At 62.5% G+C, this 56,007-nt stretch carries 55 protein-coding genes (1 of these 55 only partly in view); 30 read left to right on the plus strand and 25 right to left on the minus strand.

Annotation, left to right across the window (positions count from 1 at the left end; translation table 11 throughout):
• The first annotated feature begins 56 nt into the window (after positions 1–56).
• Positions 57–2,198 carry a methylmalonyl-CoA mutase gene (gene scpA, locus C5J26_RS13355; protein WP_105402471.1) on the plus strand — a complete coding sequence of 714 codons (2,142 nt, stop codon included), beginning with the start codon at positions 57–59 and terminating at the stop codon, positions 2,196–2,198.
• A 3-nt stretch (positions 2,199–2,201) separates the two neighbouring features.
• Here scpA and C5J26_RS13360 read toward each other — a convergent pair whose 3' ends face one another.
• On the minus strand, positions 2,202–3,140 hold the full coding sequence (locus C5J26_RS13360) for a sugar-binding transcriptional regulator (RefSeq protein ID WP_105402207.1): 939 nt from the start codon (positions 3,138–3,140) through the stop codon (positions 2,202–2,204).
• A gap of 148 nt (positions 3,141–3,288) precedes the next feature.
• Between C5J26_RS13360 and C5J26_RS13365 the strand changes: the two genes are divergently transcribed.
• The 11 genes from C5J26_RS13365 (at position 3,289) to C5J26_RS13420 (ending at position 14,794) form a co-directional block, all read left to right on the plus strand.
• On the plus strand, positions 3,289–4,614 hold the full coding sequence (locus C5J26_RS13365; protein WP_105402208.1) for an extracellular solute-binding protein: 1,326 nt from the start codon (positions 3,289–3,291) through the stop codon (positions 4,612–4,614).
• Positions 4,601–5,593, plus strand: a complete 993-nt coding sequence (locus C5J26_RS13370) for an ABC transporter permease subunit (protein WP_105402209.1) — start codon at positions 4,601–4,603, stop codon at positions 5,591–5,593. Before C5J26_RS13365 ends, C5J26_RS13370 begins: the two co-directional genes overlap by 14 nt.
• 2 nt (positions 5,594–5,595) lie before the next feature.
• Positions 5,596–6,516 carry an ABC transporter permease subunit gene (locus tag C5J26_RS13375; protein ID WP_105402210.1) on the plus strand — a complete coding sequence of 307 codons (921 nt, stop codon included), beginning with the start codon at positions 5,596–5,598 and terminating at the stop codon, positions 6,514–6,516.
• A 16-nt stretch (positions 6,517–6,532) separates the two neighbouring features.
• Positions 6,533–7,285, plus strand: coding sequence for a glycerophosphodiester phosphodiesterase family protein (locus tag C5J26_RS13380; protein ID WP_105402211.1), 753 nt, complete (start codon positions 6,533–6,535; stop codon positions 7,283–7,285).
• On the plus strand, positions 7,272–8,798 hold the full coding sequence (locus C5J26_RS13385; protein WP_105402212.1) for an alkaline phosphatase: 1,527 nt from the start codon (positions 7,272–7,274) through the stop codon (positions 8,796–8,798). Before C5J26_RS13380 ends, C5J26_RS13385 begins: the two co-directional genes overlap by 14 nt.
• Before the next feature lie 23 nt (positions 8,799–8,821).
• Positions 8,822–9,505 (plus strand): HAD family phosphatase, encoded by a 684-nt coding sequence (locus tag C5J26_RS13390; protein ID WP_105402213.1) that lies wholly within the window; start codon positions 8,822–8,824, stop codon positions 9,503–9,505.
• 113 nt (positions 9,506–9,618) lie between these two features.
• Positions 9,619–10,752, plus strand: coding sequence for an ABC transporter ATP-binding protein (locus C5J26_RS13395; protein WP_105402214.1), 1,134 nt, complete (start codon positions 9,619–9,621; stop codon positions 10,750–10,752).
• A gap of 42 nt (positions 10,753–10,794) precedes the next feature.
• Positions 10,795–11,928, plus strand: coding sequence for an extracellular solute-binding protein (locus C5J26_RS13400; protein WP_105402215.1), 1,134 nt, complete (start codon positions 10,795–10,797; stop codon positions 11,926–11,928).
• Between the two features lie 187 nt (positions 11,929–12,115).
• Positions 12,116–12,937 carry an ABC transporter permease gene (locus C5J26_RS13410; protein ID WP_105402216.1) on the plus strand — a complete coding sequence of 274 codons (822 nt, stop codon included), beginning with the start codon at positions 12,116–12,118 and terminating at the stop codon, positions 12,935–12,937.
• The gene (locus tag C5J26_RS13415; protein WP_105402217.1) at positions 12,934–13,773 is read left to right on the plus strand and encodes an ABC transporter permease; all 840 of its coding nucleotides are present in this window, start codon (positions 12,934–12,936) and stop codon (positions 13,771–13,773) included. Before C5J26_RS13410 ends, C5J26_RS13415 begins: the two co-directional genes overlap by 4 nt.
• A 7-nt stretch (positions 13,774–13,780) precedes the next feature.
• Complete coding sequence (locus tag C5J26_RS13420) at positions 13,781–14,794, plus strand: LacI family DNA-binding transcriptional regulator (protein ID WP_105402218.1); 1,014 nt, start codon at positions 13,781–13,783, stop codon at positions 14,792–14,794.
• On the opposite strand, the gene C5J26_RS13425 is transcribed toward C5J26_RS13420, so the two are convergent.
• The 3 genes from C5J26_RS13425 to C5J26_RS13435 are packed head-to-tail and all read right to left on the minus strand — an operon-like array spanning position 14,791 to position 16,954.
• Positions 14,791–15,666: an amidohydrolase family protein gene (locus C5J26_RS13425; RefSeq protein WP_038547636.1), complete on the minus strand. Its 876-nt coding sequence runs from the start codon at positions 15,664–15,666 to the stop codon at positions 14,791–14,793. The genes C5J26_RS13420 and C5J26_RS13425 overlap by 4 nt on opposite strands.
• Positions 15,667–15,691: 25 nt before the next feature.
• A complete protein-coding gene (locus tag C5J26_RS13430; protein ID WP_105402219.1) occupies positions 15,692–16,147 on the minus strand; it encodes a MarR family winged helix-turn-helix transcriptional regulator in 456 nt (151 codons plus the stop codon).
• Between the two features lie 12 nt (positions 16,148–16,159).
• Complete coding sequence (locus tag C5J26_RS13435; protein ID WP_046600458.1) at positions 16,160–16,954, minus strand: crotonase/enoyl-CoA hydratase family protein; 795 nt, start codon at positions 16,952–16,954, stop codon at positions 16,160–16,162.
• Between the two features lie 133 nt (positions 16,955–17,087).
• Between C5J26_RS13435 and C5J26_RS13440 the strand changes: the two genes are divergently transcribed.
• The 7 genes from C5J26_RS13440 to C5J26_RS13470 all read left to right on the plus strand — a co-directional run bounded on the left by C5J26_RS13440 (position 17,088) and on the right by C5J26_RS13470 (position 25,589).
• On the plus strand, positions 17,088–18,944 hold the full coding sequence (locus C5J26_RS13440) for a feruloyl-CoA synthase (RefSeq protein WP_105402220.1): 1,857 nt from the start codon (positions 17,088–17,090) through the stop codon (positions 18,942–18,944).
• Positions 18,941–19,702, plus strand: a complete 762-nt coding sequence (locus tag C5J26_RS13445; RefSeq protein WP_105402221.1) for an SDR family NAD(P)-dependent oxidoreductase — start codon at positions 18,941–18,943, stop codon at positions 19,700–19,702. Before C5J26_RS13440 ends, C5J26_RS13445 begins: the two co-directional genes overlap by 4 nt.
• A 6-nt stretch (positions 19,703–19,708) precedes the next feature.
• A complete protein-coding gene (locus C5J26_RS13450; RefSeq protein ID WP_172745856.1) occupies positions 19,709–21,316 on the plus strand; it encodes an acyl-CoA dehydrogenase family protein in 1,608 nt (535 codons plus the stop codon).
• 118 nt (positions 21,317–21,434) lie between these two features.
• A complete protein-coding gene (locus C5J26_RS13455; protein ID WP_105402222.1) occupies positions 21,435–22,343 on the plus strand; it encodes a LysR family transcriptional regulator in 909 nt (302 codons plus the stop codon).
• A gap of 180 nt (positions 22,344–22,523) precedes the next feature.
• Positions 22,524–23,861: an FAD-dependent oxidoreductase gene (locus C5J26_RS13460; RefSeq protein WP_105402223.1), complete on the plus strand. Its 1,338-nt coding sequence runs from the start codon at positions 22,524–22,526 to the stop codon at positions 23,859–23,861.
• 10 nt (positions 23,862–23,871) lie between these two features.
• Positions 23,872–25,143 (plus strand): aconitase X catalytic domain-containing protein, encoded by a 1,272-nt coding sequence (locus C5J26_RS13465; protein ID WP_105402224.1) that lies wholly within the window; start codon positions 23,872–23,874, stop codon positions 25,141–25,143.
• Positions 25,143–25,589 (plus strand): aconitase X swivel domain-containing protein, encoded by a 447-nt coding sequence (locus C5J26_RS13470; RefSeq protein ID WP_105402225.1) that lies wholly within the window; start codon positions 25,143–25,145, stop codon positions 25,587–25,589. Before C5J26_RS13465 ends, C5J26_RS13470 begins: the two co-directional genes overlap by 1 nt.
• A gap of 2 nt (positions 25,590–25,591) precedes the next feature.
• Here C5J26_RS13470 and C5J26_RS13475 read toward each other — a convergent pair whose 3' ends face one another.
• Complete coding sequence (locus C5J26_RS13475; RefSeq protein WP_105402226.1) at positions 25,592–26,404, minus strand: NmrA family transcriptional regulator; 813 nt, start codon at positions 26,402–26,404, stop codon at positions 25,592–25,594.
• A gap of 119 nt (positions 26,405–26,523) precedes the next feature.
• Here C5J26_RS13475 and C5J26_RS13480 point away from each other — a divergent pair, with 119 nt between their 5' ends.
• The 3 genes from C5J26_RS13480 to C5J26_RS13490 all read left to right on the plus strand — a co-directional run bounded on the left by C5J26_RS13480 (position 26,524) and on the right by C5J26_RS13490 (position 29,066).
• Positions 26,524–27,138 carry a TetR/AcrR family transcriptional regulator gene (locus C5J26_RS13480; protein WP_105402227.1) on the plus strand — a complete coding sequence of 205 codons (615 nt, stop codon included), beginning with the start codon at positions 26,524–26,526 and terminating at the stop codon, positions 27,136–27,138.
• A gap of 66 nt (positions 27,139–27,204) precedes the next feature.
• The gene (locus C5J26_RS13485; RefSeq protein WP_105402228.1) at positions 27,205–27,945 is read left to right on the plus strand and encodes an SDR family oxidoreductase; all 741 of its coding nucleotides are present in this window, start codon (positions 27,205–27,207) and stop codon (positions 27,943–27,945) included.
• Positions 27,946–28,019: 74 nt separating this feature from the next.
• Positions 28,020–29,066, plus strand: coding sequence for an NAD(P)-dependent alcohol dehydrogenase (locus C5J26_RS13490; RefSeq protein WP_105402229.1), 1,047 nt, complete (start codon positions 28,020–28,022; stop codon positions 29,064–29,066).
• On the opposite strand, the gene C5J26_RS13495 is transcribed toward C5J26_RS13490, so the two are convergent.
• From C5J26_RS13495 to C5J26_RS13545, 11 genes are all read right to left on the minus strand, one after another.
• On the minus strand, positions 29,067–29,771 hold the full coding sequence (locus tag C5J26_RS13495) for a ParA family protein (RefSeq protein WP_046669009.1): 705 nt from the start codon (positions 29,769–29,771) through the stop codon (positions 29,067–29,069).
• Positions 29,772–29,887: 116 nt separating this feature from the next.
• The gene (locus C5J26_RS13500; protein WP_105402230.1) at positions 29,888–30,970 is read right to left on the minus strand and encodes a chemotaxis response regulator protein-glutamate methylesterase; all 1,083 of its coding nucleotides are present in this window, start codon (positions 30,968–30,970) and stop codon (positions 29,888–29,890) included.
• Positions 30,971–30,973: 3 nt separating this feature from the next.
• On the minus strand, positions 30,974–31,819 hold the full coding sequence (locus C5J26_RS13505) for a protein-glutamate O-methyltransferase CheR (RefSeq protein ID WP_105402231.1): 846 nt from the start codon (positions 31,817–31,819) through the stop codon (positions 30,974–30,976).
• A gap of 57 nt (positions 31,820–31,876) precedes the next feature.
• A complete protein-coding gene (locus tag C5J26_RS13510; RefSeq protein WP_105402232.1) occupies positions 31,877–32,368 on the minus strand; it encodes a chemotaxis protein CheW in 492 nt (163 codons plus the stop codon).
• Complete coding sequence (locus C5J26_RS13515) at positions 32,368–34,290, minus strand: methyl-accepting chemotaxis protein (RefSeq protein WP_105402233.1); 1,923 nt, start codon at positions 34,288–34,290, stop codon at positions 32,368–32,370. The genes C5J26_RS13510 and C5J26_RS13515 overlap by 1 nt, the downstream gene beginning before the upstream one ends.
• A gap of 181 nt (positions 34,291–34,471) precedes the next feature.
• Positions 34,472–36,283 (minus strand): methyl-accepting chemotaxis protein, encoded by a 1,812-nt coding sequence (locus C5J26_RS13520; RefSeq protein WP_105402234.1) that lies wholly within the window; start codon positions 36,281–36,283, stop codon positions 34,472–34,474.
• 183 nt (positions 36,284–36,466) lie between these two features.
• Entirely contained in the window at positions 36,467–38,173 is a 1,707-nt protein-coding gene (locus tag C5J26_RS13525; protein WP_105402235.1) for a methyl-accepting chemotaxis protein, read from the minus strand.
• Positions 38,174–38,197: 24 nt separating this feature from the next.
• Positions 38,198–38,713: a chemotaxis protein CheW gene (locus tag C5J26_RS13530; protein ID WP_105402236.1), complete on the minus strand. Its 516-nt coding sequence runs from the start codon at positions 38,711–38,713 to the stop codon at positions 38,198–38,200.
• A complete protein-coding gene (locus C5J26_RS13535; protein WP_105402237.1) occupies positions 38,710–40,722 on the minus strand; it encodes a chemotaxis protein CheA in 2,013 nt (670 codons plus the stop codon). Before C5J26_RS13535 ends, C5J26_RS13530 begins: the two co-directional genes overlap by 4 nt.
• Positions 40,719–41,087, minus strand: coding sequence for a response regulator (locus tag C5J26_RS13540; protein WP_046637913.1), 369 nt, complete (start codon positions 41,085–41,087; stop codon positions 40,719–40,721). The genes C5J26_RS13535 and C5J26_RS13540 overlap by 4 nt, the downstream gene beginning before the upstream one ends.
• The gene (locus tag C5J26_RS13545) at positions 41,084–41,413 is read right to left on the minus strand and encodes a hypothetical protein (RefSeq protein WP_105402238.1); all 330 of its coding nucleotides are present in this window, start codon (positions 41,411–41,413) and stop codon (positions 41,084–41,086) included. The genes C5J26_RS13540 and C5J26_RS13545 overlap by 4 nt, the downstream gene beginning before the upstream one ends.
• 335 nt (positions 41,414–41,748) lie before the next feature.
• On the opposite strand from C5J26_RS13545, the gene C5J26_RS13550 reads away from it, so the two are divergent.
• From C5J26_RS13550 to C5J26_RS13575, 6 genes are all read left to right on the plus strand, one after another.
• A complete protein-coding gene (locus C5J26_RS13550; RefSeq protein WP_172745857.1) occupies positions 41,749–43,482 on the plus strand; it encodes a hypothetical protein in 1,734 nt (577 codons plus the stop codon).
• Between the two features lie 176 nt (positions 43,483–43,658).
• A complete protein-coding gene (gene rbfA, locus C5J26_RS13555; protein ID WP_046611492.1) occupies positions 43,659–44,066 on the plus strand; it encodes a 30S ribosome-binding factor RbfA in 408 nt (135 codons plus the stop codon).
• 12 nt (positions 44,067–44,078) lie between these two features.
• A complete protein-coding gene (truB, locus tag C5J26_RS13560; protein WP_105402240.1) occupies positions 44,079–45,008 on the plus strand; it encodes a tRNA pseudouridine(55) synthase TruB in 930 nt (309 codons plus the stop codon).
• Positions 45,009–45,159: 151 nt separating this feature from the next.
• The gene (rpsO, locus tag C5J26_RS13565; RefSeq protein ID WP_038547700.1) at positions 45,160–45,429 is read left to right on the plus strand and encodes a 30S ribosomal protein S15; all 270 of its coding nucleotides are present in this window, start codon (positions 45,160–45,162) and stop codon (positions 45,427–45,429) included.
• 335 nt (positions 45,430–45,764) lie between these two features.
• Positions 45,765–47,897, plus strand: a complete 2,133-nt coding sequence (pnp, locus tag C5J26_RS13570; RefSeq protein ID WP_105402241.1) for a polyribonucleotide nucleotidyltransferase — start codon at positions 45,765–45,767, stop codon at positions 47,895–47,897.
• 90 nt (positions 47,898–47,987) lie between these two features.
• Positions 47,988–48,995, plus strand: coding sequence for a class I SAM-dependent methyltransferase (locus C5J26_RS13575; RefSeq protein WP_105402242.1), 1,008 nt, complete (start codon positions 47,988–47,990; stop codon positions 48,993–48,995).
• A gap of 7 nt (positions 48,996–49,002) precedes the next feature.
• Here the strand turns inward: C5J26_RS13575 and C5J26_RS13580 are convergent, their stop codons facing one another.
• From C5J26_RS13580 to fabA, 5 genes are all read right to left on the minus strand, one after another.
• Positions 49,003–49,398, minus strand: a complete 396-nt coding sequence (locus C5J26_RS13580; protein WP_105402243.1) for a type II toxin-antitoxin system HicB family antitoxin — start codon at positions 49,396–49,398, stop codon at positions 49,003–49,005.
• A complete protein-coding gene (locus tag C5J26_RS13585) occupies positions 49,395–49,589 on the minus strand; it encodes a type II toxin-antitoxin system HicA family toxin (RefSeq protein WP_105402244.1) in 195 nt (64 codons plus the stop codon). Before C5J26_RS13585 ends, C5J26_RS13580 begins: the two co-directional genes overlap by 4 nt.
• A 77-nt stretch (positions 49,590–49,666) precedes the next feature.
• On the minus strand, positions 49,667–50,473 hold the full coding sequence (gene fabI, locus C5J26_RS13590) for an enoyl-ACP reductase FabI (protein ID WP_105402245.1): 807 nt from the start codon (positions 50,471–50,473) through the stop codon (positions 49,667–49,669).
• Positions 50,474–50,477: 4 nt separating this feature from the next.
• Entirely contained in the window at positions 50,478–51,701 is a 1,224-nt protein-coding gene (gene fabB, locus C5J26_RS13595) for a beta-ketoacyl-ACP synthase I (protein ID WP_105402246.1), read from the minus strand.
• Between the two features lie 47 nt (positions 51,702–51,748).
• Positions 51,749–52,264, minus strand: a complete 516-nt coding sequence (fabA, locus tag C5J26_RS13600) for a 3-hydroxyacyl-[acyl-carrier-protein] dehydratase FabA (protein WP_037080143.1) — start codon at positions 52,262–52,264, stop codon at positions 51,749–51,751.
• Between the two features lie 316 nt (positions 52,265–52,580).
• Between fabA and irrA the strand changes: the two genes are divergently transcribed.
• The gene (gene irrA, locus C5J26_RS13610; protein WP_105402473.1) at positions 52,581–52,997 is read left to right on the plus strand and encodes an iron response transcriptional regulator IrrA; all 417 of its coding nucleotides are present in this window, start codon (positions 52,581–52,583) and stop codon (positions 52,995–52,997) included.
• 5 nt (positions 52,998–53,002) lie between these two features.
• Here irrA and C5J26_RS13615 read toward each other — a convergent pair whose 3' ends face one another.
• A complete protein-coding gene (locus C5J26_RS13615; RefSeq protein WP_046637907.1) occupies positions 53,003–53,659 on the minus strand; it encodes a trimeric intracellular cation channel family protein in 657 nt (218 codons plus the stop codon).
• 116 nt (positions 53,660–53,775) lie between these two features.
• Here C5J26_RS13615 and C5J26_RS13620 point away from each other — a divergent pair, with 116 nt between their 5' ends.
• Positions 53,776–54,252, plus strand: coding sequence for a hypothetical protein (locus C5J26_RS13620; RefSeq protein WP_105402248.1), 477 nt, complete (start codon positions 53,776–53,778; stop codon positions 54,250–54,252).
• 17 nt (positions 54,253–54,269) lie between these two features.
• On the opposite strand, the gene C5J26_RS13625 is transcribed toward C5J26_RS13620, so the two are convergent.
• From C5J26_RS13625 to C5J26_RS13635, 3 genes are all read right to left on the minus strand, one after another.
• Complete coding sequence (locus C5J26_RS13625) at positions 54,270–55,058, minus strand: YdcF family protein (protein ID WP_105402249.1); 789 nt, start codon at positions 55,056–55,058, stop codon at positions 54,270–54,272.
• Between the two features lie 18 nt (positions 55,059–55,076).
• A complete protein-coding gene (locus C5J26_RS13630) occupies positions 55,077–55,793 on the minus strand; it encodes a YoaK family protein (protein WP_046602828.1) in 717 nt (238 codons plus the stop codon).
• Between the two features lie 110 nt (positions 55,794–55,903).
• Positions 55,904–56,007: the 3' end of a TIGR03862 family flavoprotein gene (locus C5J26_RS13635; protein WP_105402250.1), read on the minus strand. It continues 1,105 nt past the right edge of the window; only the last 104 of its 1,209 coding nucleotides appear in the window; the start codon falls outside the window, past its right edge — the gene reads right to left on this strand; the stop codon is at positions 55,904–55,906.

The raw sequence follows: 56,007 nt of genomic DNA on the forward strand, positions 1-56,007 counted from the left end.
CAAAGCCTGGCGGTCGACGAGTTGATCATGGAGTTCGAGTGATGGCCGAGAAGACCGTGAAAGCCGCAAAGACCGTCAAGGATTGGGAATCTCTGGCCGAAAAGGAGCTGAAGGCTTCGCCGGAAACCCTTGTCTGGCATACGCCCGAAGGAATCGACATCAAGCCGCTCTATACGGCCGACGACCTGGCCGGCATCGAGCATCTCGATTCGCTGCCGGGGATGAAGCCGTTCGTGCGGGGCCCGCGCGCCACGATGTATGCCGGCCGCCCCTGGACGATCCGCCAATATGCCGGTTTCTCGACCGCCGAAGCATCGAACGCCTTCTACCGCCGCAATCTCGCCGGCGGGCAGAAAGGCCTCTCTGTCGCCTTCGACCTCGCCACCCACCGCGGCTACGACAGCGACCATCCGCGGGTCGAGGGCGATGTCGGCAAGGCGGGCGTGGCGATCGACAGCGTCGAGGACATGAAGATCCTGTTCGACGGTATTCCCTTGAAGGAGATGTCGGTGTCGATGACCATGAACGGCGCGGTCATCCCGATCCTCGCCTCCTTCATCGTCGCCGGCGAGGAGCAGGGCTGTTCGCGGGCCGAGCTCTCCGGCACCATCCAGAACGACATTTTGAAGGAGTTCATGGTCCGCAACACCTATATCTACCCGCCCGAGCCTTCGATGCGGATCGTCGCCGACATCATCGAATATACGGCAAAGGAAATGCCAAAGTTCAATTCGATTTCGATATCCGGCTATCATATGCAGGAAGCGGGCGCGACGCTCGTCCAGGAGCTTGCCTTCACGCTGGCCGATGGGCGCGAATATGTCCGTGCAGCACTTGCCAAGGGCCTCAGCGTCGACGAGTTCGCCGGCCGGCTTTCCTTCTTCTTCGCGATCGGCATGAACTTCTTCATGGAAGCGGCCAAGCTGCGCGCCGCCCGGCTTCTGTGGTCGCGGATCATGGAGGAGTTCAAGCCGCAGAAGGCGTCGTCGCTGATGCTGCGCACCCACTGCCAGACGTCGGGCGTCTCGCTGCAGGAACAGGATCCCTACAACAACGTCATCCGCACCGCCTATGAGGCGCTGTCGGCGGTGCTCGGCGGCACCCAGTCGCTGCACACCAACGCGCTCGACGAGGCGATGGCCCTGCCGACCGATTTTTCCGCCCGTATCGCCCGTAATACCCAGCTGATCCTCAGCCACGAGACCGGCGTGACCAAGGTCGTCGATCCGCTGGCTGGGTCCTATTATGTCGAGAGCCTGACCAACGAGCTTGCCGAAAAGGCCTGGGCGCTGATCGAGGAGGTCGAGGCGATGGGCGGCATGACCAAGGCTGTCGCCGATGGCCTGCCGAAACGGCTGATCGAGGAGGCCGCCACCCGCCGCCAGGCCGCCGTCGACCGCGGCGAGGAAATCATCGTCGGCGTCAACAAGTACCGGCTGGAAAACGAGGACGAGATCGACATTCTGGCGATCGACAATACCGCGGTCCGCAAAGGTCAGATCAAACGCCTGGAGGAAGTGCGTCGGCAGCGCGATCCTAAGCGCGTGGCGGCGGCACTCGCGGTCCTCGAGGAAGCCGCCGAAAGCGGCGAGGGAAACCTGCTGGAAGTGGCGATCGAGGCGGCCCGCGCCCGCGCCACCGTCGGTGAAATCTCCGACGCGATGCGGCAAGCCTTCGGCGACCACTCGGCGGTGCCGGAGGTGGTCGGCGATATCTACGGGCCTGCCTACGAGGATGACCCGGAATACAAGACGATCGTCTCGCGGCTTGGCGGTTACGCTCAAAAGCTTGGCAGCAGCCCGAAGATCATGGTCGCCAAGCTCGGCCAGGACGGCCATGACCGCGGCGCCAAGGTGATCGCCTCGGCCTTTGGCGACATCGGTTTCGAGGTTCTCGCCGGTCCGCTGTTCCAGACGCCCGAGGAAGCGGCAGACCTTGCGGTCAAAGAGAAGGTCCAGGTCGTCGGCATGTCGTCGCTCGCCGCAGGTCACCGGACGCTTGCGCCCCAGCTCGTCGAAGCGCTGAAGGCGAAAGGCGCCGAAAACGTCATCGTCGTGGTCGGCGGCGTCGTGCCTCGGCAGGATTACGACTACCTGATGGACCACGGCGTCGCCGCCGTCTTCGGCCCGGGTACCAACGTGCTGGATGCCGCCAATTCCATCATCGACCTTTTGGAGGGCAAGAGGCGGAATATCTGACGGCTATTTTGCCGCCAGCATGGCCTTGGCACTGTCGGCGTCGGTGATCATCACGTTGACGAGCCCGCTCTGTGCCACCGCCTGCAGGATCTTGCGCTTGTGCGCCCCGCCCGACGCGACGATTCGGCAGCCGATTTTTCGGAAATCCTCCATCTCCGGGGCGAGAACCTGGCGGTTCAATGGATGGTCGATTTCCTTGCCCGTCGCGTCGAGATAACGGCCCATCAGGTCGCCGACCGCGCCGGCTTTCCTGAGGATCTGCTCGTTCATGCCTTCGGGAAGACCATAGCGCACCTGCAGCGACTGCTGCGATACGTCGCCGACGCTGAGGTAGGCGACATCCACCTCGCAGATCTGCTTGAACGTCCTCTGGAACACCGCCTGCGAAATGATCGCATCGCGCGATTCCGGGCTCTCGGCATAGATCGGCGCCACGAAATAGCGGCACTGAGCGTTCAGCACCTGCGCGAAGCCGCGGACGATCTCGAACGTGTTGATTTCAGAGCCCTGCGTCAGCCCGCCCATCATCGAGCGCACCTTGATCTGCGGCTCGTTCAGCGACGGGATGTGCTGGATCGTCTCGCGCAGCGTCGAGCCCCAACCGACGCCGATCGATGCGGGTTTCTGCGTCTGGATCAGCCGGCCGAGAAAGCCGGCGGCACCGCGTCCGAGCACCGAATGCAGAAGCCCCGCGTCCGCCGGCGTCGGCACCACGACCGCATCCTGCAGGCCGAACCGCTTGCGCAGTTTCGCTTCCAGCTCGACGCTTTCCGCCAGCACGGAATCGAAGCTGATCCTGACGACGCCTGCTTCCAGCGCCTCCGAGAGGATCTCGTTGACCCGCCGGCGGGTGATATTCATCCGTTCGGCGATCTGCTGCTGGGTAAGGCTTTCCACATGATAGAGCCACGCGGCCCGCACCATCAGCTCACGATATTCCATTGTCCCTGCCCTTCGAAGTATCATATGTCACACACACGTAACACATGTAACTTACCCATCCATGTCATGGCTAACCCAGACTGATGGAGATGGCCAGAACCGAAACAGGGCGGGTCGTGCGAAAGACCCGATTATCAGGGACCGAAACATGGCTTCGACATACGTGAAATCGATAACCGGCCTTCTTGCCGCCGGCGCGCTGCTGATGGGCGCGACGGGAGCAACTGCTGCCGACCGCGTCAAGATCGAGTGGTGGTATGCGATCTCCGGCAAGCTCGGCGATACCGTCCAGAAGCTGATCTCCGACTTCAACAAGTCCCAGGACAAGTACGAGGTCGTCGGCACGTTCAAGGGCAATTACGAAGAGACCATGGCGGCCATGGTCGCCGCGTACCGGGTCAATCAGCAGCCGGCTATCCTTCAGTCTGCCGAGCGCGGTTTCATGACCATGCTGAATTCCGGTGCGGTCATCCCTGTCGACCAGCTGATGGCCAAGCAAGGCTACAAGATCGACTGGAGCGATTTCGTCAAGCCGGTCGCCGGCTTCTATATCGTCAACGGCAAGCCGGCGGCGCTTCCCTTCAACTCGTCGACGCCGATTCTCTGGTACAATGCCGATGCCTTCAATGCGGCCGGCTTCGACGCGCCGTCGGATACCTGGCAGGGCCTCGAAAAGCAGCTTTATGCGCTGAAGGAGAAAAAGGTCACCGATTGCCCGATGGCGCTGCCGGGCGATTTCCAGTGGAGCCTGATCGAGAACTATTCGGCGATCAACAACTACCCCTTTGCCACCAAGGCCAATGGCTATGGCGGTCTCGACACCGAATTCGTCTACAACAAGACCGGCGTGGTCGGTCAGGTCGCGCGGCTGAAGAAATGGGTCGATGACAGCGTGCTGAAGATCGCCGGCCAGGGCGTCGCTCCGATCAGCCTCTTCACGTCAGGCACCTGCGCCACGATCATCAACTCCACCGCCAGCCATTCCGGCGTCGAAGCGGACGCGAAGTTCAAGTGGAGCGCCGCGGTCATGCCGCACGAGGAAGGTGCGGACGTCAAGAACGGTACGATCGGTGGCGCATCGCTCTGGGCGGTCAAGGGCAAGTCGGAAGAGGTTCAGGCCGGCGTCGCTGCCTTCTTTAATTTCGTCGCCCAGCCGGCAACCCAGGAATGGTGGAGCAAGGCGACCGGCTACATTCCGGTCACCAATGCCGCCTACCAGAAGATGAAGACCGATGGTTATTTCAAGGATCATCCGACCCGCGAAATCGCGATCGAGCAGCTGTCACGTGGCGAGCCGACGGATAATTCCCGCGGCTTCCGCTTCGGCAACCACAATCAGTCGACTTCTATCCTCATCGAGGAAATCCAGGCTGTCTGGACCGGCAAGAAGGCCCCGCAGGAAGCACTGGACTCATCCGTCAAGCGCGGCAACGAGATCCTGCGCCAGTACGAGAAGCTCCATGCCGGCAAGTGATGCCATCATGATCAGGAACGAGGGCGCGGCGACACGCCCTCGGTTACCCTTGCGGCGGAGCCTGAGCTCCCTGGTGGGGACGTCGGAAGCGGGGCTCAAGGCCTCGCATTTCCGGCGGCCCTGGCTGGCCGCGGGCCTGCTCGCGCCGCAGCTGCTGATCCTGCTCTTCTTCTTTTTCATCCCCACCTGGAAGGCGCTGTCGCTTGCCTTCGTGCAGGTGGATCCGTTCGGCGGCACGATGATCTTCGTCGGGCTGGAAAATTTCACCACCCTGTTTTCAAGCCCGGAATACCGCGACAGCGCCATCCTCACGCTGTGGTTCACGGTGGTGCAATGCATCGCGACGCTCGTCATCGCCGGGTTATTGGCCTTCGCCACCGACAACGTCATGCGCGGCAGGGCGATCTACAAGGGCGTCATCCTGCTGCCCTATGCCATCGCACCGGCGATATCGGGCGTTCTCTGGGCCTTCCTGTTCAACCCGACCGTCGGCCCGCTCGCCCAGATGCTGCATGAGATCGGTTTCGCCTGGGACCCGAACCGCCGGCCGTTCGATGCGCTGCTGCTGGTTTCGGTCGCGGCGGTCTGGAAACATGTCTGCTACGATTACATCTTCCTCGTCGCGGCGTTCCTGGCCGTGCCGGCCTCGGTGATGGAGGCAGCCGCGATCGACGGCGCTCGTCCGGTCCGCCGCTTTTTCACAGTGACGCTGCCCATGGCGGCGCCGACGATTTTCTTCCTGATCGTCATGAACTTCGTCTACGGCCTGTTCGAGACCTTCGGCATCATCGACACCGTGACGCACGGCGGACCCGCCGGCAGCACCAACACGCTGGTCTACAAGGTCTACCAGGACGGTTTTCGCCAGCTCGATCTCGGCTCGTCGGCCGCTCAGTCGGTGATCCTGATGGCGATCGCCGTGCTCTTCACCTTCCTGCAGTTCCGCGCCGTCGAGCGCAAAGTCAATTATCAGGTGTGACCATGGTCGAACGTCACACGGGCCTCTCGATCTTCTGCCACGTCGTTCTGCTGATCGGTGCCGCAGTCGTCTGCATGCCGCTCTATTTCGCTTTCGTCGCCGGTTCGCTGACGGTCGGCGAAGTGCAGCAGGTGCCGTTTCCGCTGGTCCCGGGCGGCCATTTCGTCGAGAACACCGTCCTCGCCTGGAACGAAGGCCAGTTCAGCCGTCTCTACGTCAACTCCCTCATCGTGACTGTCGGCATCGTCGTCGGCAAGCTGACGGTCTCGCTGATAGCCGGCTTCGCGGTCACCTATTTCCGCTTTCCCTTCCGCATGACCGCTTTCTGGCTGATCTTCATCTCGCTGATGCTGCCGGTGGAAGTACGCATCATCCCGACCTACGAGGCGGTGGCCGATGCCGGCGGCCCGCTGCGATCACTGTTCGAGGCGATCGGCCTGACCGGCTTCATCGCCGACAGGACCGGCTATCAGCTCGACGCGGCGCTGCAGTGGAACATGATCAACAGCTACGGCGGGCTCATCCTGCCGCTGATCGCCTCGGCGTCCGCGACCTTCCTGTTCCGTCAGTTCTTCCTGACGGTGCCCGACGAACTCTGCGAGGCTGCCAAGCTTGACGGCGCCGGGCCGTTGAAATTCTTCTGGGACGTGCTGCTGCCGCTGTCGCGCGCCAATATCGCGGCGCTGTCGATCATTCTCTTCCTCTACGGCTGGAACCAGTATCTCTGGCCGCTTCTTTTCACCACCGAAAAGGCGATGGCGACGGCGATGATCGGATTGAAGGACCTGATCCCGGTCGCCGACGCCCAGCCGGCCTGGAATATCGCCATGGCTGCTTCTTTTTTTGTGATGGCGCCGCCGGCTCTCGTCATCCTTCTGATGCAACGCTGGTTCACCAAGGGCCTGGTGGATTCCAGCAAATAGAAATGAGGTATTTCCAATGACCAATCCCATCATCGTCGGCCATCGCGGCGCCCGCAATCTCTGGGCCGAGAACAGCCTGACAGGATTCCGCAACCTTCTCGACCTCTCCGTCGAATCGGTCGAATTCGACGTGCATCTGAGCGCCACCGGCGAGCTCCTTGTGATCCATGACGCGACGCTCGACCGCACCACCGAACGCTCAGGCCGGGTGACCGAGCTTGCCGCCGGCGAATACCGTTCGGTGATCCTCAAGGGCACCGATGAGCACATCCCGACGCTCGAAGACGTGCTCGAAATCTACGCGCCGACCGGCCTCGAACTGCATGTGGAGCTGAAGGCCGATGCCGACGGCAAGCCCTATGAAGGCCTCGAAGCCAAGGCTGCGGCGATGATCGATCGCTTTGGTATCGCGGACAATTCCTTCCTGACCAGCTTCAGCGGCGACGTCCTGAAGACGATCGGTGAAGTCGCGCCGCATATCCGCCGGCTGTCGTCGCTCAATCACAAGTCCGTCCAGGCTCTCGGCCTGCGCCAGTCCGTCGAAGCCATGCTGCGGGTTTCCGACGTGCTGGCAATCGAAAAGGCTCTGTTGCTCGAGGAATGGGAACTGCTCTCCGCGCTCGTCCCGGCCGAAAAGCTCGGCGTCTGGGTTCCTAACGAGCTGGAAGACCTGTCCTTCTGGCTGAAGCGGCCGCTGCGCCAGATCACCACCGACCGGCCGGATCTCGCCGTCAAGGCACGCGAAGGGCTGTTCGATGCCGCTCATTGATCGCCGAAGCCTGCTGGTGGGCGGACTGGCGGCGGCTGCGATCTGGCGGACGCTCGGCTCCGCGCGTGCGGCGAGCTTCAAGACCGATCCCTTCGCTCTCGGTGTCGCGTCCGGCGCGCCGAGGGCCGACAGTGTCGTCCTCTGGACCCGGCTGATCCTCGAAGACACATCGGCCGCCACCTCCGCCGATCCTTTCGCCCCGGCGCCGAAGCCGAACCTCGATCCGATCGACGTGGAATGGATGATCGCCGAGGACGAGGTTTTTTCAGAGCCGGTCCAGTCGGGCCTCTTCCGCGCCGTCCCGGAATTCGCCCACTCGGTGCATGTGGAAGTGACGGGTCTTCTGCCCGGCCGCTGGTATTTCTACCGTTTCCGGTCCGGCAATGCGGAAAGCCCGGTCGGCCGCACCCGCACCGCGCCGGCCGACAGCGTCAATACGCTTCGCCTCGCCTTCGCCTCCTGCCAGCAATACGAACAGGGTTTCTACAGCGCCTATGCCGACATGGCCGGCCGCGATCTCGATCTCGTCATCCATCTCGGCGACTACATCTACGAGCGCAGTTATGGCGCGCAGCTGGTGCGCAAGCACGAAACCGGTGTGCCGTCGATGCTCTACGAATTCCGGGATCGTTATGCGCTCTACAAATCTGACCCGCAACTGCAGGCCGCCCACGCCGCCTTTCCCTGGCTCGTCGTCTGGGACGACCATGAAGTCACCAACAACTACGCCGCTAACCGCGCTCCCGACGCACCGAACCGTGACGAATTCCTCGCCCGCCGCCGTGCCGCATACCAGGCCTGGTTCGAGCACATGCCGGTGCATCCAAGCCTCGTCGCCGGCTTCGATGCGCTGCGCATCTACGATCATTATCGGTTCGGCAATCTGGCCGGCGTGACGCTGCTCGATACCCGGCAATATCGTTCGCCGGAACTCCAAGGATCTGCAGGCGACGACCGGCCGGAGCGGACCATGCTTGGCCCGGCGCAGGAACAATGGCTCGGCAAGACGCTCGGTGCCAGCCGGGCGAAGTGGAACCTCATCGCCCAGCAGACGCTGCTTGCCGAGCGCGACACCAAGTCCGGGCCGGCCACCACGTATAATCTCGACGGTTGGGACGGATACCGCGCCGCCCGCGGCCGCCTGCTGGAGGCGGTGCAGACCTCGGCGGTCCAAAATCCGCTGATCATTGGCGGCGACCTGCATGCCTTCTATGCGGCGGACGTGAAGCGCGACTTCACGGAGGAGAAGGCTCAGGTCATCGCCAGCGAATTCGTCTGCGGCTCGATCACCTCGGACGCCCCGTCCGCCGCAAGCCTTGCGACGGCGCTTGCCGAAAACCCGCATCTCAAGTTTGCCTCGGACAAGCATGGTTATGCGATCATGCGCTTGAGCGAGCGGTCGGCCGAGGTCGATTTCATCGGGATCACAGACCGTAAGCAGCAGAATTCCCCTGCTGCCGTTTTCCAGAGCTTTGCCGTCGCCGACGGTTTGGCCGGCGTCAATCGGCTTTGACGCCTCATTCAAATTGGACTTTCATGCAGATAGATCTCCTGATTTTCGATTGTGACGGCGTCCTGATCAACAGCGAGCCGATCGCCAGCCGCACGCTGGCCAAAGCCCTGCAGGATGCTGGTGCCGCCATCACTGCCGAGGAGGTTCTGGTCCGCTTTACCGGCAATTCCGCCAGCGCCATCCGCCGCATCTGCACCGAAGAGCTCGGCATCGTTGATCTGGATGAGGTCTTCGACGCCTGGCATCTTGATATCTATCCGGAATTCGCCCGCTCGCTGGAACCCATGCCCGGCATCGAAAGCCTCGTCCGCGCACTGCCGCATCGCAAATGCGTCGCCTCCAACATCTCGGCTGACCGGCTGTCGAAAAGCCTCGGCCTTCTGCCCCTCTGGTACGCTTTCGCGCCGTCGATCTTCAGCGCCGACATGGTGGCGCGGCCGAAACCGGCGCCGGATTTGTTTCATCTCTGCGCCGAAACGCTCGCCGCCGATCCGGCCCGTTGCGTGGTGATCGACGACAGCGCCCACGGGATCACCGGGGCGATTGCGGCGGGCATGACCGCGATCGGCTTTGTCGATCCCGCCGACCCGCGGCCCGGCCGCGCGAAAATCCTGGCGGAGGCCGGAGCCGTTTTCGTGGCAACCGGTGCCGACGAGCTTGCAGAAGCGCTCGCCCGGCTCGAAACCCCGCTCTCCGTGGAAGCCTGAGCGGCCACCTCACGCGCATCCGACAATAAAAAATCCAAGGTGTCATCCCCCTGTAAAACTCCGGTTCTAAGAAACGCCCAGCAAGATTGCACGGCTGTGCAAAAGGGGGTTCGATGGACCGGGACGGTTTTTTGGAATTGCGCGGTGTCGCCAGCCGTTATGGCGCCACGCAGGTTCTGACCGATATCGATCTGTCGATTGCCAAGGGCGAATTTGTGGCGCTGCTCGGTTCGTCCGGCTGCGGCAAGACTACGCTTCTGCGTCTGCTCGCCGGCTTCATCAGCCCGTCGGCGGGCGAAGTGAAGGTGCGCCACCGCGACGTGACCTACCTGCCGCCCGACAAACGCGGCATGGCGCTGGTTTTCCAGTCCTACGCGCTGTGGCCGCATATGACGGTGGCGCAGAACATCGGCTACGGCCTGAAGCTGAAGGGTATTTCCCGAACCGAGATCGCGGCCCGCGTCGCGGCTATGCAGTCGCTGCTCGGCCTCGACGGGCTGGAAGCGCGCAAGCCGCTGGCATTGTCGGGCGGCCAACGCCAGCGTGTCGCGCTCGGCCGGGCGCTTGCCATCGATCCGGAAATCCTGCTGCTCGACGAGCCGCTGTCGAACCTCGATGCCCGTATCCGCCTGACGGTGCGCCACGAGTTGCGGGCGCTGCAGAAGCGGCTGGGCATCACCGCGATCCACGTCACCCACGACCGCGAGGAGGCCATGGTGATGGCCGACCGGATCGTCATCCTCAATGCCGGCAGGATCGCCCAACAGGGCACGCCGGAAGATGTCTATAACCGTCCCGCCTCGGCCTTCGTCGCAGCCTTCATGGGCGCGGAAAACGTGCTTTTCCTGAACGGCGCGCCGCAGGGCGACCAGTTTGCGATTGCTGCCGGCCCGGCCAATGCGGCCGGTACCGTACCGCGCCTCGGCCGTCCGCTGGCCGCCGCTCCGGTCGAGGCCCGCTTCCGCCCGGAGGCCGCCCGCCTTTTCCCGGCCGATGATATCGCCACGATCGGTCCCGGCATCAGCTTCCGGGGCGAGGTCGCCGCCGTCAGTTATCCCGGCGGCCATTGGCGCCATGTCGTCAAACTCGGCGATCACGAGATCATGGCCGACGCCGACCGCGCCTTCGAGCCGGGCGCCCGCGTCGCCGTGTTCGTGCCGGCCGAGGCGCTCTTTCTGTTCGGTTCGCCGGAGGCTGCTTCGGCCTCCCCCATTTCCCGGGCGCCATCCGGGAAAGTCCACGCCTGACCTTTCGATACCTCTGCCTTTTCAACTCACGGAGAAGCACTCATGAAGAAGATGTCCTACGCAGCCTTCGCCGTCGTTTTCGCAGCCCTTCCGGTTCATGCCGAAGAGCTGACGGTTGCGACCGCCGGCGACCAGAACATGGTCGACTACATCAACCAGTATCTCGGCCCGCTGTTCGAGAAGACCTATCCGGGCAACACGGTTCGCGCCGTCGGCACCGGCCCCGGCGATGCCGGCTCGCAGAAGATCCTGGAGCGCTTCGACGCCCAGGCCGCAGCGAAGTCCGATAAGTGGGACGTCGACGTCGCTGTCGTCCACGAAAAATTCGTCGGCCCGATGGTGACCAAGAACTATCTCGACAAGTACCGCAGCGACATCGAAACCGGCAAACTCGTCACCCGTGCCAACGCCAAGATGGCGCTCGGCACCAATGTCGACGGTTATGTCATGCCGATGTTCAACAGCCAGACCGCGATCGCCTACAACCCTGCGCTCGTTCCGAACCCGCCGAAATCCTATGCGGAGCTTGCAGACTGGGCCAAAGTCCATCCGAAGCAGTTCGGTTATAACGGCATCAAGGGCGGCGCTTCCGGCGTTTCGTTCGTCATGGGCTGGATCTATGCCTTCGGCGGTGGTGATGCCAACACCCTGATGAACGGTCCGTTCAAGGAAGACGAAACCAAGAAGTGGGATACGGCCTTCAAGAGCCTCGCCGACTTCACCACCAACGCGACGCTGACGCCCGGCAATGCCGGCACGCTCGACCTCCTGTCGCGCGGCGAAATCGCCATGGGCCCGGTCTGGGTCGACATGTTCTATTCCTGGCAGGCCAACGGCCAGCTGCCGCCGACCATGAAGCTCGTCCTGCCGGCTCCGGGCATGCCGGGCCAGCCGATGCATTACGTCATGCCGGAAAAGGCTGCCCACAAGGCGCTGGCCGAGAAGTTCATCGCTCTCGCCACCAGCCCGAAGGTCCAGGCTGAAGGCATCGTCAAGCGCTTCAACTGGTATCCGGGCATCGACGCCGACAACGTCAAGCGAGAACTGGACGACGCCACCTGGAACAAGCTCTTCGTCGACATCTCGCCGGCCGACCTTGCCGCCAAGGGCAAGCCCTTCCCGATCGCGCCCTACAACACAGCGATCCTCGAAGCCTATGAGAAGTCCGTGAAGTAACATTCTGTCTTCTCCCCAGCGGGGAGAAGATGTCCGACAGGACAGGTGAGGGGGTAAGCGACGCAGGAGCGCGCGATCGAGCGCAAGCGAGGTCGCATCTGCCGCAAGGCCCCTCATCCGGCCCTCCGGGCCACCTTCTCCCCGAGGGGAGAAGATAGTGCCCATCATCCCTCCGAACGGTCGAACCATGCCAAAACGCCTTCTCGGTCTCCTTCTCGTGCTGCCGGCACTCGCGGTGATCGCCTTCCTCTTCATCCTGCCGCTGATCATGTCGGCGGTCGGTGCCTTCCAGGTGGAGGGGGCGTTCGGCTGGGGCAATTTCACCAAGACTTTCGACCTCTATACCAAGGACATCATCTTCACCGTCGTGATCGTCAGCCTGTCGACGGTGCTGATCGGCATCGCCTCGATCGCCATCGGCGGTTATCTGACGCTCGGCGAACATCCGGTCGCCGTCGCGATGCTGCGCTGGCTCTATCGCTGGCCGATGTTTATTCCCTTCATCGTCGTCGGGCAGATTCTCCGCACGTTCCTCTCCAAGAACGGCATGATGAACAATACTTTCATCAATCTCGGCCTGCTGACGCCGCTCGATGCGGTGAGCTTCCTCGATTGGCGCGGCATCGTCATCGCCTTCGTCTGGAAGCAGACGCCGTTCGTGGCGCTGCTCGTCGCCGGCGCCATGGCCTCCATCAACCGCGATACAATCGAGGCGGCCCGCAATCTCGGCGCCTCGCGGCTGCGCCTGCTGCTGGAGATAGTCGTGCCGCAAGTGGCGATGACGCTGACGGTCGGCCTCATCCTCTCCTTCGTCACCATGATGTCGGTTCTCTCGGTGCCGCTGATGATCAACGCCCAGTCGCCAACCATGCTGACCGCCGACATCGCCTTCCGGGTCAATTCCTACGGGGATTACGGCGTCGCCAACGCGCTTGGTCTGATCTCGCTCGTGCTCGCCGCATCCGTCGCATGGATCTACCTACGCGCCAGCCTGAAGGAGCGCGCATGACCGCCGCCCGTAATTCCGCCGCCCGCAATCCTCTCGCCGCGCTCTGGTGGGTGCCGCGCGGCATCATCTTCGGGCTGATGGCCTTCGTCATCTTCGGACCGCTGTTCAACTTGCTGCTCTGGACGGTGGCTGAGAAGTGGTATTTCCCCCACAGCCTGCCGCTGGAATACGGCTTCAGTTCCTGGGCAAAAGTGTTTGCACCGCGCGGCGGGGCGATGGAATCGTTGACCAATTCGCTGGTCGTGGCCCTGCTGACCGTTGTCGTCTCGCTCTTGTTGGCGATCCCTGCCGGTTATGCGCTGGCGCGGCTAAAACTGCCGTTTCGCGGCCTCATCCTGCTCGCCTTCCTCATTCCGCAGGCCTTTCCGAACCTGACGGTCTACGTCAACGTCGCTCGCATCTTCTACGAGATCAGGCTCAATGGCACGATTCCCGGCGTCGTGCTGGTGCATGTCTCGCACGGCCTCGTCTACGCGGTGTGGATCGCGACGGCCGCCTTTTCGGCGATCGACGCGGAGCTCGAACAGGCGGCGCGCAACATCGGCGCCGGGGCCTTCCGAGCCTTCCTCGACGTGACGCTGCCGTTGGCGGCACCGGGCCTGATGGCAAGCGCCATCTTCGTTTTCCTGGAATCGCTGGACGAATTCACCGGCAGCTATTTCGTCGGCGCACCCGACGTGAACATGCTGCCGCTGCTGCTCTATACGACCGCTGCCGGCGGCAATTATCAGATCGCATCGATCACGGCCCTCTTGCTGCTCGTTCCCTCTCTGGTGTTCATGTTGATCGTGGAGCGATTCCTGAAGGCGGACGTCCTTTCGCGGGTGGGGCATTGAGGAAAGCATGAAGGACGAAAAACGGATGCGCTTTGTCAGCGCCGAACAGGTCGCCCGCCTTGCCGGTGTCTCCCGTTCGGCCGTCTCCCGCACCTTCACGCCGGGCGCCAGCGTGGCTCCGGCGACGCGCGAAAAGGTGCTGCGGGCGGCGGAAGAGCTCGGCTACCACGTCAACGACCTCGCGCGCGGCGTGCTTGCCAACCAGAGCCGGCTTGTCGGCATCGTCGCGACCAAGCCGGAACTCGGCTTTCGCGCCCATCTGACTGCGGCGCTCGCCAAGGCGCTGATTCAGCGCGGCAGCATCCCGATCCTCATCAATACCGGACAGGCGGAAGAGGAATTGCTGGCCGCCCAGAAAATGCTCATCGGCCACCGCGCCGAGGCGACGATCATCCTTTCCGGTTCGCCGCCCGCGAGCTTTTTCGAACTCGCCCAGCGCAACGGCCAGCCTCTGGTGGTGATCGGCCGTTCGGAACCGGATGCCGATCATGTCCGCGCCGGCAATTCCGAGGCCTCGCGCAAGGCCGCCAATGCCTTTTTCGATGCCGGCCGTCGGCGCCTTGCCGTTGTCGGTTCGAAATCGGGGACGCCGAGCATCGTTGAACGCGAAAATGCCTTCACGTCGGCGGCGCTGGCGCTCGGCGCCGAGGTCCGCTCCGCCGGCGGGCCCGATTCCGATTACGACAGCGGCATCGCCGCCGCCCGCGAGCTGTTCGCCGATGGCGAACGCCCGGATGCGGTGTTCTGCGCCAACGACCAGATCGCCTTCGGCCTTATGGATTTCATCCGCATCGAAAAGAAGCTGCGCATCCCGCAGGATGTGGCGGTGATCGGCTTCGACGACGTGCCGGAAGCGGCCTGGCTGAGCTACAGCCTCACCACCTTCCGCCAGGACCCGATCACCATGGCGCTGCGGGCCGTCGAGCTTCTCGAACGGCGCCTCGAAAACCCGGACGCTTCGCCGGGTTACGAGCGGGTCATCCCCGAACTGGTGGTGCGGAAGAGTTTCGTCCCGGTTTAAAGCTTCAGCAGCTTGCGGGCGTTTTCCTTGAGGATCAGCGGCCGCACCTCGTCCTTGATCGAGATTGCGGCAAAATCCGCCATCCAGCGGTCCGGCGTGATCGCCGGCCAGTCCGAGCCGAACAGCATTTTGTGCTTCAGGATCGAGTTGGCGTATTGCACCAGGATGGCCGGAAAATATTTCGGCGACCAGCCGGACATGTCGATGTAGACGTTCGGCTTGTGGGTCGCGACGGAAAGCGCCTCTTCCTGCCAGGGGAAGGAGGGGTGCGCCAGGATGATCGGCATGTCGGGAAAGTCCGCCGCCACGTCGTCCAGATAGATCGGGTTGGAATATTTGAGCCGCATGTTCATGCCGCCGCGCATGCCGGCGCCGACGCCCGTCTGGCCCGTATGGAATAGTGTGATCGCACCCTCTTCGGCAATCGCCTCATAGAGCGGATAGGCCATCCGGTCGTTCGGATAGAAGGCCTGCATGGTCGGATGGAACTTGAAACCCTTGACGCCGAATTCCCGCACCAGCCGGCGCGCCTCGCGGGCGCCCATCTTGCCCTTGGCGGGGTCGATCGACGCGAACGGGATCATGATGTCGCTGTTTTCGGCAGCGATCATCGCCACTTCTTCGTTGTTGTAACGCCGGAAGCCGGTCTCGCGCTCGGCATCGACCGGAAAGATCACGCAGCCGATCTTGCGCTCGCGGTAATAGACGGCGGTCTCGTTCACCGTCGGCAGCATGCCCTTGTGGCCGGCCGGGTTCTTGAAATATTTGGCCATGCCGGCCTGGAATTGGTCATAGCCGTCGTCGCGCGGGCCGCAGCAGGGTTCTTCCGCATGGGTGTGGACGTCGATGGCGATCAGCTCGTCGATGTTCAAGGTTCGCTCCTCCCGATCCTTAAATTCAGCCCAGGCCCACGAATTTCCGCAGCAGGGCCGTCAGTTGTTGGCGCTCGTCACCGGTAAGGTTGGCGCCGACCGACTCTTCGTAGGTGAAGAACCATTGGCTTGCCTGCTTCACCCTTGTCACCGCTTCCGGCGTCAGCGTGATCTCCACGGCGCGGCGATCTCCATCCGGCACCTTCCGCGAAACGAGGTTCTGGTCCTCCAGCGCCCGGATCAGCTTGGTCATATGAGCCCGCTTGATCATCAGCCGTTGGCCGAGCACGCTTTGGCGGATGCCGGGATTGTGGAGAATGACCCAAAGCACGGAGAATTCCCCCGGCTTCAGATTGTGCTCGCCGACCTCTTCGAAAAACCGCTCGTAGATCTTGAGCTGCGCCAGCCGCATCAGGAAACCGAGCGCCGAATTGAGCCGGTCGAGTTCGACCTGGTCTGCGGTGCGGATCGGCATGTCCATGGGCGTTCCCCCTTATGCCGAGCCCGGCGCCTTCAGCCGCGCGGCGCGTTTTTCCAGGAAAGCGCGCAGACGCTCTTCGGCCTCCGGGCTGGTGGCGGTGAAGGAGGCGATGAAGGATTCGACGAAAAGCCCGTCTTCCTTGGCCATGTCCTGGATCCGCGGCAATGCGTTGAGAACCGCATAGTTGGAAATTTCGGCGTTGCTGGCGGCGGCTTCCGCAAGCTCATGCGCCTTCTGCCGGGCCATGCCCTTTTCGACGACGTATTGTGCCAGGTTCCAGCGCTCGGCCTCTTCCGCCGAAGCCACGCGGCCGGTCAGCATCATGTCGGTCATGCGGGCGACACCCATCAGCCGGGCGGCCCGCACCGAGCCGCCGCCGCCGACGAAGATGCCGCGCTGGCCTTCCGGCAGCGCGAAAAAGGCGGACTTGTCGGCAACCCGGATATGGGTGGAGGATGCCAGTTCGAGGCCACCGCCGACCACCGCGCCATGCAGGGCTGAAATCCACGGGATCGTGCCGTGTTCGATGCCGGCAAACACCGCATGCCAGCGGCGCGAACCGCGCACGCCTTCGATCGGCGTCTTCTTCACATGTTCGGCAAGGTCGAGGCCGGCGCAGAAGTGATCACCATGACCGAACAGCACGACGGCTTTCGCCTCGCTTTCGGCGCGCGCCACGGTCTCGGCAATCGTTTCAACGAAACGGTCGCTGATCGCATTGCGCTTTTCCGGACGATTGAGACCTATATGGGCAACATTGCCCTTGAGCTCATAGGTCACGAAGCTGGTTGCCGTCTGATCGGCCATTTTATGCATTCTCCTCCAGCAACGGACGCTCCCCAGCCCGTCATTAGTTTTTGATCGTTTACAGGGAGATTGTTTCTTTGTAAACAAATTTTGGGAGCCCGATAGGGAGCATTGACGTCTGGGAGGAGAAGTCATGAGCGGAAAACCTGTGCGTGACGTGAAGCTGTGGTCGCCTGCGGTCGGCTGGGAAGAGCGGCCGGACGGCGAGTTCGTGGTCTGGCGTGAGGATCCGCTCGGACCTTATCCCGACAAGCTCAACGAGCGGCTGATCCATTGGGCAAAAACCGCACCCGACCGCACCTGGATGGCGGATCGTGAAGGGACGGCCGAGTGGCGCAGGGTGAGTTTTGCCGAGGCGCTGGATCAGGTGCGCCGCATCGGCCAGTTCCTGCTGGACATGAAGCTCTCGGCCGAAAATCCGCTCGTCATCCTTTCGGAAAACTCGATCGAACATGCGCTGATGGCGCTCGGCGCCCAGCATGTCGGCATCCCGTCCGCGGCGATTGCGCCGGCCTATGCGACCATCTCCTCGGACTTTTCCAAGCTGCACGACATCGCCAGGCAGATCACCCCCGGCCTGATCTTCGCCGACGATGCGGGTGCATTCCGCAAGGCGGTCGATACGGCGTTCGGGGCAGACATTCCCTTTGCCGGGATGCGCAACCTGCCCGAGGATAGGTCCGGCACCTATCTCCTCGACGACATACTCAAGACCGAGCCGACCGAGGCGGTGGACAAGGCTTTTGATGCGGTCGGGCCGGATACGGTCGCGAAATTCCTGTTCACCTCGGGCACCACCGGTTCGCCCAAGGCGGTCATCCAGACGCAGCGCATGCTCTGCTCCAATCAGGAGATGGTGACCGACTGCTATTCCTATTTCCGCGACGAACCGCCGGTTCTGGTCGACTGGGCGCCCTGGAACCACACCGCCAGCGGCAACAAGGTCTTCAACATCGCCATCTATAACGGCGGCACCTATTACATCGACCGCGGCAAGCCGAGCCCGGCGTTGATGGCCCAGACGATCGCCAACCTGAAGGAAATTTCGCCGACCTGGTATTTCAACGTGCCGGCCGGTTATGAAATGCTGATCCAGGCGATGCGCGAGGACGAGGGACTTCGCAAGACCTTCTTCAAGGACCTGAAGCTCCTGATGTACGCCGGCGCCGGCATGGCGCAGCACACCTGGGACGCGTTGATCGAGCTTTCCGAGATGACGATCGGCGAACAGGTGCCGCTCGGCACCGGCATCGGCTCGACGGAGACCGCGCCATTCGCGATCTTCTGCACCGACCCGCAGGAAAAGCCGGGCAATATCGGGGTGCCCGGCCAGGGCGTCACGATGAAACTGGTGCCGATCGACGACAAGTACGAGCTGCGCCTCAAGGGCCCGAACGTCACCCCCGGCTACTGGCGCAACGAGAAGCTGACCAAAGAGGCCTTCGACGAGGAAGGTTTTTACCGGATCGGTGACGCCGTAAAATTCGCCGTGCCCGGCGATCCGCGCCAGGGCTTCTATTTCGACGGCCGCACGGCGGAAAACTTCAAGCTGCAGACCGGCACCTGGGTGGCGGTCGGCGTGTTGCGGGCACAGCTCGTCAACCAGTTCGGCGGGCTGATCCGCGATGCGGTCATCACCGGCGAGAACCGGGCCGAGCTCGGGGCGCTCGCGGTTCCCTTCATGCCGGCACTGCGCGAACTGATCGGCGGCGACGCTGCCCTTTCCGACGAGGCGGTGGTTGCCCATCCGAAGGTAAGGGCGGCGATCACTGAGCGGTTGAAGGAACACCAGCGCCAGTCCAGCGGTTCGGCGACGCGCGTCATGCGCATGATGCTGATGACCCAACCGTTGCGTTTCGAAAAGGGCGAGGTGACAGACAAGGGCTCGATCAACCAGCGCGCCGTGCTCGCCCATCGCGGCGATCTCGTCGAGGAACTGTACGCGGATGCACCGGGCGTCATCCGGGTCGGCAAGGAGCTGGCGGCATGAGGATCGAAGGAACAAGCGCTGTCGTCACCGGCGGCGGCTCGGGGCTCGGCGAGGCGACGGCACGGCTGCTCGCGAAACTCGGGGCCGTGGTACATGTCTTCGACCGCAATCAGACGGCGGCCGAAAAGGTCGCGACCGAGATCGGCGGCGTGGCGCTCTCGGGCGACGTGACCAGCGAGGACGATGCGGCCAAGGCACTCGACGTTGCGGCGAAAGCCGGCGACGGCTTGCGCATCCTCGTCAACTGCGCCGGCATCGGCACGGCGGGGCGCATAGTCGGAAAGAACGGGCCGATGCCGCTTGCCGATTTCGAGCGGGTGATCCGCGTCAACCTGATCGGCACGTTCAACATGATGCGGCTTGCGGCCGAGCGCATGTCGGGCCTGCCCGAGCGCGACGACAAGGCGCGCGGCGTGATCGTCAACACCGCCTCGGTCGCAGCCTTTGAAGGGCAGATCGGCCAGGCGGCCTATGCGGCCTCAAAGGGCGGCATCGTTTCGCTGGCTTTGCCGGCGGCGCGCGAATTCTCCCGTTTCGGCGTGCGGGTCAACACTGTAGCACCCGGCATCTTCCTGACGCCGCTGCTCTACGAACTGCCGCAGGAAGCCCAGGACAGCCTTGCCAGCGCGATCCCCTATCCGTCCCGGCTCGGCGATCCCGGCGAGTTTGCCGATGCGGTGCGGTTCGTGATCGAGAACCAGTATGTCAACGGCGAAGTGATCCGGCTCGACGGCGCACTGCGCATGCAGCCACGGTAACCGCCGATGTCGTTTGCGGATCAGGCCGACCGAACGCTGGACATCCTGGCCCTGACGCCGGGCTGGCACCGGCTGAAAGAGCTCCGTGAAGATTGCGACGACGAGACGGTTGCCGCAATTATCGAGGAGGCGGCGGGTTTTGCCGAGGGCGTGCTGGCGCCGCTGAATGCGATCGGCGATCGGATCGGCGCGAAGGTGGTCGACGGCCGGGTGAGGACGCCGGACGGTTTCGCCGATGCGTTCCGGCAATATGCCGAGGCCGGCTGGCTCGGCATGGACGTGACCGAGAAATTCGGCGGCCAGGCCGTTCCGCTCACCTTGCATGCCGCCTGTGCGCCGTTGTTCGAGCGCGCCTGCGTGGCGCTGATGATGGCCGCCGGCTCGACCCGTGCGGCGGCCCATCTTCTGGCGGAAGCCGCCGACGAAGCGACCGCAAACGAATGGGTACCAAAACTTAGCACCGGCGAATGGGCGGCGACGATCTGCATTTCCGAACCGGAAGCGGGTTCCGACGTCGGCCGGCTGCGCACCAGGGCCGAACTCAGTGATGGCGAATGGCTAATCACCGGCCAGAAGATCTGGATCTCCTTCGGCGACCACGATATGGCGGACCGCATTGGCCATTGCCTGCTCGCCCGTACCAACGACCAGCCGGGCACGCGCGGCATCAGCCTCTTTCTCGTGCCGAACCTCATCGATGGCCAGGCGAACGGGGTTTCGGTCGATCGGATTGAGGAGAAGATGGGCTTGCACGGTTCTCCCACCTGCGCCATGCGGTTCGACAATGCCCGGGGTATCATGCTCGGCCGCGAAGGTCGCGGCCTGCCGCAGCTTTTCACCATGATCGAGTTGATGCGGCTGCTCACCGGCTGCCAGGGGCTGGGCATCGCGTCCGCCGCGGCCGACATTGCCGAGGACTATGCCAAGGAGCGCCGCCAGGGCGGACGGCCTGATCAGCCGCCAGTGCCGATATCGAGCCATCCCGATGTGCAGCGCCAACTGCATGAGATCCGCAGCTCCACGGAAATCCTGCGCGCCGCCATTCTCGAACTTGCCACGACCATGGATATCGTCCGATTGGAGCCCGAGGCAGGGTTGGAGGATTTTACCGGCTGGATGTTGCCGCTGATCAAGAACTTTGGCGCTGCGGCCGGGTTCGAGACGGCGAATGCGGCAATCCAGGTGCTCGGCGGCGTCGGCTACACGCGCGACTGGCCGCTCGAGCAATATCTGCGCGATGCCCGCATCATGACCATCTACGAGGGCACGACGGGCATGCAGGCACTGGATTTCCTGACCCGCCGCCTCTGGCGTGACGAGGGGCGGGGGCTCGCCCTTTTCCTGGAGAAGGCGCGCGACGAGATCGACGCCTATATCGCCGAACACCCGGCTGAATCGGAACTTGCTCTCGCGGTCCTTGATGGTTTCGAGCGCTTGAGCGGGCGGATGACGGCGCTTCAAAGCCACCCGGATGCCGCCCTCTACCGCGCCGACAGCTATATGCGGGCCGCATGGTCGGCCGTGTCCATATGGATGGCATTGCGCATCTCGGAAACTGGCGCGGTCGGGAAACTGGCTGCGGAGTTCGATTTTCACTGCGCACGCTGCGGCTGATTCATCGAGGACGATCAGCCAAATAGGACGCCGGCTATGGAACGCGGCGGGAGTTGCGAAATCCCGGAAAATATGCGCGTGATACCGGCTCGGATTTTTTCTCGAAACGAGAAAGACAGTGAACATACTTCTCGATATCGGTGCGTTCCTGGCGACTGCCCGCGCCGGCAGTTTTTCCGCTGCCGGCCGTGATTTGGGCGTCGCGACGTCGGTCATCACCAAGCGCGTCAAGCGGCTCGAAGAGCACCTCAATACCCAGCTTTTCGTACGCACGACAAGACGATTGGCCCTGACGCTCGACGGCGAGCGGCTGCGGCCCCGCCTGCAGCTCCTGGTCGGCGAGATCGAGGAGACGCTGGCGACGCCGAATACCCACGAACTGGGGCTGACCGGTTCGCTGCGCATCAAGGCACCGACGACGCTGACCTCAATGTTCTTCGGTGATATCTGCGCTGCGTTCCAGGCCGCCAATCCGCGGGTGAAGATGGAGATCGTGCTGATCGACCGTTCGGTCAATCCGCTGGAAGAGGGGTTCGACGTGGCCATCGGCGCCCTGCCGCAATCCTACGCCTATGTGATCGATCATCCGCTTTGTCCCTATCCGCGGGTGCTGTGCGCATCGCGGGGCTATCTGGCAAGCCGCAAGCGGCCGAAGACGCCCACCGAACTCGTCGGCCACGAATGCATCACCTTCCACACGATCGGCACGACCTGGACCTTCCAGATGGAAACGAGCACGCTCAACGTGGAGATCACCTCGAATTTCACGGCCAACGATAGCCGGGTCCTGCTGGCGGCTGCCCGGCAGGGATTAGGACTGGCAATCCTGCCGAGGTTCCTCGCTCGGTCGGATCTCGATAGCGGCGCGCTCGAGGAGGTGATGCCGGAATTTCCGGTCGAGCCGCTCTGGGTGAAGGCATCGGTGCCCAGGATCAAGATGAACAAGGTCGTGGTATCCGAGTTCATATCCTACGCGCAGAAGCGGTTTTCGGAAGGGGTGCCGGATCAGGTCATCCCAATGTTCTGAGAAGAAATCCGGACCTGCCTCAAGCTCGCCGTTTCGCTGACGCCAAGCCGCTGAAATCCGGCGGGACCTTTCTCGAAACAAGAAAGCTGATCGCATCACTTGCCGGGTTCAAGGCGAGGCGGCTTGGGTTACGATCATGGCCAAAGCGCCGGGAGGGCGCAGGCTGTACGGGAGGGTTCGATGGCGGAGACGCTGAGCAGGGAAACGCGGATTGTCCGGCGCGAGAAGTCGGCGCCGTTCCGCAGGCTCAAGGCGGATATCTGCGTCGTCGGCGCCGGCATCGCCGGGATTTCGGCCGCACTCGAAGCCGCGAGACTGGGCCGCAAGGTGGTGATCGTCGATGGCCAGGCAGCGCTCGGCGGGCAGGCGGTCAACTCGATCATCGCCACGTTCTGCGGCCTGTTTTCGAACGGCACGCACGGCTACCAGTTCACCTATGGCGTTGCCGACAGGTTGCTCGCCCATCTGGAAAGCCAGGACCAGTCGATCTATTGCCGCCACGGGCCGAACACCACGGTCGTCTATTACGACGAAGTCGTCCTCGGCCGCTGGATGGAGAGTAGCATTCTGGACGCTGGCATCGAGGTCGTGCTCGGTGCGCAGATTCTCGACGTGCATGTCGAAGGCCGGCGCGTCGTCCAGACCGATTTCATGACCCGTTACGGCGGCGTGTCGATCGAGGCGGCCGGCTGGGTGGAGGCGAGTGGCGACGCGGCGCTCGTCTGGCAGGCCGGTTTCGCCTGCCGCCAACCGGAAAAGGGCGGCGTCTTCGGTACCCAGATGGTGGTGCTGGAAAACATCGACGAAGCCAAGCAGCCGACCCGCTACGAGATCGGCGACCGGATGAAGGAAAAGGCGGCAAGCTACGGCCTGCTACGCCGCGAAGGCCTCGGCTTCACCATTCCCGGCAGCGGCATCGCCGCCATGAACATGACCCATGTGGAAACACCGCTCGATCCGGTAGAGGCTTCCAGGAAGGCGCTGGAAGGCAAGGACCAGGCGGCCCGCGCCGTGGAGTTCCTGAAGGCGGAATTCCCGGAATGCTTCGGCAATGCCCGCATCCGCTCCTTCGGCCTGCCGGGCATCCGCCAGACCCGCTGGATCGCCGGCAGCCATCACCTGACGGTCGACGAGATCAAGGCCGGCACCAAGTTCGACGACGCCGTTGCCCGCACCGCCTGGCCGATCGAGCTGCATGACCACGGCGACGGCCACCACTGGATCACTTTCGACGAAGAGCATGCCCACTATATTCCGCTTGGTAGCCTGACGCCGGACGAATGCGACAACATTGCCGCCGCCGGCCGCTGCGTCGACGCGGATTCGGCGGCGCTTTCGAGCATCCGGGTCATGGGGCCATGCATCGCCATGGGCATGGCGGCTGCCAATGCGCTCGACCTTGCCGGAACCGGCAGCGTGCACCAGATCGATCGCGATGCGCTGCGCGAGCGGGTTTCCGACAACGTCGAAAAGAAGCATTATCGGTGGGCCGACGCGAAAATGCGCGCCGCATCGTGAGGAGGATGCGATGAACCTGACGGATCACGAAAAGGCGATGTATGACGGCGAGCACGGCCGCGCCAAGGCGCGCGCCATGGACCTGCTGGTTCGCTACGGCGAAGCGCTCGGCGCCGAGCGTCTGGTCGAGACCAACAACGTCGCCGGCGCTTTCAACGCCTCGACGCCCTCGGTGCAGGCGATTGCCGAAAAGGGCATGGAACACGTCTATTCCGAACTCAACCTCGACAGCGACGAAGTCGTCGAGGTGCCCCATATGGTGGCGCATACCTGCCAGCTGATCACCGGCATCGACAACGACAACTGGGAACTCCAAGGCGTCGATAAGGCGCTTGTGGACATGCAGCGCGCCAATGAGAAGTACTTGGGGCGACGCGGCGTCAACATGTTCGCCACCTGCACGCCCTATCAGGTGGGCAACGTGCCGGTGAAGGGCGAACACTGCGCCTGGATGGAATCATCGGCCGTCATCTATTGCAACTCGGTTCTTGGCGCCCGCACCAATGTCGAGGGCAAGGAAAGCACCGGCGCTGCGGCGCTCACCGGCCGCATTCCCTATTGGGGGTTCCACATCACCGAAAACCGCCGCGGCACCCATCTGGTCGAGCTCGATATCGAGGTCGACGACATGATGGATTGGGGCCTGCTCGGTTATTATATCGGTGAGGTGATCGGTGAGGAGATCCCTGTCCTGAAGGGCGCCAGCCGCCAGCCCGACCTCATCAAGCTCAAGCATTTTGGCGCAGCCGCAGCGTCCTCCGGTGGGGTGGAGATGTACCATATTCCCGGCATCACGCCGGAAGCGGACAGCATCGAAGAAGCTTTCGGCGGTCGCAAGGTCAAGGGCACGTTCCGCTACGGCGCCAAGGAACGGCGCGAAACCTATGATAAGCTGCAGAGCTCGACCGAGAAAAAGGTCGATTTCATCATGCTCGGCTGTCCGCACAATTCCATCGACCAGATGGCCCTGATCGCCCACATGCTGGAGAATAAAAAGATACATTCGAATGTGCAGCTCTGGGTGCACACGCCGCGTGCGATCAAGCAGGTCGCCGAGCGCAACGGCTATATCGACGTCATCCGCGAAGCTGGCGGGGTCGTCATGAGCGACACCTGTCCCGCCATCTCCCGCCGGTTGCCGGCGGGGACCAAGGTCATCGCCACGGATTCCGCCAAGCAGGCACACTACTTGCCGGCGATCACCGGCGTGCAGGGCTGGTTCGGCTCGGTCAGTGATTGCGTCGATGCTGCCTTGACCGGCCAGTGGAACGGGAGGGTCTGATGGATATCGCGACCGACGCAAAATCCGACACGATCGAGCTCAGAGGCCGCAAGGTGGTTGCCGGCCGTGCTGAGGGCGAGGCGCTTGTCACCACCGAAACGATCTCCGGCTGGGGCGGTATCAACGAGCGCACCGGCACGGTCATCGAGCGCCGGCACGAAATGCGCGGCGTCTCCTTCGCCGGCAAGATTCTGGTTTTCCCCGGCGCGAAAGGCTCGTCCGGCTGGTCGGCCTATTTCCATATGACCCGGCTGAACGGCGTCCAGCCGGCGGCGATGATCTTTACCCGGATGACCACCAAGATCGCGCTCGGAGCCGTCGTCACCCGGGTTCCGGCGATCACCGAGCTGGACCAGGACCCGCTTGATGTAATCGAGACCGGGGATTGGGTCGTGGTCGATGCGGATGCCGGCACTGTGACCGTGACCAAGAGAAAACCTGCCTGAGATCATGCCCAAGCGCCGCGGGCCGCGGCGTCTTTCGCATAATCGGAGAAGCTCTTGGCCGGCCGGCCGAGGGCGCGCATTACGCCATCCGACAGGTATTCGTTGCGGCCGTCGAGTACGACGGTAAACAACTCCACCAACAGTTCCGCAACATCGGCGGGCACTTCGGCCTGTTTGAGGCCTTCTACAAACGCTTCATCGGAGATTGTCTGGAAGGCGATCGCGCGACCGCTTGCCTTGCCGATTTCCGCCACGGCTTCGGCAAAGGTCAGAAGCTGCGGGCCGGTCACTTCGTAGAGTTCGCCGATATGCCGAGCGTCGGTGAGAGCGGCAGTGACCACGTCGGCGATGTCGCCGGCATCGATGAACGGCTCGCGCACGGCGCTGACCGGCAGCGCCAGTTCCCCTTCAAGGATCATCGGCAAGAGCTGTCCCTCGTCGAAATTCTGGTTGAACCAGCTTGCCCGAACGATCGTCCAGTCGGCACCCGAGGCGATCATCCGCCGTTCGCTTTCCTGCGCCGCGGGTTCGCCCCGGCCTGACAAGAGAACCAGCCGCTTGACGCCCAGCGATACCGCGAGCGTCGCAAGCGCGTCGATATCGTCCGGAGCGCCCTTCACCGCGAGGTCCGGATAGTAGGTGATGTAGGCGGCCGACGCTCCCTCCAGGGCCGGCGCCCAGGTGCAGCGGTCCGTCCAGTCGAAACCGGTGGAGCGCGAAGCGAAACGGACAGGCTTGTTCAATGCCTGCAGGCGCTCTGTAACCCGAGAGCCGGTCTTGCCCTTGCCGCCGATGATGAGAATGGGGTTTTCCATGGGATGCCTCCTTTAACATGAATTTTCCTCATGTTCTAAAGCGATAAATCCTCATGTTGCGCTTGTCAACAAAAAATGCGAATATTCCTCGCGTTACAAACTCAAGGCACGGAAAGACAATGGAGATTTCTGCATCGACGCCACGCCAGCCCCAGCAGAAGCGCAGCCGGGAGCGGGTGGAGCGGATTCTCGCGGCGGCGAAGGAGCTGATCGCCCGCGGCGGCAGCGACGTGATGAAGATGGGTGAGCTGGCGGAAAAGGCGGGCGTGCCGATCGGCTCGCTCTACCAGTTCTTCCCGGACAAGGGGTCGGTGGTCCGCACGCTCGCCGAACGCTACAACGAGGAAGGCCGCGCCTGCATTCGCGAGGCGCTGGAGCCGGTCCGGAACGAGGCCGCGTTTTCGCAAGCGTTCAGAGAGCTGATCGACATCTATTACGGCTTGTTCCTCGCTGAACCCGTGATGCGCGACATCTGGTCAGGCACCCAGGCAGACAAGGCATTGCAGGATATCGATCTCGCCGATGCCCGCGAAAACGGCGCGATCGTCGCGGCAGCGCTGGCGCATATCCAGCCCCACGCCCATCCGGAAGAACTGTTCAACCGGGCCATGCTGGTCATGTATCTCGGCACGTCGACAATGCGGCTGGCGATCTCCGTCGAGCGCGCCCAAGGTGCGGCCATGGTGGAAACCTACAAGCGGCTCGCCCTTCGCGAACTGCTGGCAAAGGACTGATGGGCCTCGACGGCCATGCCGATCGCCGACTATAAGATGCGGCGAAACGGACAAGGAGGAGTGGATATGTCGAAAGTAGCGATCGTAACCGGCGCGGGCTCGGGCGTTGGCAGGGCCGTCGCCGTCGGGCTTTTGAACGCAGGTTATAGGACCGTGCTTGCCGGCCGGCGCGAGAGTGAGCTGCGGGGCACGGCGGAACTGGCTGGCGGTGAGTCGCTGGTGGTGCCGACGGACGTCACCGATCCGGCAGCCGTCGACGCCTTGTTTGCAGCGACGCAAGAGGCCTATGGCCGCCTTGATCTTCTGTTCAACAATGCCGGACGCGGCACGCCGGCGGTTCCGATCGACGAATTGCCGCTTGAAACCTGGCGGGCTGTCATCGACCTCAACCTCAACGGCGCCTTCTATTGCGCCCGGGCGGCCTTCGGGATGATGCGGCGGCAAAACCCCGGCGGCGGGCGTATCATCAACAACGGTTCGATCTCGGCGCACGTGCCGCGTCCTTTCCAGGCCGCCTACACCGCCACCAAACACGCGATTACCGGCCTGACGCGCCAGATCGCGCTCGACGGGCGGCCACTGAACATCGTCTGCGGCCAGGTGGATATCGGCAATGCCGACACGCCGATGACGGTGCGGATGAAGGAAGGGGCGCTGCAGGCGGACCTCACGACTGCTGTGGAGCCGGTCATGGATACCAAGCACGTGGCTGATGCGGTGCTCTACATGGATGGATTGCCGCTGGAAGCCAATGTTCTGTTCATGACAGTGATGGCAAACGGCATGCCTTATGCCGGCCGTGGCTGAAAGCGGCAGATGGCTGCCTTGATCTCGCCCGGAAGCTCGGCCAGCGTCAGGAAATAATCGGAAGGAAACATCGCATGCAGCAGGCACTGGTGCTCGAGAAAAAAGGCGTTCTCGCGTTGAGGGAGATCGATCTTCCGACCGAGGTCGGGCCGGGCGAGGTGAAGATCGCCATCGATACGGTCGGCGTCTGCGGCAGCGACGTCCATTATTACACCCACGGCGCAATTGGCCCCTTTGTCCTGAGCGAGCCGATGGTGCTCGGCCATGAGGCGGCGGGCATCCTCGTCGAGGTCGGCAGCGAGGTGAAGACCTTGAAGGTCGGTGACCGCGTCTGCATGGAACCGGGCGTACCGAACCTGTCGTCACGTGCCTCCAAGCTCGGTCTCTACAACGTCGATCCGGACGTCCGTTTCTGGGCGACGCCGCCGGTCCACGGGGTGCTGACGCCGGAAGTCATCCATCCTGCGGCCTTCACCTACAAGCTGCCGGACAACGTCTCCTTTGCCGAAGGCGCCATGGTGGAGCCGTTCGCGATCGGCATGCAGGCCGCCAGCCGCGCCCGTATCCAGCCCGGCGATGTCGGTGCGGTGATCGGTGCCGGTCCGATCGGCATCATGGTGGCATTGGCGGCACTCGCGGGCGGCTGCGCCCGCGTCTTCATCTCGGATCTGAGCCCCGACAAGCTGAAGATCGCCGGCCAGTACCCGGGTATCATCCCTGTCAACATTACCGAACGGCCATTTGCCGAGGTCATCGCCGAAGCGACCGGCGGCTGGGGTGCGGATGTCGTGTTCGAGGCGAGCGGCAGCCCGAGGGCCTATGCCGGCATGTTGGACCTGGTGCGGCCCGGCGGTGCCTTCGTGCTGGTCGGCCTGCCGGTCGAGCCGGTGCCGTTGGACGTCTCAAGCGCCATCTCCAAGGAAGTTCGCTTTGAGACGGTGTTCCGCTACGCCAACATCTTCGACCGGGCGCTGGAACTGATCGCGTCCGGCAAGGTCGACCTGAAGCCGCTGATCACCGGCGTCTTCGATTTCAAGGATTCGATCAAGGCCTTCGAGCGGGCCGCCGCCGGACATCCATCCGACGTCAAGCTGCAGATCCTGATGAACGGCAAGGCGTGATCAGGCGGCGCGGACGAAGCGCTTTGAAAGCGAGGCCGGCTTGTGGAGTGGCACGCGGCGGAGCATTTCGAGCGCGAACAGGCGGGCGTTCTGCCGGGCCTTGTCGAGATTGCTGATGCGGTTTTCGTCCATCGTGTAAAGCGTGCCGCCGAGATCGAAGATATCGCGGAACGCGGCGCGTTCGATGATCGGAGTGTCCAGCACTTCGACCTTGCGCTCGGCCAGCAGCATCTTCACCGCAAGCAGGGCACGGGTCGTCACCATCGAGTTGACGCGGGTCAGAACGACCGAATGCGGCACGCGGAGATTGGCCTTTTCTTCGAGATAGCGCAGCAGTTCCAGCACGTTTGCACCGCCCTGGGCATCCATGGCGCAGCCCTGGATCGGGATCAGTACGTGGTCGGAAAGGCCGATTGCCTTGGCAAGCAGCGGGCTTTGGGCGCCGGGCAGGTCGAGCACGAAATAATCGGTCTTGTGGCGGTTCTCGGAAATATGCCGGTCGATCGAAGCCTGCGTCACGTAGGAAATGACGTTGAGCTTGTCATCGCGCGGGGAGAGCATGTGCCAGCGGGTGATCCAGTATTGCGGATCGGCATCCAGGATCGTGACGCGGTAGCCTTGCTCAACGAGTTCGGTTGCAAGGAGAAGCACAGCGGTGGTCTTGCCCGCTCCGCCCTTGGTGTTGGCAAAGGTAATGACTGGCATCTTCGGTCCCTGTCCGGCTACGAGCGTAAGATTGCTCTCTCACCGCACCCTCATGATGCGTTGCCCCATTCTTGCCAAACATGGTTAACGAGCCGTGAAAAATCCGTTGCCAGATCTTACCGCCGACGATCGGCGGCGAGGATTTCCCGGGCGATCTGTTCGAGCGGCGCGACCTTGTCGACGCCGCCATGGGCGATGGCTTCCTTGGGCATGCCGAACACCACGGACGACGCTTCGTCCTGGGCCACCGTATAGGCGCCCGCCTGATGCATCTCGTTCATGCCGCGGGCGCCGTCATCGCCCATGCCGGTCATGATCACGCCCATCGCATTGCCGCCGGCCGAGCGTGCGGCCGACCGGAACAGCACGTCGACGGATGGGCGATGGCGGCTGACCAGCGGGCCCGAGCGGATCGAAACCTCGTAACGCGCGCCGCGCCGTTCGAGCAGCATATGCTTGTCGCCGGGGGCGATCAGCACATGGCCCCGCAGCACGGGATCGCCGTCGGCCGCCTCCTTGACCTCGACTTCGCAGAGGCTGTTGAGCCGTTTGGCGAATGCGGCGGTGAATTTTTCCGGCATATGCTGGACGATGACCATGCCCGGAGAATTGGCCGGCAGGGCTTCGAGAAGCTCGCGCAGAGCCTCGGTTCCGCCGGTCGAGGCGCCGACGCAGACGACCATTTCGGTGGTCTTCGCCATGGCGCCGGCCTTGGGGGGCGGAAGCACCGCGTCGGCCGTCAGCTTGGCGGTCGTTCCGCCTTCGGAAATGCGTGACGGGCGCAGCCGGCCGACCCGGGCGCGCGCCGCTCCCTTGACAGCGGTGCGGATCCTTTCGGCGGATTCGGCAAGGTGGTCGGCCGCGCCGATCTTCGGCTTCAGGATGATATCGACAGCGCCCGCCTCGAGCGCCTGCATCAGCGTTTCCGAGCCGCTTTCGGTCAGAGACGAGCACATCACCACCGGAATGGGATGCTGGGACATCAGCTTGCGCAGAAAGGTGATGCCGTCCATCTGCGGCATTTCCACATCGAGCGTGATGACGTCGGGGATTTCCTCGCGCAGCTTTCGCGCCGCCATGAAGGGATCGCTGGCCGCGCCTATGACTTCGATGTCCGGATCCGCCGACAGGACGGCTGTCAGGGTCTGGCGGACGCTGGCGGAGTCATCAATGATCAGAACACGAATTTTGCCGCTCATGGTTCATACTCGCTTGAACACAGTATTTGCCACCTGACGGATCGGCAGGTCGAAGCCAGTCACGGTTTCCGAATGACCGATGAACAGATAACCTCCGGGGAGCAGCGTCTGGCAAAGGCGGGACAGCACATGCTGCTGCGTCGGCTTGTCGAAATAGATCAGTACGTTGCGGCAGAAGATCATGTGCATCAGGTCGCCGACGGGGTAGGCCTCGTCCATCAGGTTCAGCCGGGCGAAACCGACGCGGGAGCGCAGTTTCGGTGAAATCCGCACGTCCTGCCGACGGCTGTCGGACGAACGCATGACATATTTGCTCATCATGTCGGCCGGTACGGGCGCCAGGAGATCGCTCTGGTAGATGCCGCGCTGGGCCTTCTGCAGCACGTCTGTCGAAAGATCGGTGGCGAGCACGAAATAGTCACGTTCCGGCGTCGACGAGCTCAGAAATTCCGAAAGCACCATGGCTATCGTATAGGGCTCGGCGCCCGTCGAGCAGGCCGAACTCCAGGTGCGGATGCGCCGGTCGGCGTAGGTTTTCAGGATGTCCGGCAACGCCGTCTGCATCATGTAGTCGAAATGCTTCGGCTCGCGGAAGAAGTCGGTCTTGTTGGTGGTCACCGCATCGATGAGGAAGATCGATTCGGCCTCGATACCTCCGTGTTTGAAGAGGTAATCGCAATAACTGTCGAAAGTCGGCATGGCCGTGACGCGCAGGCGCCGGCGAAGCCGTCCTTCGAGCATGGTCATCTTGCTGTGCGGCATCTTGATGCCGCTATAGTCGTAGATGTACTTCGAAAGCAGATCGAAGTTGCGCTTGCTCAGCCGGTCATCGAGCGGCTGGCTCCTCATTGCTGCACTCACGCGCGTGCCCCCCGTACAAGAACCTATTCGGTTATGCGAATTCCGTCATGCGACCTGGGACTGCGGCCCGACATCGGCGAGCGCCGATCCGGAATCCGAAAACAGCCGTGCAAGGTCGACAACGACAACGAAGCCGCTCTCCCGGCGCACCACGCCGGCGATATAATCGGAGCGCCAGCGCACCCCGATATCCGGCGCCGTCTCGATCTGTTCCTTGCGGAACGGCACCACTTCGAAGACCCGGTCCGCGACGAGGCCGAGCACCAGGACGCGATCGGCGACCGGCACGTCGAGCACCAGAATGCGCGTATGCGGCGTCTTGACCGTCCTCGTCAGGCCGAGGCGAAGACGGAGGTCGATCACCGGCACGCCCTGTCCGCGCACATCGCGCAGGCCGAGCAGATATTCCGGGCCGTGCGGGATCTTGAACGGCTCCTCGTGGTCGAGGATCTCGCGGACCACCTCGACGGGGACCGCGAAAATCTCTTCGCCGAGGCTGAAGGTTACGAACTGGGATTCGGAGGATATGCCTGCCATTACGCGCTCTCCCTGAAATCGTCATCGTCCGCGTCCGGGCCGCCCATCGACAGATCGAGGGCAAAACCTTTCACGCGGGCCTGTTGTGCATTGACTGAATGACCGGCCGAATAGGCCTTGGGTGCCGGCTGGACCCTGGATTTGGCCGGTGCGAGCTTGGCGGCCGGGACCGGCTGGCCCCGCTGCTTGGATCCCGCCCGATCGACCTTGAAGAACGCGATCGACGCCTGCAGTTCTTCGGCCTGGGCGGCGAGTTCTTCGGACGTCGCCGACATCTGTTCGGAGGCGCCGGCATTCTGCTGGGTCACCTTGTCGAGCTGCTGGATCGCCTCGTTGATCTGGCTGGCACCGATATCCTGCTCCCGGCAGGCGGCCGAGATTTCCGAGACGAGCTCCGCGGTCTTGTGGATCGCGGGTACAAGCTTGTTCAGCATCTCGCCGGCATCGGTCGCGACCTGCACAGTTTCACCCGAAAGTGCGCTGATTTCGGCAGCGGCAGCCTGGGACCGTTCGGCGAGCTTGCGAACTTCCGAGGCGACCACTGCAAAACCCTTGCCGTGTTCGCCGGCACGCGCGGCTTCCACCGCGGCGTTCAGGGCCAGAAGGTCCGTCTGGCGAGCGATTTCTTGGACAATCGAGATCTTCTCGGCGATCGTGCGCATGGCGCCGACGGCGCGGCCGACGGCCTGGCCGGAGGCTTCGGCGTCACGCGAGGATTGGCGGGCGATCTTTTCCGTCTGCGCGGCGTTGTCCGCATTCTGCTTGATGTTGGCCGCCATCTGCTCCATCGAGGCGGAGGCTTCTTCGGCCGAAGATGCCTGTTCGGTGGCGCCCTGGCTCAGCTGTTCCGAGCTTGCCGAAAGCTCCTGGCTGCCGGAGGAGACGTTGCTCGATGCCGCCAGGGCATCGGCGACGACGCCGCGAAGGCGTTCGCCCATGCTCTGCAGCGCAAGCCCGAGCGTGTCCTTGTCGGAGAGCGGTTTTGGCGAGACGGTCAGGTCGCCGTTGGCGATCTGGTCGGCGACATGTGCCGTGGTGCGCAGGTTGGCCACCATGCTCTGCATGGCGAGCCCAAGCGTATCCTTGTCGGAAAGCGGCTTGACGTCGACGGCAAGGTCACCCTCCGAGATGCGCTCGGCGATCGCCGCCGTATTGCGCAGGTTGCCGGTCATCACGTTGACGGTGTCGATCAGATCCTTGACCTCGTCATTCGTCTTGACCTCGACTTTCTGGTTGAGGTCGCCGATGGCCACTGCGTTGGCGACGGACGCAATCTTCTTGAGGCCGTTGTTGATGCCGAGCGTGATCCAGAAGGCGGCACCGATGGCGATCAGCACGGCCGCAATCGAGGCGACGCTCAGGACCATCATCGTCGAGGCGAATAGATCCTGGTTCGCCTTTTCGGTATTTGCCATTCCCTTGCGCTGGATATCGAGGAGAACCTTGATGGCCTCGCCCATATCGGCGGTCATGGTGCGCAGATCGCCCATGGAGAGCGCCAGAGCGCCGGCCTGATCACCGCGTGCCTGAACTGCCTGCAAGTCGTTGGACTTCTGCTGGAACTGCTTGCCGATCGTCAGCAGTTTTTCCCAGTACGGCTTGCCTTCCGGAGAGGCGATCGAAAGCCCTTCCTGAACGGCCTTGAACATCAGTTCGGTGTTGTCGTCCGCTTCCTTGTGGAATTTCGCGGCATCCGCGAGATTGGTCGCAAGCAGCGCGTTTTTCTGGGCGCGCACGGCATCGACCTCGTTCACATTGGCGGTGAGCGCAAGCTCCAGACGACGAACCGGGCCGTCGACCATCTTGACGCTGGCGTCGTTGAGTCCGCCAAGGCTCAGGCTGCCGTAGACTGCAATGCCGACCAGCAGCAGCGTCAACAGGGCGAAAGCCAATCCCAATTTCAGTTTGATTGTAAACCGCATCTTAAGTCCCCCGAATTTCTTGAAACAACCGGCAGAGCCGCCTTATTCTCAGATGCGACCGGGAAAAGTCTGGCTAAAAGGCCGGTAGGCCGACCGCCGGGACTTTTCATGGCTCGCATTAACGCAGTTACGCTGGCCATTGACGGGGCCTGATGGCCCCGCTCATGTGTCTGAAAGCCGCTCAGGCACTTTCCCTGAAATCATCGTCATCCTGGTCGGGGCCGCCCATCGAAAGATCGAGGGCAAAACCTTTCACGCGGGACTGCTGCGCCTTCACGGAATGCTCGGTTGGCCGGGAAGCGGCGAACTTCGACATCTGTTTCGCGCCGGGTTTTGCCGGTGCGTGGGCTTTGGTCCCGGGCTGGGTCCGAGCCTTTGCGGTAGCGCGCTCGACCTTGAAGAAGGCGATCGAGGCCTGCAGTTCTTCTGCCTGGGCTGCGAGTTCTTCCGAGGTCGCCGACATCTCTTCGGAGGCGCCGGCATTCTGCTGGGTCACCTTGTCGAGCTGCTGGATCGCTTCGTTGATCTGGGAAGCACCGATATCCTGCTCGCGGCAGGCGGCGGAGATTTCCGACACCAGTTCCGCAGTCTTCTGGATGTCCGGCACCAGCTTGTTGAGCATCTCGCCGGCTTCCGTTGCGACCTGCACCGTTTGGCCGGAGAGGGCGCTGATTTCGGCAGCGGCAGCCTGGGACCGTTCGGCAAGCTTGCGCACTTCCGATGCGACCACCGCAAACCCCTTGCCGTGTTCGCCGGCACGGGCGGCTTCCACCGCGGCGTTCAGGGCGAGCAGATCGGTCTGGCGAGCGATTTCCTGGACGATCGAGATCTTCTCGGCGATCGTGCGCATGGCGCCGACGGCGCGGCCGACGGCCTGGCCGGAGGCTTCGGCGTCCCGTGACGACTGGCGGGCGATCTTCTCGGTCTGCGCGGCGTTGTCCGCATTCTGCTTGATGTTCGCCGCCATCTGTTCCATCGAGGCGGAGGCTTCTTCGGCCGAAGATGCCTGTTCGGTCGCGCCCTGGCTCAGCTGCTCCGAACTTGCCGAAAGCTCCTGGCTGCCCGAGGATACGTTGTCGGATGCGGCGAGCGCATCACTGACCACGCCGCGCAGGCGTTCCACCATGCTTTCGAGCGCCAGGCCGAGCGTATCCTTGTCGGAGAGCGGTTTCGGCGAGACGGTCAGGTCACCGTTGGAAATCTGGCTGGCGATAGTCGCCGTATTGCGCAGGTTCGCCGTCATCGTGTTGATCGTGTCGACCAGATCCTTGATCTCGTCGTTTGTCTTGATCTCGATATTCTGGTCGAGATCTCCGATCGACACTGCCTTGGCGACGCCCATGATCTTGGTGAGGCCCCTGCCGATCCCGAGGGCGATCCAGAACGCCGTTGCCGCTGCGGTGACGACGGCCACCACCGCGATCGCGATCATCAGGCTGCGCGTCGTCCAGTAGCTGGCTTCCGCTTCGTCGTTCGCCTTCTGCATCCGGTGGCGGTTGATCTGTACGGCCTCGTCCAGTTGCGCGGAAAGTTCCATGATCGCCTTGCGGCTTTCTCCGGCCGAGAGGGCGATCGCCTCCTGCATGTCGCCGCGCTTGACCGCGGCGTCGACTTTTTCGTTCGCAGCGTGATTGGTCGTCGAGAGCGCACGCGTCTCATCCCAGAACTGCTTCTGGTCTGCCGACGCCGTCGAAGCCAGCTGGTCCAGCAACGTGGTGAACTGAAGCTCCAGCTTGTCGCCGTCGACGTAGAACTTTTCGATCTCCTGCGGCGAGGTGGCGAGCAGCATGTTCTTCTGTGCGCGGATGCGATTGAGCGACAGGATGTCCATCTGCTGGACGCTATCGAGGCGCTTTGCCGCGACCTCTGTCACGTAGGTCATGGAATCGTGCGCGGCGGCGAGGCTGTATATCCCATAGCCGGCGGTACCAATCAGCAGGCTGACAAGAAAGCCGAAAGCCAGTCCCAGCTTGGCCTTGATCGTAAATCGCATAGCCCTATCCCCTCGAGGCGGTGAAGTGCATCAGTCAGTGCTTCCTCCGGCGGAGGAAAGCGGTTGGAACGAGAAGACCGATACATTCACCCTTCTGCGATGGTCCGGCCGTCCGGACATTCTCCCGCTTACATGCGAGAGGCGATCCCGGATCTCTGTTGATCCGGGACCGTTTCAATTCCTTCAGGCGCTTTCGCGGAAATCCGCGTCGTCGGCATCCGGTCCGCCCATTGACATGTCGAGGGCAAAACCCTTGGCGCGGGCTTGCTGGCTGAGCACCGAATGATCAGCCTTGTGAGATGGCTGTCCCGCAGCGCGGCGCATCGGGGCCGGCTTGCCAATCGGCTTGTGGGCCGCAACGGTAGCCGGAGCCCGCTTGGTCGGCTTTTTGCCGCCGGCCTGATCGACCCTGAAGAAGGCGATCGAGGCCTGCAATTCTTCGGCTTGCGAGGCGAGTTCTTCGGAAGTCGCCGACATCTCTTCGGAGGCGCCGGCATTCTGCTGGGTCACCTTGTCGAGCTGCTGGATCGCTTCGTTGATCTGCGAAGCGCCGATGTCCTGCTCGCGGCAGGCGGCGGAGATTTCTGAGACCAACTCAGCGGTCTTCTGGATGTCCGGCACCAGCTTGTTGAGCATCTCGCCGGCTTCCGTTGCGACCTGCACCGTTTCGCCCGAGAGCGCGCTGATTTCGGCAGCGGCAGCCTGGGACCGTTCGGCAAGCTTGCGGACTTCCGATGCGACCACTGCAAAACCCTTGCCGTGTTCGCCGGCACGGGCGGCTTCCACCGCGGCATTCAGGGCGAGAAGGTCGGTCTGGCGGGCGATTTCCTGGACGATCGAGATTTTCTCGGCGATCGTGCGCATCGCGCCGACCGCGCGGCCGACGGCCTGGCCGGATGCTTCGGCGTCCCGCGACGACTGACGAGCGATCTTTTCCGTCTGCGCGGCGTTGTCGGCGTTCTGCTTGATGTTCGACGCCATCTGTTCCATCGAGGCGGAGGCTTCTTCGGCCGAAGATGCCTGTTCGGTCGCGCCCTGGCTCAGCTGCTCCGAACTTGCCGAAAGCTCCTGGCTGCCCGAGGATACGTTGTCGGATGCGGCGAGCGCATCGCCCACGACGCCGCGCAGACGCTCGATCATCGTGTTGACATAGCCAAGCAGTTCGCCGATCTCGTCCTTGCTGGTGATCGAGGCAAACCTGGTCAAGTCACCGTCGGCGACGTTCTGAACTGCCGTTACAGCATTGCGCAGACCCCTGTTGATCGAAAGCGCGATCCAGAGCGCGGCCAGCACGGCGATCAGGAAAGCGACGCTGGCGACCGAGATCATGATCAGGCGGGTCTGGGCGTAATCCAGATCGGTCTGTTTGTCGGCCTCACTGAGGCGGCTCTCCTCGAGCTTGACTACATCCGAGAGCAGCGTGTCGATGTCGTTGGTGACAGCGCGGGCCTCATTGTTGGAAATGTGCAGCGCGGTGGCTGCGTCGCCGCCGAGCATGGAGTTGCGGATCCGGTCGTCCTGCTTGCGGAACTCGACCGTGAAGCCGCCAAGCTTCGCCCACAGAGCCTTGCCCTGCTCGGTTGCACGGGCTTCAACCGCCTTGAGCGTCTCGTCGAACGTGCGTCGAGCCTCATCGCCCTTGGCGATATATCCCTGCATCTCTCCAGGATTTGCAGCCAGGAGCAGGTTCTTCTGCTGACGGGTCTGCTGGAGCTGCTCGTTGTTCAGGTTCTGGGCCAGTTTCAGGCGCAGGGCCGGCCCCTGCAGCACATTCTCGAGCGTGTCGTTCATGTTGCCAAGGCTGACGATGCCGTAGGCGGCGGTCGCAAGCAGCATGATGATGATGAAACCGAATGCTGAAGCCAGCTTAAGCTTGATCGAAGCGTGCATTTTTTTCGTCCATCGAAAGGGTGATCAACCGTGGGAAGCCCCGGTCGCGGAATGGTCGTGTTGGGCGGAGAAGATCGCCTGGAGATTGGGGAGAATGATGAACTCCGCACCCCGCTTGACCAGGCAATCGATGAAATCCGGCCGCCAGCGCATGCCCACGCTCGGCGGCGGTTCGCCGGCGGCGCGGAACAGGGTGGTGACCTCATGCACTTTGTCTGTACGGATGCCTGCAAGAACCGGTTCGCCGCCGATGTTGATCGCGATGACGATGATCCGGCTGTCGATCGTCGGCTTCGTTGCTTCCATGCCGAATGCGAGCCGGATATCGGCAAGCGGAATGACCTTGCCGCGAAAGTTGATGACGCTGCCGACGAAGGCTTTTGCGCCGGGAACCATGGTCTCGGGCAGGAGATCGAGGATTTCCTGTACGCTCACGGCTTCCAGCGCGAACATCTCGCCGGCGATGTCGAATGTCAGGACTTCCAGCTCGTCGCGGCCGCCCCAGAGGTTTTCGGAGATCTTTCTGACTGCTTCGTTCATCCGGCCGCGCGCAGATGCGCCTCCTGTTGTTGTCCTTCGGCCACGAGATGGCCGACGTCGAGGATCAGCGCCACGTCCCCGTCGCCGAGGATGGTCGCCCCCGAGAAGGTGGCGACGTCATGGTGCAGCTTGGACATTCCCTTGATGACCGTCTGGTGGTCGCCGATGATCTGGTCGACGACCAGGCCCACCCGTTCGGAACCGGTCGAGATGACGACCACCTTCTGGAAGGGATCGGGCTTGGTGCCGGTGCGGAAGAGGTCGCGAAGCCTGAGGAACGGCACCAGACTGTCGCGCAGCGAAATGAAGCTGCGGCCGCGCGAGCGCATGTCTTCTTCGATCGGGAGCTCGAGGCATTCCTCTACCGCCGAAAGCGGAATGACATAGCGGCCATCGCCGACCCGCACGAGCAGTCCATCGATGATCGCGAGCGTCAGCGGGATGGCGAGCGAGATTTCGGAACCCTTGCCGACGTGGCTGGTGACGTTGATCGTGCCGCGCAGCGCGTCGATCGTCCGCTTGACCACGTCCATGCCGACGCCACGGCCGGAGAGGTTGGTGACCGTCTGGGCCGTCGAGAAGCCGGGCTGGAAGATCAGCTGGTAGAGTTCCTGGTCGGTGAGGTTGGCATTGGATGCGATGAGACCGGAGGATTCCGCCTTGGCCCGCACCCGCTCCTTGTTGATGCCGCGGCCATCGTCCTTGATGGTGATGATCACTTCGCCGGCCTGCTGGCGGGCGGTGAGCAGGATATGGCCCGCCTCCGGTTTGCCGGCGGCACGCCGTTCCTCGGGTGTCTCGAGACCGTGGTCGCAGGAGTTGCGCACGAGATGCACGAGAGGATCGGCAAGGCGTTCGATCACGCTCTTGTCGACTTCCGTCGTTTCGCCCTCGGTCAACAACTCGATGGTCTTGCCGGTTTCACGCGCCAGATCGTGTACCAGCCGGCGGAAGCGGCCGAAGAGCTGGGTGACGGGCACCATGCGCAGCACCATCATCGTATCCCGCAGCTCGCCGGAAAGGCGTTCCACGTCTTCCGAGACGGCCCGCAGCTGCAGATCGCCGCTGCCGCCTGCAAGCTGGCTGAGGCGCGACTGGGCGATCACGAGCTCGCCGACCCGGTCCATCAGCTCGTCGAGCTTTTCGGCCGGCACACGGACGTTTTCGGACGTCTTTTTCTGCTTTGCATCGACGAGTGCCGGAGCGGTGGGCGCAGGGGCTGGGGCGGTCGGTGCCGCTGCAACGGCCTGGGGTGCCGGGGCAGGCAGAGCTTCGGCAACCGGGGCTTCGGTCTTGGCCGGCGTGCCGGCGGCGCGTGGAGGCTCCACTGTGACGACGTCGAGCTGCATTTCGTCCATGACGAAGATGAACACGTCGTCGATCGCCGAACGCGGTTGTGTGGTCACGAGCTCGACTTGCCAGGAGACATGAAGATCGGTCGGGGCGAGAAGTTCGAGCGATGGGATGGCGGACCGGTTTGCCACAATCTCGCACTCGCCGAGCTCGCGCAGTTCGTCGAGAAGCGGCAGCGGATTAGTGCCGTTTGCCATCGCGTTCTGCGGCAGGCTGAAGCGGATCTTGAAATGGTTACGGCCCGGCGCAGCCTTGGCGGGGCTGGCCGCGCCCGGGCTGTTGGCGCCATCGACGGCGGCGCGCAGGTTGGCGAGAAGCGCTTCGCCCGTTGCCTCATGGTCGCCATTCGGCGTGTCCACCAGGGCACGCATGTGATCCTTGGCTTCCAGAACTGCGGTGACCAGTTCCCGGGTTGCCGGAACTTCGCCCTTGCGGACGCGGTCGAAAGCCGTTTCGCAGTGATGGGTGAAAGCGGCAAGGGCATCGAAGCCGAACATGGCTCCCGATCCCTTCAATGTGTGGAGGCCGCGGAAGACCGCGTCCACCTGATCCTTGTCACCGAGGTTTACATTCAGGTCGAGAAGCCCTGCTTCGATCAGTTCCAGAAGCTCGGCCGCTTCTGTCCTGAAAACCGCGATAGGATCGGGAAAGCTCATCGGCCGAGTACCTTCCGCACGATCTTGACCAGGCTTTCCGGGTCGAATGGTTTGGTGAGCCAGCCGGTGGCACCGGCGGCCTTGGCTTCCTGCTTGATGTCGCTGTCGGATTCCGTCGTCAGGAAGATGACCGGAACGCCCATATGGGCCGGCATCTTACGCAGTTCCCGGATCATCGTCAGGCCGTCCATGTTCGGCATGTTGAGATCGGTGACGATCAGGTCGAACTGGCCGGCCTTGAGCTTGGCGATGCCGTCCAGTCCATCGACTGCCTCGGTGATCTGATATCCGGCATTGCTGAGGGCGACGCGCGTCGTCAGCCGGATGCTGGCGGAATCGTCGACTGTTAGGATGCTGGCGCTCATTGAATACCCCCTTGATGAAGCCAGAATTTCAGGTCTTCAGCGGACATCCCTTCGAGGAAGCCGCTGCGCTTCAGAACATCGAGCGTCGAGCCGCTGGCGGGACGAGCCAACGCGATGTGCTTTCCGGCTGTATCGGCATGAATGCGTGCCGCTTCCATGAGCTGGATGAAGCTGATGTCCACCTGGCAGTCATCGTCGAGTTCGATGGTTGCGGAGGCGGTCTTGTCGAGAAACTGCAGCATTTCCTGCTGGACGATGGTGATCGCGCGAACCGTCAGGTTCTGCGGCAGGCGAAGGCAATCTTCTTTAACATCGGAAGCAGGCATTCTTACCTCAACGTAATTCCGAAAGAGCTGAAATAGCTGGCAGAATTTGGACTTGCATCGTTAATGGGGAGTTAATCGCGTATGGCGACTTTTCGCGAAACAATACTTATAGGTTGTATTTTGGCCCACCGAGGAGGCGGAAAAATTAACCACAAGTCGCAAATGAGACTGCGGATTCTGCGAGAATTAACCCCTGGGCGCTCACAGTCCCTCTCGCACGGGACAAACCGTATCGGCGACTTGCAGGTGCGGGCCGTCCCAAAACAATACAGACGAGTTCATCGTCGTTATCGTCAGCAGGCAGAGGTCCCGCGGGACCCGAAAGGTGAGGCAAAGTGGCTGTCAGGGCACCCATTTTTGACGTCGCAGACAATTCGACGGGCGTTCTGGTCTTTGTTGACCGGATGGAAACGGCACGGTCGCGTATCGAGGAACGCTTTCTCGATGGCGGGGCTGCACTTCTGTCGATCCTCGACGTGCTGAACAAGCTGATCAGCTCTCTCGACCAGTTGACCGGTTCGCTGGATGAAGGAACGGCAAACGCCACGATGGCCGAACTGAAGAGCACGGTCGAGCGCCTGTCGCACCTGACCAGGCTCGAATCCGGACGCCAGATCGGCTTCCAGGAAATCGCCTGTGCCGAGCGCAAGCTCCGGCCCCAGATCGAAGAGATGCAAGAAACGCTGCGTTATCTGCGCACCTTCGCGGTGACCGCAAAGATCACCGGTGCCGGTATTGCCGATTTCGCCGGCTTCGCAGAGGAAATTCTCGCAAGAATCCAGGAGGGCTCGCGCCAGGTCAACGATCTGGCCGGCAAGCTGAGCACCCTCGGCCACGGTCTTGGACCGGTGATGGTCAAGGGGAAGGCGATCCTGGCACGCTACGATCAAACGGTGCCGCAGATCGTTGTCGGCCTCTCCAACGGCGCGGCGGAGATCGGCAAGCACCGCAAGCTGCTGGTCGAGCGCGCCGCGAGGGTGCGTACCGTTGCAGGCGGCATCCAGTCGAAGCTCGCCTCGACGCTGTCGGCCATGCAGGTCGGCGACATCACCCGCCAGCGCATCGAACATTGCCAGTCGGCCCTGCGCATCCTTTCCGACTATCTGGAGTCGCCTGCGGCCGCCAGGCTGACCGGCGACCAGCGCGAAAGCCTGTCGCTAATCATCCGCAAGCTCGTATCGTTGCAGCTCAATCAATCCGTCTCCGACTTCGATCGCGATACTGCAAAGATCGTTGCCATTGTCGCAAGCTTCCGGTCCGATCTGTCACAGATCGAGGCCCTGCGCGCGACGATGACCGACGCTGACAGCGGCGACAACGACAATGCGATCCGGCAGCTTGAGAACGGCGTGGCCGCAGCTCGCGGTGCCGTGCGCGAAATCGAGGAGGTTGCCCACCACGCCGGCGAACTCAGCCGGTCGACCAGCGATACCGTCGGGGAACTTGTCGAGGGCATAGGCATCGTCAAGGTCGTGCGCACCGACATTCACTATATGGCGCTCAACACCAACCTGCGTTGCGGCAAGATCGGTGAGGAAGGCAGGGCGATCAATGTCGTGACCGCCGAACTGCGCAACTTCGCCGCGGTGCTCGACGAGACGGCCGAAAAGATCCTGATCGAACTCCAGACGCTTGAAATCGCTGCCAACAAGCTGACCAGCGTCCACGGCGAAGAGAGTGAACAAAGCCTCGACCAGCGTTTGGAAAACGCGCTTGAAAACATCCGCTCGGTCGGCGACCGGATGGATGCCCAGATGTTGGCGCTCGGCGATCAGAGCAGGACGGCGGTCGGCGAGATGGATATCTCGCTCGCCCGGCTGAACTTCAACGCCGAGCTCGGCGAGGTGCTGCGCTCCTGCGCCAATGAGATGGAACTCGATGAAGACATCTTCGAAGCGCCGGGTCTCGAAGAAGCGCTTGCCGATGTCGGTGGCCGCATTGCCCGCCTTTATACAATGGTGAGCGAACGCGAGCTGCATGCCGCACTGCTCGGCACCCAGCCGCCGGTGGAAGCCGCTGCCGTCACGAACACCATGTCCGACGACGATATCGACGACGCTCTGTTCTGATCGGCCGTCACCTGCGGGAGCCGGGTTTGGGGGCTGCATCAGGCAGCCCGTCCTGTTAAGATAAAGCGAAGGCCGCGCCTTGACCTTTGGGCGCGCCTGGGTCATGTGACCGCCTTTGCTGACGCAGCGCTTGGAATACGGGACGAACCCCGCAAGTGCTCTAGAAGAGAAATAAAATGACCAAGGCATCATCCTCGGCGCCGTCTCAGCGCATGCTTCGCGTTGGCGAACAGGTCCGCGCCGCCATAACCCAGGTCCTCCAGCGCGGCGAAGTGCGCGACGACCTGATCGAGAAGACCGTAATCTCCGTGTCCGAAGTGCGCATGTCGACGGACCTGAAAGTCGCCACGGCCTATGTGACACCGCTCGGCGTGCCGGATCACGCGGCAGTCATCGAGGCGCTGAACCGCAACGCGAAATACATTCGCGGCCGTATCGGCGGCCAGCTCCGGCAGATGAAATACATGCCGGAAGTCCGTTTCCGCGACGATACCAGCTTCGATAACTACAAGAAGATCGATGAGCTGCTGCGCTCGCCGGAGGTCCAGCGGGATCTCGATGGCGGCAGCGAAGACAAAGAATAGTCAAGAGAACGCATGTCCAAACCCCGCAAACCAAAGGGCCGCCCGGTTTCCGGCTGGCTGATCCTCGACAAGCCGGTTGATTTCGGCTCGACCGAAGCCGTCTCCAAGATCAAATGGCTGTTCAACGCCCAGAAGGCCGGACACGCCGGCACGCTTGATCCGCTCGCTTCCGGCATGCTGCCGATCGCGCTCGGCGATGCGACCAAGACCGTGCCTTACGTCATGGATGGCCGCAAGATTTATGAATTCGCCGTCAGCTGGGGCGAAGAGCGCTCGACCGACGACCTCGAAGGCGAAGTCACGGCCGCTTCGGATATGCGTCCCGACGAGCAGTCCATCCGCGATCTGCTGCCGAAATACACTGGCACGATCAGCCAAATCCCGCCGCAGTTCTCGGCGATCAAGATTGCCGGCGAGCGGGCCTATGACCTTGCTCGCGATGGCGAGACGGTCGATATCCCTTCCCGCGAAGTGGAGATCTTCCGGCTGACGCTGCTCGGCGTCACCGCGGACAAGGCGCATTTCGAGGTGGAATGCGGCAAGGGCACTTATGTGCGTGCGCTCGCCCGCGATTTCGGCCGCGATCTCGGCTGCTATGGCCATATTTCCGAACTGCGCCGCACCTTCGTCGCACCGTTCGCCGAGGAAAAGATGGTGCCGCTCGCCGATCTCGTGGCGCTTGAGGAGATCGAGGACCGCGACGAACGCCTGGCGGCGCTCGACGAGTTCCTGATCGATACCGCCGAGGCGCTGTCCAGCCTGCCGCACCTGCCCGTCACCGACGATCAGGCGCATCGGCTGAAAATGGGCAATCCGGTCATCCTGCGCGGCCGCGATGCGCCGCTTGCTGAGGCGGAGGCCTATGCGACGGTGCGCGGCAAGCTGATCGCCATCGGCGAGATCGGCCAGGGCGAATTCCGGCCGAAGCGGGTCTTCGGCTGATCGGCGGACGCCTCTTCCAATTGCAACGTGAATGGTCTATAGGCAGCGCCAGCATCAGGAGCCTATAGGCATCCTACTGCATTCATGGCCGAAGCTGAACGACATCTCGGCTTCTGGCGTCTCGTTCTCCTCTTTACGAAAGGATCGTAAGATGTCGATCACTGCCGAGCGCAAGACTGCGCTGATCAAGGAATATGCAACCGTCGAAGGCGACACCGGTTCTCCGGAAATTCAGGTCGCAATCCTGACGGAACGCATCAACAACCTGACGGGTCACTTCAAGGATCACAAGAAGGACAACCACTCGCGTCGTGGCCTTCTGACCATGGTTTCCACCCGTCGCTCGCTTCTTGATTATCTCAAGAAGAAGGACGAGGCCCGTTACAGCAAGATCATTGCTGCTCTGGGTATTCGCCGCTAAAAATTTCCGGCGGGCGCTCTTGGGGCGCCTGCCGGTTCTTTATTCGGGCCAAGGTCCGATGAAATGTTTGCGCTACGCCCTAGTTCGCGTGGTGACTGCCCGCAGACCCGGATGGGCCGGATCTGCCAAACAAACCGTTGACCTGTCATGGGGCAGGATTGCCGGATGCTTTCGGCCAAAGCCCTCGGGGCTTTAGCCGCGGCTCCTTTTCCAGGATGCCGGTGATGCAAAGCCTCCCGTTGTCTTGCCCATGATGTGTCACATTGATTGCGGTCGACTGTGCGCTGCGCCCGATATCGGCGATGCGTGTGCTCCCGCATTGAAGGACAAGACATATGTTCAATACTCATTCCGTCGAAATCGAATGGGCAGGCCGCCCGCTGAGGCTGGAAACGGGCAAGATCGCCCGCCAGGCTGACGGCGCTGTTCTCGCGACCTACGGCGAGACCGTCGTTCTCGCGACCGTCGTTTCCGCCAAGGCTCCGAAGGCTGGCCAGGATTTCTTCCCGCTCACCGTCAACTACCAGGAAAAGACCTATGCCGCCGGCAAGATCCCGGGAGGCTATTTCAAGCGCGAAGGCCGCCCGTCGGAAAAGGAAACGCTGGTTTCCCGCCTGATCGACCGTCCGATCCGCCCGCTCTTCCCGGAAGGCTACAAGAACGACACCCAGGTCGTCGTTACCGTCGTGCAGCACGACCTTGAGAACGATCCGGACGTCTTGTCGATGGTTGCGGCTTCCGCGGCGCTGACTCTCTCCGGCGTTCCCTTCATGGGCCCGGTTGGCGGCGCTCGCGTTGGTTACATCAACGGCGAATACGTTCTGAACCCGCATCTCGACGAGATGGACGAGTCGGTCCTCGACCTCGTCGTCGCCGGTACGGGCGATGCCGTTCTGATGGTTGAATCCGAAGCCAAGGAACTCAACGAAGACATCATGCTCGGCGCCGTCATGTTCGGCCATCGCGGTTTCCAGCCGGTCATCGACGCGATCATCAAGCTCGCTGAAGTTGCTGCCAAGGAACCCCGCGAATTCGAACCGGAAGACCATTCCGCGCTCGAAGCCGAAATGCTCCAGCATTTCGAAGCCGAGCTTCGCGAAGGCTATAAGATTACCCAGAAGGCCGACCGTTACGCGGCCGTCGACGCCGTCAAGGCGAAGGTGAAGGCCCACTTCTTCCCCGAGGGTGTCGAGCCGAAATACAGCGCCGAAGTCATCGGCGCCGTCTTCAAGCACCTGCAGGCCAAGATCGTTCGCTGGAACATTCTCGACACCAAGAGCCGCATCGACGGCCGTGATCTCGAGACCGTCCGCCCGATAGTCTCGGAAGTCGGCATCCTGCCGCGCACCCACGGCTCTGCCCTCTTCACCCGCGGCGAGACCCAGGCGATCGTTGTCGCCACGCTCGGCACCGGCGAAGATGAGCAGTACGTCGACAGCCTGACCGGCATGTATAAGGAGCGCTTCCTGCTCCATTACAACTTCCCTCCCTACTCGGTTGGTGAAACCGGCCGCATGGGCTCCCCGGGCCGCCGCGAAATCGGCCATGGCAAGCTCGCATGGCGCGCCATCCGTCCGATGCTGCCGACTGTCGAGCAGTTCCCCTACACGCTGCGCGTCGTCTCCGAGATCACCGAGTCTAACGGCTCGTCTTCGATGGCGACCGTCTGCGGCACCTCGCTCGCACTGATGGACGCCGGCGTACCGCTGGCCAAGCCGGTTGCCGGCATCGCCATGGGCCTCATCCTCGAAGGTGAACGTTTCGCGGTTCTATCCGACATCCTCGGCGACGAAGACCACCTCGGCGACATGGACTTCAAGGTCGCGGGTACTGCCGACGGCATCACCTCGCTGCAGATGGACATCAAGATCGCCGGTATCACCGAAGAGATCATGAAGGTCGCACTCGGCCAGGCACAGGGCGGCCGCAAGCACATCCTCGGCGAGATGGCCAACGCTCTTTCCGAAAGCCGTGGCCAGCTGGGCGAATTCGCACCGCGCATCGAAGTGATGAACATCCCGGTCGACAAGATCCGTGAAGTCATCGGTTCGGGCGGCAAGGTCATCCGCGAAATCGTCGAAAAGACCGGCGCCAAGATCAACATCGAAGACGACGGCACCGTCAAGATCGCTTCGTCTTCCGGCAAGGAAATCGAAGCGGCCCGCAAGTGGATCCACTCGATCGTTGCCGAGCCGGAAGTTGGCGCTATCTACGAAGGCACGGTCGTCAAGACCGCCGACTTCGGCGCTTTCGTGAACTTCTTCGGCGCCCGCGACGGCCTCGTGCACATCTCGCAGCTCGCCTCCGAGCGTGTTGCCAAGACCCAGGACGTCGTCAAGGAAGGCGACAAGGTCTGGGTCAAGCTGATGGGCTTCGACGAGCGCGGCAAGGTTCGCCTGTCGATGAAGGTCGTCGACCAGGCCACCGGCCAGGAAGTCAAGAAGGCTGAAGGCGAAGCCGCCGAATAAGGCCTTCTTCCTTCCGAGACATCGAGGCGCGGAAGCTCTTCCGCGCCTTTTGTTTATCTGCTGTCACGAGACGAACCGACGAGACTAACCATGAGCCGAGACGCCCTGAAAACCCTGTTCCACCCCTTCGACACCGAGGCTGTTCCGATGCCTGGCGAAGGCGAGCGCGTGCTCTTCCTGGGCGCTGAGGCAGGCAACGCCCTACCCGAGGGGTTTGCTGCCGAGATCACCGCGGTACAGTCGTTCCGGCCTTTGTTCCGGGCCCTGAGCGAAGGCGCGTTTCCCGAGGCCGAGGGCGATAGCTACGGCGTGGGGCTGGTGCTCTGCGGCAAGCATCGCGGCGAGAACGAAAACCGCGTCGCCGAGGCCCTGGAGCGCGTCAGAACAGGCGGCGTCATCATCGTGGCCGGCGGTAAGGAAGACGGCATCCAACCGCTCCGCAACACGCTCCTGAAGCTTGGCATCGAACTCGACTACACCCCGAAATATCACGGCGTCGCGATATGGTTCGCCAGGCCCGCCAATGCCGACGCCGCGATCAAGGCGTTGAAGAAGTCGACCGTGGTGATCGACGCCCGGTTCGAGGCAGCACCCGGCATGTTCTCCCACGAGCGCGTGGATGCGGGCTCTGAACTGCTCGCAGGCCGCCTGCCGACCGATTTCGACGGCAATGCTGCCGACTTCGGCGCCGGCTGGGGTTATCTCTCGGTGATGCTGGCCGAAAAGTCGAAGCGCGTGAACCGCATCGATCTTTTCGAAGCCGATTATCAGGCACTGGAATTTGCCAAGCGCAATCTCGCGCGCAACTGCCCGGATCTCAACGCCCGTTTCTACTGGCAGGATCTCGGCGCCGAGCCACCGAAGGAAAAATACGACCTCGTCATCATGAACCCGCCTTTCCACGAGACGCAGGCGACGGATCCGGAGCTCGGCAAGACGATGATCCGCACTGCCGCCGCGGCACTCAAGAACGGCGGCCGCCTGATGCTGGTCGCCAATCGCGGCCTGACCTATGAGCCGGTCCTGGCCGAAGGTTTCCGCGAAAGCGGCGAGACTTGCCGTAACGCCCGCTTCAAGGTTCTATGGGCGAAGAAGTAAGGCAGTCCTAAGCCGCCTCGATATCCTTGCGAGCGGCGCTGGCCAGGAAGGCGGAACGCGTCAACCCGCGCTCTTTTGCGGCCGCGTCGATCGCATCAAGCATGCCTTTTTCGAAAGTCACGTTGGCGCGCACGACGCGCGTATCATCCTCGATGAAGGGAATACGCGCCAGGAACGCGCCGTTGGCGAGTTCTGCGCGAATCTCGCTGCGAGACATCAGCTCTTCATAGGAGGAGGGGCCCGGCAGTGCGCCATCTTCCGCCCAGAGCCGAAGCGCTTCGATCGCATTTGCAGTCAGGTCATCCTCGATATCTGCTGCAGAAAAAACCGACGGCAGGTCGGGGAAACTGATGCCGAAAGCGCTGTCGCCGTCTTTGTGCACGAGCGCAATGAAGTACTTCATCGGTCTACCTCAACCCATCCTGCCTGCTTGGCAATCGCAAGCGCGGTCCCAACAGGCAGGTCTTTCTTCGGGTGCGGAACGATGATGGTTTGCGCACCCCTGCGGAGCTTGTGGTGTGAGCCTTTGATGGATACGAGTTCGTAACCGTCGCGTTTCAACCTCGCGATGATCTTGTGACTGTTCCGCTCCACGGGCACACTTTGCTATGCGAAGAACATAGCGCGGCCGAGATGAGGGATCAAGATGCGCATTATTATGCGCATCTTATTCATTCCGAATCCGCGTTCCGCAGCCGGTCGAGGCTTGGCAGCGAGGTGATGTTGTAGCCGGCGTCCACATAGTGGATTTCCCCGGTGACGCCGCGAGAGAGGTCCGAAAGCAGGTAGAGGGCGGAGCCGCCGATGTCCTCGATGGTCGCGGTGCGGCGCAACGGCGCGTTCTTCTGGTTCCACGAATAGATCGCACGCGCGTCGGAAATGCCGGCGCCCGCAAGCGTGCGCACGGGGCCTGCCGATATCGCGTTGACGCGAATGTCGCGCGGGCCGTAATCGGCAGCGAGATAGCGCACCGAGCTTTCCAGCGCGGCCTTGGCAACGCCCATGACGTTGTAGTTCGGGATGACCCGCATCGAGCCGCCATAGGTGAGCGTCAAGATCGTTCCGCCATCGATCATCAGGTCCGCCGCCCGTTTGGAAATCTCGGTGAAGGAGAAGCAGGAGATCACCATCGTGCGGCTGAAATTCTCGCGCGTCGTGTCGGCGTAGAGGCCTTTCAGCTCGTTCTTGTCGGAAAAGCCGATGGCATGCACTAGGAAGTCCAGCTTGCCCCAGCGCTCCTTGATAGCCGCGAAGGTCGCATCCACCGAGGCGATATCTTCGACATCGCAGGGCACGACGAAATCGGAATCGAGTTCGGCTGCGAGCGGCTTGACGCGCTTGCCGAGTGCTTCGCCCTGAAAGGTGAAGGCAAGTTCGGCGCCCTGCGCCGCGACGGCTTTCGAAATCCCCCAGGCGATGGAGTGATTATTGGCGACCCCCATGATCAGGCCGCGTTTCCCCTGCATGATTCCGGTCATGGATTTATCCGTTAAAGCGCTGGAAGACGAGCGTGGCGTTGGTGCCGCCGAACCCGAAGGAATTGGAAAGGACAGTGTCGATCTTGGCGTCGTCGATGCGCTTGCGCACGATCGGCACACCCTCGAATTCCGGATCCAGGTTCTCGATATGGGCGCTTTCGCCGATGAAGCGTTCCTGCATCATCAGAAGGCCGTAGATCGACTCCTGCACGCCAGCGCCACCGAGCGAATGGCCGGTCAGTGACTTGGTCGACTGGATATGCGGGATCTTTTCACCGAAGACCTGACGGATCGCCCCGATTTCCTTGCTGTCCCCGACCGGGGTCGAGGTGCCGTGGGTGTTGATGTAGTCGACATCGCCTTTCACGGTCGCAAGCGCCTGGCGCATGCAGCGCATCGCGCCTTCGCCCGATGGGGCGACCATGTCGTAGCCGTCCGAGGTGGCGCCGTAGCCGACGATTTCGGCGTAGATCTTGGCGCCGCGAGCTTTCGCATGTTCGAGCTCTTCGAGAACCAGCACGCCCGCGCCGCCGGCGATGACGAAACCGTCGCGGTCGACGTCATAGGCACGCGAGGCCCTGTCGGGATCGTTGTTGTACTTGGTGGACATCGCGCCCATCGCGTCGAACAGGTTCGACATCGTCCAGTCGAGGTCCTCGTGGCCGCCGGCGAACATCACGTCCTGCTTGCCCCACTGGATCATCTCGGCGGCGTTGCCGATGCAATGCGCGGAGGTCGAGCAGGCAGACGAGATCGAATAGTTGACGCCGTGGATCTTGAACCAGGTGGCAAGCGTCGCGGATGCCGTGGACGACATCGCCTTCGGCACGGCGAACGGGCCGATCCGCTTCGGGCTGTTGTTCTTGATGGTGATCTCGGCGGCCTCGATGAGCGTGCGGGTGGAGGGGCCGCCCGAGCCCATGATGATGCCAGTGCGTTCGTTCTCGCCGATATCCTTGTCTTCAAGGCCGGAATCGGCGACCGCCTGTTTCATGGCGACATGGTTCCAGGCGCCGCCCTGGCTGAGGAAGCGCATGGCGCGGCGGTCCACCAACTCCGTCGGATCGAGCGTCGGCCGGCCCCAGACCTGGCACTTGAAGCCGTGCTCGGCGAAATCGGGAGAGAAGGAAATGCCGGACTTTGCCTGACGCAAGGATTCGGTGACTTCGGCGGCGTCGCTCCCGATCGAGGATACGATACCGAGACCCGTTACAACTACCCGTCTCATCTCATCAAAACCTTTTCTGCTTGTTCTTCTTTGGCCGCGAAGCAGGATCAGGCGGCCTTTTCCTTCGACAGGCCTACACGAAGGTCTGTTGCCTGGTAAATGGTTTCGCCATCCGCCTTGAGCCAGCCATCAGCGGTGCCAAGCACCAGACGACCACGCATGACGCGCTTGAAGTCGATGCCATACTCGAGCAGCTTGGTGTCCGGGCGGATCATGCCCTTGAACTTCACTTCGCCGGTCGACAGAGCCATGCCGCGTCCGGGCTCGCCGAGCCAGCCGAGGAAAAACCCGGTCAATTGCCACATGCCGTCAAGGCCAAGGCAGCCCGGCATGATGGGATTGCCTTCGAAATGGCAGGGAAAATACCAATCGTCGGGCTTAACGTCGTATTCGGCGCGAAGATAACCCTTGTCGAACGCCCCGCCTGTTTCCGAAATGTCGGTGATGCGGTGGACCATCAACATCGGCGGCAGCGGAAGCTGCGCATTGCCGGGTCCGAACAGCTCGCCATGGGCGCAAGAGAGAAGTTCTTCGTAAGAGAAGCTGGACTGCCTGGGTGCCATAAATTTCCGTTCCCCCCGTTGAACCTTAGACCTTTTGTTTCAGCAGCTTTAGTGCAAGATCAATCGGAATTGAAGCGTAACGATGAACTTGCGCTCCGCCTGGGGATGGCAGCCGAGCCACTGGAACATGCGTTTGTTCTGGTCCGCATATAGGAAGCTACAGGCGCAAACCAGAGGCTTGTAGCGAAATTGCGCGTTTTTGGCGCTCTCGCGGCAGGTATCCTGCGGAAACTGTTGAAAGTCCTCGCCGTAAAAGTTATATCCGAAAGTCAAGATACCTTATATGGGCGTGAAACGGCAGGAGCTGACGGGCAATATGGCAGAAGCCATGACGGACATCGAGACGAGACTGCGCCATTGCGGCCTGCGTCCGACGCGGCAGCGCGTTGCGCTTGCCGACCTGCTGTTCGCCAAGGGTGACCGCCACCTGACCGTCGAGGAATTGCACGAGGAAGCCACCTTTGCCGGCGTCCCGGTTTCGCTCGCGACCGTCTACAATACCCTGCACCAGTTCACCGAGGCCGGCCTTATCCGGGTCCTCGCGGTCGAAAGCGCCAGGACCTATTTCGACACCAACATTTCCGATCATCATCATTTCTTCGTCGAGGGCCGCAACGAGGTGCTCGACATTCCGGTCAGCAATCTTCACATCGACAACCTTCCGGAACCGCCGGAAGGCATGGAAATTGCCCATGTGGATGTGATCATCCGCCTGCGCGAAAAGAGAAGCTGACGCTTCTACTCTTTTCCTTTGTTTCCCCTCATAGCCTCGTCCTGCTCCCGGCCGGGCCGTGGCCTGTAGCGCGGCAATGTCCAGCCGTAGTGGATCGCGCCGCCGCGCAGGCCGAAGGCCAGCGCCGCGCCCAGGCCTGAACTCGCGTAGAGCGGCAGGCCGAGCGCATTTGCCGCGGTAAACCCGCAGGCGCCCGCCAGTGCGGCGGTGATGTAGATTTCCGGCCTCAGCAGCACCGAGGGCTCGTTGGCGAGAAGATCGCGCAGGATGCCGCCGAAGGCAGCCGTCAGCGCACCGGTGACGATTGCGATCGTCGGTGATCCCGTGGCGGCAAGCCCTTTTGCCGCGCCGAGCACGCTATAGGCGGCGAGCCCTACCGCATCGAACCAGATCAGCAGGCGATAGCGCCATTCGACCCGATGGGCCGTGCAGAAGACGAAAGCACCGGCAATCACGCAGATCAGGATATAGGTCGGATCGAGCACCCAGAAGACCGGCATTCGTCCGAGGATGATGTCTCTGAGCGTGCCGCCGCCGAGCCCGGTGACCGCCGCGAAAAACAGGAAGCCGACGAGGTCGAGTTGTTTTCGCGAGGCCGCCAGCGCGCCGGTCGCGGCAAAAAGTGCGATGCCGGCGTAGTCGAGGATCATCAGCAGTGACATGTCAGACCTTGTGATCCAGCGTCGCGCAAGTGCAGGCCGTTAGCATAACCGCCGATCGTTGCGTGCGTCACCCTTCCGCGCGTGCCGTGAACAGATGAATTTGCAGAGGTCGGCCTGTGAAAAAGCTCTTGATCATCGTCGTGCAGACGCTCGTCCTGGCGTTTGCGCCAACACTTGCTTTTGCTCAGCAGCCGCAGCGTTTCAGCGATCCGGAAATCTACGAGAGGGATTACTTCCGCAAGGAATGCAAGATCGTCGATTTCGGACCGGCCTTCATCAAGCGCTTCGATATCAACAATGACGGCATGATTGACCTCGTTTCCAACCAATCCGAGGTCACCTGCGACGGGGTCAAGGGACCGCGCTGCGCCAGTGAAGGCTGCCGCTACAATTTTTATGTCCAGATCAAGGAAGGCGGCTACGTGATGGTCGCCACCGCCCAGCTTTATAAATACGATTTCGTTCAGTATTTCGGCAACATGGTCTTTGAATTGACGATGCATCCCCGCTTCTGCGGTCGAAACGACGCCGCGCCCTGCGAAATGCGAGTTCGGGTGCGCGGCCTTGATTTCAATATCCTGTCGAAGAAATAGAACGGCCCGGAGATGGCTCATCCCGGAAAGATCCTGGCGATCCGCCCCGTGAGGTAATAGGCGGTCAGGCTCATCCACTCCCGCGCCGCGGTCGTCGCCAGCTGCGCATTCAGCGCCGGCTGGGTGAAATCCAGCGACGGGCGGACGATGCCGCTGGTGCGGTAGTCGACCGGCCACGGCGTGACCGTGATACCGGCCGCCCGGAACAGGCCCATCGAGCGCGGCATGTGGAAGGCCGACGTGATCAGCAGGCAGTTATCGAGCCCCTGAGCCTTGAGAAGCCCGGCCGCATTCACCGTATTCTCATAGGTCGTGCGGGACGCGTTTTCCTTCACCAGCCGATCGGCCGGGATGCCGAAGGCGGAGAAGAACCGTTCCGAAGCCTGCGCCTCGCCTTCATAGGCGCCGCTGATCGAACCGTCGCCGCCAGAAATCAGAATGCGTGCTTGCGGATGATTGCGGGCGAGCCGCAGAGCCTCCACGAACCGGTCGGCCGCCTGGTTGAGCTCGATGCCGCCGCGCACCGTCGTCACCTCGTTTTCCAGCACGCCGCCGAGCACGATCATGCAGGAAACCGCCGGTGGATCCTGGGTAGGCTTCGGAAAGCGATCTTCCAGCACCTGCAGCGCCACCGTGCCCGTCGTGGTAAAAAGCGTCAGGAACAGCACCAACCCGGTTAGGAATGCGGCTACCCCGCCGAGCCTGCGCCAGCCAACGAAGACCAGAAATGTGGCGAGAGCCGCGAGCAGGAAGGCAATCGAGAGAGGCTGGACAAACACCCAGAAGAGCTTGGAAAGCAGGAACATTAAAAACTTTCGGAACGATCAGGCGCGGCGGCGGGCGGAGACGATCGGCTGCTGGAAATGCAGGTGCAGCGGGCGCGGCAGAAGCGCCGTCGCCAATGCCACCGCAAGGGCCAGAACCGAAACAATCCAGAGCGCATGGCTGCCAGCATATTTCGTCAAAAAAGCGCCGGTCACGGCACCGCATGCCATTCCGGTCCAGGGCACCGTCTGGATCAGCCAGCCGGTCGGGTTGCGGTCGCCGATTAGCCAGCGGCCGATGCCCCGGCCGAAGCGGGAAAGCGCGCCGGTCACATAGGTGAGGCCGATCGGCAGCCCTTCGATATGCTCGACCGTCGCGTTGATCATGCCCATCGACAGCACGATCAGATAGAATTGAAGCCTCGGATAACCGGCCGTGGGAACGATGGAAGCTGCGGCCAGCAGGAGCGAAACGCCTGACAGCACGACGAAGGTGCGGCGCGCCGAAACCGTATAGGCAAGCACGATGCCGAGCGCGTTGCCGAGGATGAAGACCCAGAGCGCGATGAAGAGGATGATCGCATGGCTATAGTCGCCGTCGGCGAAGGAGATGGCCGCGCGGGTCGTGTTGCCGGTCATGAAGGACACGAAGTCGCCCGAGAGCAGCAGCCCCACCGCATCCGTCATGCCCGCCACGAAGGAAATCGCGGCAACGAGCGCAAGACCCGTCACGGTCCGCCGCCTGCGGATGATGCGTCGTCGTCTTTCCCTGGTCATGGAGGTCCTTTCCTCCGCGTAAATCTGCGCGAATCACGCCTCGAGGCGTTGATCCAGGACAATGTCGGATAACTAGGAAAGAAATCGCAAATCGAGCGCCGAAGCGAGTCCTATTGCGCGCCAAGCCACGCCTTGAGGCCGTTTGCCGCGGAGCGGCCCGTCGCGAGGCAGGCGGTCAGCAGGTAGCCGCCGGTCGGCGCTTCCCAATCGAGCA

The organism is Neorhizobium sp. T7_12 (assembly GCF_002968535.1).
Lineage (GTDB): Bacteria > Pseudomonadota > Alphaproteobacteria > Rhizobiales > Rhizobiaceae > Neorhizobium > Neorhizobium tomejilense.

Excerpts from the sequence above, each read along its gene's own strand:
- C5J26_RS13365 (WP_105402208.1), top strand. The coding sequence starts at position 3,289 with ATGGCTTCGACATACGTGAAATCGATAACCGGCCTTCTTGCCGCCGGC.
- C5J26_RS13575 (WP_105402242.1), top strand. The coding sequence starts at position 47,988 with ATGAGCCGAGACGCCCTGAAAACCCTGTTCCACCCCTTCGACACCGAG.
- C5J26_RS13415 (WP_105402217.1), top strand. The coding sequence starts at position 12,934 with ATGACCGCCGCCCGTAATTCCGCCGCCCGCAATCCTCTCGCCGCGCTC.
- C5J26_RS13515 (WP_105402233.1), bottom strand. The coding sequence starts at position 34,290 with ATGCGGTTTACAATCAAACTGAAATTGGGATTGGCTTTCGCCCTGTTG.
- rpsO (WP_038547700.1), top strand. The coding sequence starts at position 45,160 with ATGTCGATCACTGCCGAGCGCAAGACTGCGCTGATCAAGGAATATGCA.
- C5J26_RS13545 (WP_105402238.1), bottom strand. The coding sequence starts at position 41,413 with ATGCCTGCTTCCGATGTTAAAGAAGATTGCCTTCGCCTGCCGCAGAAC.
- C5J26_RS13475 (WP_105402226.1), bottom strand. The coding sequence starts at position 26,404 with ATGGAAAACCCCATTCTCATCATCGGCGGCAAGGGCAAGACCGGCTCT.
- C5J26_RS13435 (WP_046600458.1), bottom strand. The coding sequence starts at position 16,954 with ATGGCCGATCAGACGGCAACCAGCTTCGTGACCTATGAGCTCAAGGGC.
- C5J26_RS13525 (WP_105402235.1), bottom strand. The coding sequence starts at position 38,173 with ATGCACGCTTCGATCAAGCTTAAGCTGGCTTCAGCATTCGGTTTCATC.
- C5J26_RS13360 (WP_105402207.1), bottom strand. The coding sequence starts at position 3,140 with ATGGAATATCGTGAGCTGATGGTGCGGGCCGCGTGGCTCTATCATGTG.
- C5J26_RS13410 (WP_105402216.1), top strand. The coding sequence starts at position 12,116 with ATGCCAAAACGCCTTCTCGGTCTCCTTCTCGTGCTGCCGGCACTCGCG.
- C5J26_RS13420 (WP_105402218.1), top strand. The coding sequence starts at position 13,781 with ATGAAGGACGAAAAACGGATGCGCTTTGTCAGCGCCGAACAGGTCGCC.
- rbfA (WP_046611492.1), top strand. The coding sequence starts at position 43,659 with ATGACCAAGGCATCATCCTCGGCGCCGTCTCAGCGCATGCTTCGCGTT.
- C5J26_RS13390 (WP_105402213.1), top strand. The coding sequence starts at position 8,822 with ATGCAGATAGATCTCCTGATTTTCGATTGTGACGGCGTCCTGATCAAC.
- fabA (WP_037080143.1), bottom strand. The coding sequence starts at position 52,264 with ATGGCACCCAGGCAGTCCAGCTTCTCTTACGAAGAACTTCTCTCTTGC.
- C5J26_RS13445 (WP_105402221.1), top strand. The coding sequence starts at position 18,941 with ATGAGGATCGAAGGAACAAGCGCTGTCGTCACCGGCGGCGGCTCGGGG.
- truB (WP_105402240.1), top strand. The coding sequence starts at position 44,079 with ATGTCCAAACCCCGCAAACCAAAGGGCCGCCCGGTTTCCGGCTGGCTG.
- C5J26_RS13465 (WP_105402224.1), top strand. The coding sequence starts at position 23,872 with ATGAACCTGACGGATCACGAAAAGGCGATGTATGACGGCGAGCACGGC.
- C5J26_RS13500 (WP_105402230.1), bottom strand. The coding sequence starts at position 30,970 with ATGAGCGGCAAAATTCGTGTTCTGATCATTGATGACTCCGCCAGCGTC.
- C5J26_RS13615 (WP_046637907.1), bottom strand. The coding sequence starts at position 53,659 with ATGTCACTGCTGATGATCCTCGACTACGCCGGCATCGCACTTTTTGCC.
- fabB (WP_105402246.1), bottom strand. The coding sequence starts at position 51,701 with ATGAGACGGGTAGTTGTAACGGGTCTCGGTATCGTATCCTCGATCGGG.
- C5J26_RS13490 (WP_105402229.1), top strand. The coding sequence starts at position 28,020 with ATGCAGCAGGCACTGGTGCTCGAGAAAAAAGGCGTTCTCGCGTTGAGG.
- C5J26_RS13385 (WP_105402212.1), top strand. The coding sequence starts at position 7,272 with ATGCCGCTCATTGATCGCCGAAGCCTGCTGGTGGGCGGACTGGCGGCG.
- C5J26_RS13370 (WP_105402209.1), top strand. The coding sequence starts at position 4,601 with ATGCCGGCAAGTGATGCCATCATGATCAGGAACGAGGGCGCGGCGACA.
- C5J26_RS13485 (WP_105402228.1), top strand. The coding sequence starts at position 27,205 with ATGTCGAAAGTAGCGATCGTAACCGGCGCGGGCTCGGGCGTTGGCAGG.
- C5J26_RS13460 (WP_105402223.1), top strand. The coding sequence starts at position 22,524 with ATGGCGGAGACGCTGAGCAGGGAAACGCGGATTGTCCGGCGCGAGAAG.
- C5J26_RS13625 (WP_105402249.1), bottom strand. The coding sequence starts at position 55,058 with ATGTTCCTGCTTTCCAAGCTCTTCTGGGTGTTTGTCCAGCCTCTCTCG.
- C5J26_RS13580 (WP_105402243.1), bottom strand. The coding sequence starts at position 49,398 with ATGAAGTACTTCATTGCGCTCGTGCACAAAGACGGCGACAGCGCTTTC.
- C5J26_RS13470 (WP_105402225.1), top strand. The coding sequence starts at position 25,143 with ATGGATATCGCGACCGACGCAAAATCCGACACGATCGAGCTCAGAGGC.
- pnp (WP_105402241.1), top strand. The coding sequence starts at position 45,765 with ATGTTCAATACTCATTCCGTCGAAATCGAATGGGCAGGCCGCCCGCTG.
- C5J26_RS13380 (WP_105402211.1), top strand. The coding sequence starts at position 6,533 with ATGACCAATCCCATCATCGTCGGCCATCGCGGCGCCCGCAATCTCTGG.
- C5J26_RS13440 (WP_105402220.1), top strand. The coding sequence starts at position 17,088 with ATGAGCGGAAAACCTGTGCGTGACGTGAAGCTGTGGTCGCCTGCGGTC.
- C5J26_RS13505 (WP_105402231.1), bottom strand. The coding sequence starts at position 31,819 with ATGAGGAGCCAGCCGCTCGATGACCGGCTGAGCAAGCGCAACTTCGAT.
- C5J26_RS13395 (WP_105402214.1), top strand. The coding sequence starts at position 9,619 with ATGGACCGGGACGGTTTTTTGGAATTGCGCGGTGTCGCCAGCCGTTAT.
- C5J26_RS13375 (WP_105402210.1), top strand. The coding sequence starts at position 5,596 with ATGGTCGAACGTCACACGGGCCTCTCGATCTTCTGCCACGTCGTTCTG.
- C5J26_RS13630 (WP_046602828.1), bottom strand. The coding sequence starts at position 55,793 with ATGACCAGGGAAAGACGACGACGCATCATCCGCAGGCGGCGGACCGTG.
- fabI (WP_105402245.1), bottom strand. The coding sequence starts at position 50,473 with ATGACCGGAATCATGCAGGGGAAACGCGGCCTGATCATGGGGGTCGCC.
- C5J26_RS13510 (WP_105402232.1), bottom strand. The coding sequence starts at position 32,368 with ATGGCAGGCATATCCTCCGAATCCCAGTTCGTAACCTTCAGCCTCGGC.
- C5J26_RS13495 (WP_046669009.1), bottom strand. The coding sequence starts at position 29,771 with ATGCCAGTCATTACCTTTGCCAACACCAAGGGCGGAGCGGGCAAGACC.
- C5J26_RS13540 (WP_046637913.1), bottom strand. The coding sequence starts at position 41,087 with ATGAGCGCCAGCATCCTAACAGTCGACGATTCCGCCAGCATCCGGCTG.
- C5J26_RS13450 (WP_172745856.1), top strand. The coding sequence starts at position 19,709 with ATGTCGTTTGCGGATCAGGCCGACCGAACGCTGGACATCCTGGCCCTG.
- C5J26_RS13430 (WP_105402219.1), bottom strand. The coding sequence starts at position 16,147 with ATGGACATGCCGATCCGCACCGCAGACCAGGTCGAACTCGACCGGCTC.
- C5J26_RS13400 (WP_105402215.1), top strand. The coding sequence starts at position 10,795 with ATGAAGAAGATGTCCTACGCAGCCTTCGCCGTCGTTTTCGCAGCCCTT.
- C5J26_RS13520 (WP_105402234.1), bottom strand. The coding sequence starts at position 36,283 with ATGCGATTTACGATCAAGGCCAAGCTGGGACTGGCTTTCGGCTTTCTT.
- C5J26_RS13535 (WP_105402237.1), bottom strand. The coding sequence starts at position 40,722 with ATGAGCTTTCCCGATCCTATCGCGGTTTTCAGGACAGAAGCGGCCGAG.
- C5J26_RS13480 (WP_105402227.1), top strand. The coding sequence starts at position 26,524 with ATGGAGATTTCTGCATCGACGCCACGCCAGCCCCAGCAGAAGCGCAGC.
- C5J26_RS13530 (WP_105402236.1), bottom strand. The coding sequence starts at position 38,713 with ATGAACGAAGCAGTCAGAAAGATCTCCGAAAACCTCTGGGGCGGCCGC.
- irrA (WP_105402473.1), top strand. The coding sequence starts at position 52,581 with ATGGCAGAAGCCATGACGGACATCGAGACGAGACTGCGCCATTGCGGC.